Source organism: Pseudomonas sp. Irchel s3a12 (assembly GCF_900187485.1).
GTDB classification, from domain to species: domain Bacteria; phylum Pseudomonadota; class Gammaproteobacteria; order Pseudomonadales; family Pseudomonadaceae; genus Aquipseudomonas; species Aquipseudomonas neuropathica.
Window position 1 is genome coordinate 172583 of record NZ_FYDN01000013.1, and the last position, 57671, is coordinate 230253.

Here is a 57671-nt window from a genome sequence, read left to right on the forward strand (position 1 = left end):
CCCAGCGCGGCGGTGTTCCACTCGGCGCCATCCGGGTCATCGATGGAAACGAAGGTCGGCTCGCCGCCCATGGTCAGGCGCACGTCATCCGCCAGCAGATCGGCATCGATCTGCCGTCCCAGCGCCTGAATCGCCAGCCACTGCTCGTCGGTGTAGGGCTTGGTGACGCGCGGCGCCTCCCATATCCGCTCCACCGACATTTCATGGCTGAATTCACATTCGCACGGCTCGACCAAGCCACTGATCGGTGCCGCCGAGGACGGATCGGGACTACACGCCAAGGGGATATGCCCTTCGCCGGCGAACAGCCCGGACGTGGCGTCCAGGCCGATCCAGCCAGCGCCAGGCAGATACACCTCGCACCAGGCGTGCAGGTCAGTGAAATCGACTTCAGTGCCGGACGGGCCATCGAGGCTTTTCACGTCGGCGGTCAGTTGAATCAGATAACCGGAGACAAACCGCGCGGCCAACCCGAGGTTGCGCAGCAGTTGCACCAGCAACCACGCCGAATCGCGGCAGGAACCGGAGGCGTGTTCAAGGGTGTGTTCCGGGGTCTGCACGCCCGGCTCCATGCGAATCAGGTAGCCGATGTCTTCGCTCAAGCGCTGGTTGAGCGCCACAAGGAAGTCCACCGCCGGCAGCGGCGTGCGGTCGATGGCGTCCAGATAGGCTTTGAATTTCGGCGTCAGCGGCAGGGTTTCGAGGTACGGCGCCAGTTCCTTGCGCTCATCGGCGGCGTAGGAGAAAGGGATTTTCTCGGCGTAGGGTTCGAGGAAGAAGTCGAACGGGTTGAACACCGCCATTTCGGCGAGCAGATCGACTTCGATGCGCAACTCATTGGTTTTCTCGGGAAACACCAATCGCGCGAGGTAGTTGCCCTGCGGGTCTTGCTGCCAGTTGATGAAATGCTGCTCGGGCGAGACTTTCAGGGCATACGACAGAATCCGCGTGCGGCTGTGGGCGGCCGGGCGCAGACGTACGATCTGCGGGCCGAGTTCGACAGCGCGGTCATAGCGGTAATGCGTGACGTGATGCAATGCGACATGAATCGACACGGCGTGCCTCCTGCGAGCCTAAGCGTATTCGAAAGCGCGCAAAACTTATGCCATGCAGAGGCTTGGGCGCTTTCCCGGAATGCTTAGGGCAGTACAGCACCAAAATCGGGCGATGCGGGGAAATGGTTTGGGCTGATTGCACGTAAATGTTGCGAAGAGCCCCTCACCCTAACCCTCTCCCAGAGGGAGAGGGGACTGACCGAGTTGACTAAGCGAGCTACACCGACCTGAAACTTCGAGTCGAACTTCGATTTTGAAAAGCACAGCGATCTGCTCCCCTCCCTACCCCTCTCCCGGGGGGGGGGGGTAGGGAGGGGTGGCTGTTGGAGATACGCCGACCTGAAAGTCCTGAGTCGAACTCAAGTTTTGAAAAGCATGGAGATCTGCTCCCTTCCCCCTCGCCCCCTTGGGGGAGAGGGTTGGGGTGAGGGGGATGGATCTTGCGACCTGCATAAATCCAACGGCAGAAACGCTAAACGCCAACCCGAAGGTTGGCGTTTTCTTTAGCGCGGTACGACCGGCTTACGGGTCGGCTTCGGCCCTTTGCCTTTCGCGGCGTCTTTACGCTCTTTCGCAGCCTGCTGGTTACGGGCAAACGCCGCCGCCTTGGCCTGCTCCCGCTTGTCCCAAGGGTTACCACCATCACTGGCACGTGGCGGCAAGCCAGTGTGCTGGGTGAGAATCTTGGTGGTCTTCTCTTTAGCGTCCTTCGCCACTTTATGGCTGCCGGCTGGCGTCGAGTTCTTACGACGGGCGCTCTGGTAGCTGTCGGTCGCCGGTTGATGGGTCGGGATCAACTGATCCTTGCCCGAACCGATCAGATCAGCGCGGCCCATGCGGATCAGCGCTTCACGCAGCATCGGCCAGCCTTTCGGGTCGTGATAACGCAAGAACGCCTTGTGCAGACGACGCTGCTCTTCGCTCTTGACGATGGTCACGCCGTCGCTCTTGTAGGTGACCTTGCGCAGCGGGTTCTTGCCCGAGTGGTACATCGCGGTGGCGGTGGCCATCGGCGACGGGTAGAACGCCTGCACCTGGTCGGCGCGGAAGCCGTTGCCCTTGAGCCACAGTGCCAGGTTCATCATGTCTTCGTCGGTGGTGCCTGGGTGGGCGGCGATGAAGTACGGAATCAGGTACTGCTCTTTGCCCGCTTCCTTGGTGTACTTCTCGAACATGCGCTTGAACTTGTCATAGCTGCCGATGCCCGGTTTCATCATCTGATTGAGCGGACCTTCCTCGGTGTGTTCCGGGGCGATCTTCAGGTAGCCACCGACGTGGTGGGTCACCAGCTCTTTGACGTACTCCGGCGATTCGACCGCGAGGTCGTAACGCAGGCCGGAGGCGATCAGGATTTTCTTCACACCCGGCAAAGCACGAGCACTGCGGTACAGCTGAATCAACGACGAGTGGTCGGTGTTCAAGTTCGGGCAGATGCCCGGGAACACGCAGGACGGCTTGCGGCACGCGGATTCGATTTCCGGTGTCTTGCAGGCGATGCGGTACATGTTCGCGGTCGGGCCGCCGAGGTCGGAAATGACGCCGGTGAAACCTGGCACCTTGTCGCGGATCTCTTCGATTTCGCGAATGATCGACTCTTCGGAACGGTTCTGGATGATCCGGCCTTCGTGTTCGGTGATCGAGCAGAAGGTGCAGCCACCGAAGCAGCCACGCATGATGTTCACCGAGAAACGGATCATGTCGTAGGCCGGGATCTTCTCCTTGCCGTACGCCGGGTGCGGGACACGGGCGTAAGGCATGCCGAACACGTAGTCCATTTCTTCAGTAGTCATCGGAATCGGCGGCGGGTTGAACCAGACGTCGACTTCACCGTGCTTCTGCACCAGCGCACGGGCGTTGCCCGGGTTGGTTTCGAGGTGCAGCACGCGGTTGGCGTGGGCATACAGAACGGCGTCGCCGCGCACCTTTTCTACCGATGGCAGGCGAATCACGGTCTTGTCACGGGTCATGCGCGGGCTGGCCAGGATCTGTACGACCTTGGCTTCCTGCGGATCGTCGACCGGACCTTTTTCCTGCTCGATGGCGCAGGCCTGGGTGTCCTGAGTGTTCACGTACGGGTTGATGATCTTGTCGACCTTGCCCGGACGGTCGATACGCGTCGAGTCGACTTCGTACCAGTCTTTCGGCGTATCGCGACGGATGAACGCGGTGCCGCGCACATCGGTGATGTCTTCGATCTTGTGCCCGTAGGACAGGCGCTGGGCGACTTCGACGATCGCGCGCTCGGCGTTGCCGTACAGCAGAATGTCGGCGCTGGCGTCGATCAGGATCGAGTTACGCACGCGATCCTGCCAGTAGTCGTAGTGGGCAATGCGGCGCAGGGACGCTTCGATGCCGCCGAGCACGATCGGCACGTGCTTGTAGGCTTCTTTGCAGCGCTGGCTGTAGACCAGGCTCGCGCGGTCCGGACGCTTGCCGGCCATGCCGCCGGGCGTATAGGCGTCGTCGGAACGGATTTTCTTGTCCGCGGTGTAGCGATTGATCATCGAGTCCATGTTGCCCGCCGCAACCCCGAAGAACAGGTTCGGCTCGCCGAGCTTCATGAAATCGTCTTTGGACTGCCAGTTCGGCTGGGCAATGATCCCGACACGGAAGCCCTGGGACTCCAGCAGCCGGCCAATGATCGCCATGCCAAACGACGGGTGATCGACGTAGGCATCACCGGTAACAATGATGATGTCGCACGAATCCCAGCCAAGCTGATCCATCTCCTCCCTGCTCATCGGCAGGAATGGCGCTGGCCCGAAACATTCGGCCCAATATTTTGGATAGTCAAATAACGGCTTGGCTGCTTGCATGTCGACGACCGGTGTTGAAGTGAAAATTCGCGGGCGCGGAATATAGCACAAAAAATAACCAATTCCGACGGCAATGGTCGGTTTCTCTTACAACCCGCGTCGAGCCTGCCCGATACCCCGTAACAGGCAAAAAAATCATCGTTCAAACTTAACATTCATCAGTCCGGTGCCTGCGCCGACTGATGTGGCAACCCTTCAAGGATGAAGCAATGTCACCCAAACAGCCCGCCAAGGGCAGCATCAAAGTCAAGACCCCAACCAGCCCGGATGCGCCGCAGCAAGGCAATACCGGGCGAGCGCCACGGACGGGGCCTGAACCGTCCCTGCCTGTCCCTCCTGTGACGCGTCCGGGCGGCACTCACGGCACTGCCAGCCCTGAGGTAACAAGACCGTCTCCCGTCGTCATCACGCACACAGCAACCGCCTCGGTGAAAACGGGCGCAACGGGAGCAAAATCGCTGGAGAGTTACCGTATCCCCGCACCTGACCGTTTGCCCCAGGCCAATACCGAGGGCTTGAGGATGTACAAGGGCCGCGAATACGTCGATGTCGCGCACGGCAGCATCGTGATGGTCGGCATCGATCCGCAGACCGGCCTCTACCGCGCCCAACTCGCAGCCGAGCGGGTTGCCACGGGTCCGCTACTGCTGCGCGACACCGACAGCGGTCTGTGGCATTCGCTCAAGGACGGTGACGCCGTGACCTTGATTGACCCTCACCTGCAGACGTTGCGCACGGATCTCGAAATCACACGCGCCAAGGCCGACAGCGACGGGTTATTGCGCCACGAGGGCCGACTGTACCTGTCCCTGCACACCCACGTTTATCAGGTCATGCACGATGTGAGTGCCTCCACGGCGACACAAAAAGCGTGGCGTATCGTCAACCCGAAAGACCCCGTGGCAACCGATATCGCAAATATCTACCGCGCCAGCCGCAGCGGCGAAACGCGGACTGTGCGGCGCGATGAGGGCAATCGCTGGGTTTATCATTTGCCAGAGCTGAAGGGAGGTATTCAGGACGCGGAGATTGCCCGCCTGAGTAAAGACACGTTGTTGCAGATGCATGAGCCTTTTCAAAAGGCCCACACGGAATTGACGAATTCGTCGGAGCGCCACAACACGCTCTGGGCAGAAACCCAGAAACTGCCGCAGGGCAGTGCAGAGCAAAACGCAAAACTGCTGAGCCTGGAAGTGCATTTGCTCAAGCATGTGCAAAAACAGGCGGATTTCGTAGAGTCGCTGGTGCTCAACAGAAAATGGCTGACCCTTGCGAAAGCCAGCGGGCTATTCAAGCAGGAACTGCAGACTTTCCGCATAGAACGCGCCGAATTTCTGAACCGCCTCATGGCGGCCATGGACCTGCGGGTCAAGCCTACCGTCTCCAGTCTGGATGCCGACAGTTGCAAGCGGATCATCCCTCACCTGAACAAGAAGATGAGGTTTATCGAAGAACGTGAAGTGGTGTTGGCAGAAATCAGAAAAGCCGACCCGGGAGCGGCACCGATACTCGAAGAAATCAGGCAGCAAGTGCCGTCGCCCGAGCGCATCAACTTCAACAAGCTGACCCTCTACGTGCACCTGTATGCGGGCACGCCCGACCATTCGCCCAATACCACCATGCCGTCGCTTTCCTGCGTCGATCTGGTCACCGGAGACCTGAAAAACATTCCGCAACACGAGCACCCCATGGCACTGCTTTTGAGCCTGGATCAGATCAGGGCGGACAAATCACGATTTGAAATGCAACTGGCCACCCACGCTGACAGCGATGCCTCTCGGGCCGGGTACCTCAAGGAAATCCTAAGTTTGATCGACCCACTCGAGAGGCGAATCGATAACAGGCTCAGCGACATTCTGGAGTCGATCGGGCGCGACCGCGAACTGCCCAACATCGACCACGATATCGATTTTGACTTCCTTCCAACGCTCCCCGACCCTTCCGAAAGCTCCCGCCCGTTAACGCCCAGGAAAGTTTTCCGGGTCCGCCAACACGGTACTTACCGGGTTCTGGTCGGTGAAACGGAAACGGCTCAGGACGGCAATGTCATCGTCAGGGTTCCGGACCCGTTGCGCCCCGGCTCTCCATCCGCTCGCTACGAAAAAAGACAAGGTGAATGGCTGCCAGTGCGCCCGCCCATCACCAGTACACCCAGACCACAGCTGGTCGTCGAGGCCAACCGGTTACTGGCCGACGTCGAACAACACGTTGCCAAGGCCAGGGTGGACGAGGCGAGAAAAACCAATCCGACCGATATTGTCGAAGACCTGAGTAAAGAGACTGAGCGACTGAACGAGCAGGCAAGGCGCCTGGAAAGCCATGAAGACGCGGACACCGAAATCCTCGACCTGGCTACGCGCTTGCGAAGCGCTGCCGAGTCACTGGACGCGCATGGCCAAAGTGTTCTGGTGCGCATGTACAAGAACAGGGACGTGCTCGACATCATGCGTTTGAACTATCTGATGGATGCCGACGAAGTCAGCGTGAGCAAAACCGTTGATCGCAAGCCATCGGGCAAAGGCAAGGGCAAGTCGTTTCTCGACGTTTATTCGATCACTGATCGCGCCGACGACGCCCCCTTGTGGGAGGCACATTTCCACTACGACCAACACGACGCCGCGCCGCTGAATTTCACCACAAGAGGCGGTCACCTCAAAACCCTCGAACAGAGCCGACGCGGCATCGAGTCTCAGCGCCGCGATGAACAGGCTGGCTTGCCGCACGTGGCCATCTGGCGCCAGACCTTCGATGGCAAGACCGCGAGCAAAATATTTGCACTGGCCAGCCCGGCTGGCGTGCCTTCCAGGCCTGAGTAAAGGACTCAGGGCCACACGATCAATCAGGCAATGACGCCGCCCCTGCCATCAGCTCCCGTTCAGGCGAACTGATGCGCAAACCTGCAAGGATAGAAAGACATGCCCGTTAAATCGCCCCCCAGAGGCAACAATTCCGGCAATCCCCCGGTTCGCCAAAACGCTGTGCCAGACGTGGACACCCCGCGCCTCGACCTGCCACCGCGCACAGATTTAGAGGTCTCGATACCCGGTGGGCAAACACCACGACCGGGCCGCTTACCAACGCCAGCCGATATCGACGCGATCGAGCCGGCTCCGAGCATCACCATTCATCGACCCGCGTTGCCGATTGAAAATCCGCGTGCGGCTAGCCAGTCCCTGGAACACTACTGGGTGCCTACGGCGAGCGGTTTGTCGGATCGCAACGCTGACGGCTTGAGAACGCACAAGGGCCGCCAATATGCCGATGTACCCGGCGGCATCGTGCTGCTCGGAAAAGATGCGCAAACAGGACTGTATCGGGCCAGGCTGCCCAGCGAATCCAGTCCCTCGGGGCCCGTGTTGCTGCGTGACTCCAGCGCGGGACTCTGGCATGAGCTGGAACACTTCGAGCCGATCGGTGTGCCATTGTCGAGCAGCCGCCTGGAAGCTTTCCGCACGCCACTGGATTTCAGCGGCATTCAAAGGGGCAGCGATGGCCTTCACCGGCTCAACGGTAAACTCTATGCGGTGATCGACAACCACAGTTATCAGGTTCTGCACGACACCGATGCCTCGACCCCGTCGACAGCGGTGATGCGTATCGTCCGTGCGCAAGATCCGGTGGCCAGCGACAGCACCAATACCTACATCGCTACACGCCCCGGGCGCTCGGAGCCGATCATTTACGATGCTCGCGAAGGCTGGCTGGGAACGGCGGTCGGGGGTGCCGGCGGCATGTTCCGCAGCGAGCCAGGCAGCCCCGCGCATCCTGGCCTGCTGCAACGGTTTGCCAGCGCGATCAATCATTTGCGCACGCCAGAGTCCCGCGCTCGAAAGCTCTTCCCGGCCCTCGACAGCGATGAGATCACCCGGCTTCTGCATTCGCACGGAGATGACGTCCGCGGCTATCTGTCCCAACGCGAGGCCAGTTACAGGGCGCTCAAGGCGGATCTCGCGTCCTGGATCAGGAAGACATCCTCGCAGGCCCCCAACGAAGCTGCACATCCCGCGGTGGAGCGTGCTGTCGAAGAAATAAAACGTTGCTGGAAGCGGCAGACGGGAACGACGCTGAAACTTGATTTGGGAGAGGCAATCCTTGCGCCGCTGACGGCTGATTTCAGCCATGTAAGAACTCTGGAGCTGAAAGCGGTCGCCTGGTCGGACACCGCCGATACCTTCCTTGGCAGTTTTCCCAACCTTGAGAAACTGTCGGTGACTCACTCCACCCTGGATAAGTTGCCGTCCGATATCGCGCCGATGACCGTTCTCAAGGCTCTGGAGCTGAGCTCGAACCGAATCCAGCTCAATGAGCAGGCAGCAGTAAAACTGGGCGCACTCAAGCAGCTTGAACACCTCGACCTGTCGAGCAACCCGCTTGGCAGAGTCCCGGACTTTCGCGGCATGTCGCAACTTCGGTCATTGAACCTGAGCAACACCGGACTGGATCACTGGCCCAGCGGTTTACGCGATCAGGTGGCACTGGACGTGGTCGACTTGCGCCATAACCAACTGCGCGAAATTCCACAGCCGATCCTTGACCCGTCAAACAATGAACTACTGGCGATCGCCCGTATCAACTCGGTCACCCTGATTGAAGGCAACCCCTTCCCGGCCGGTTACTGGCGAACGCTTGAGGTTTATTGGCGCCGCGTAGTGGCCGACTATCCGGCGATGCGCACGGGCTCCCGCGCAGACGCGTTCAGACTGGATGGCGACATTCCCGAAGTGGCGATGGTGCGGCGTATGTATCCAGACAAGAATCCGCAAGCCGCCAGGGAATATTTGCTCGCCCTGGGTGATGGCGCCGAAGAGCAGATCGCGCGACGCATTGCCGGTTTCGAGCTACTGGAAACGCAACTGCAGGCCTACATCGCCGACAGCCAACCCGGCCCGGCCCAAGCCATGGGCCCGGAAAGAGTCAACGCTACCCGCCTGGCAAGAATCATCAGAGGCTGCTGGCTGGGCGATTCGGACGGCGAACTGAAACTGCCAGCGCTGTACGGTCCATTACCCCTGCTGACCGTGGACTTCAGTCACATCAAATCCCTCAGTCTCGACTCGGTAATCTGGTCGGACACCGCCAATACGCTTCTGTCCAATTGCCCCAATCTGGAAAGCCTGACCATCGTTAACTCCGGCATCGATAAACTGCCGCAAAAAATCGCCGAGATGGACAAACTCAACTATCTGGATCTGAGTTCAAACCAGATAAAACTGGATGAGCAAAGCGCTTTGGCACTCGGTGCATTGCACCAGTTGAAACAGATCGATCTGTCCAACAATCAACTGCGGGCAGTGCCCGACTTTAGCGCCATGTCCGGGTTGCAGGCATTGAACCTGAAAAACACGGGCCTCAGTCAGTGGCCTGCCGGGCTGCTCGACAAAACCGCTTTGAACCACCTGGACCTGCGCGACAATCGCTTGAGCGAGGTTCCCCAGGCCAATTTCAACCCGACACCCGAGACGCTGGCTGTCGTCGCGCGGATCAACAATGTCACGCGCCTTGAAGGCAACGACTTCCCCTCCGTGTACTGGCGAAAATTCGACGGCTACTGGCGACGCCTTAAAGAGTCTCACCCCGAGCTGATGGAGCCGGCCCATCCCGCCGTATTCGATAGCGAAGACTCCAGGGCGCAGCGTTATCGAAACCTGTTCCCGAGCAAAACCATCAAGGAGTGCAGGGAGTTCATCTGGAATCATGACAAAGGCACCGTGGCACCACGCTTGCTCGCGCTGGAACAAGAATTCGATCTTCTGAAAACCCAGCTCGACGACTGGGTCTTTTCCGGGGGCGGCAACCGCCTGCGTTACGTGCGTGCCAATCAGCTGCAAATCAACGCCACCACCCGTAATGACCGCACTGCAGCGCGGGATCGGATCATCAGTTGCTGGCGCCGCGAGACGGCGCAAAAACATGCTTTCGACGGCACACCGATCGGTCTGGAACTGGACTTGAGCGGCCTGACCTTGCCGACCCTGCCGGATCTGAGCATCGACTTCAGCCATGTGGGTTCACTCAGATTGAGCGGCATGAACCTGACGGAGTCACCGGAAGGCTTCCTCACCCGTTTTCGTCATGTGCGCTGGCTGGACATGTCGAACAATCGCCTCAGGGACTTGCCCCCGGCAGTAGGAGAAATGCACGGGATGACGCGCCTGTTCCTGCAGCACAACCAACTTGAACTCAATGCAGAAACGGCGCGGATACTGGCCGGACGCACAACGCTCAGAGCACTCTGGATCGACAACAATCCCCAGCTCGGTGTGATCCCGGATTTCAGCCTGATCACCGATATGCGCGAGGTCACCCTGGCGAACACCGGCATCACGCAGTGGCCAACCGGGCTGTTTGATCAACCCCTGCTGGCCCGGATCGATCTGAGCAACAATCAGATCACCACGATTCCTGACTTTGTCACTGCTCCGCCCCCGGAGCGCTTGGCGCATTCGGTCCAGGTGAACAGTGGCACGTTATTGACGAATAATCCGATTACCGATGAGACGCGGATACAAATGGGCGTTTATCGCAGACAACTGGACGAAGCCCAAACCGGGCTTCACAACAGATTCAACCTGTTCACAACGTCATTCCCCTTGGCACAACGCCCCATTGCAAGGGCAGCCGCAGACCCCTCTCCGATCTGGACCAGTGGACTACCCGCTGATCAAGCGATCGCCAGAAACACTCAATGGCGCACGTTGCGCGAGCAGCAAGGCTCAGACGGCTTCTTCAACATCCTCGCGAGCCGTGCGCACCATGCCGACTTCCGGCGCCAGGTCTGGGACGTGATCGATGTCATCAGCCAGGACAATCCACAGTCGCGAACCTTGCGTCGAGAACTGTTCGATCGCGCGTGCGAAGCCGGCTGCACTGACCTTGCCGCAGCCACCTTCACCGATCTGCAGGTCCTGGCCATGACTCACAGGGCGCGCATACAGGCCAGGCTCGATATGAATGGCGCCCCCTTGGTGGCGCTGTCCAAAGGATTGTTCCGGCTCAAACAGGTCGACGACATCGCAGCGGCAGAGATCGCTTCAAGCAGGGCGATCATTGACGATCCGGCAACCTCCCGGGAGCTGCGAAACAGCCACAACCTGCGCATACGCGATCCCCATGAAATGACCATGGCCTACCGTTTTGGTCTCAGGGATCGGCTGCAATTGCCGTTTCAGCCACAGGCACTCACGTTTATCGGCATGGCCGGCGTTACCCCGGCAATGCTGGATGCGGCATATCGCAAAGTCTTGACGCTGAATGGTTCGCCTGAAGAGTTTCAGGCATTGGTGTCGATGAATTTCTGGCAGGACTTCATCATTCACAAATACCAGGCGCAATTCGATGCGAGTCGCCAGCCGTTTCAGGATCGGCAGGAAATTCTCGACAGCCAGTCATCACAAAGACTGCTGAGCGAAGCTCAATACAAATCGCAAACCGATGATGTGACGGCGCAGTTGGCGATCGTCGAAGCGACATTGATCCAGACGCTGACGCGGCAGGAATTGCAGCCTCGAACAACAATCGAGGCGGCTTCTGCCAACGTCACACCTGCGCAGGAAAACCCAGGGGCGAGTGGCGCAACGCTGTAATCGATACAGCGTCGCAGCAGGCCGATGAACTTCGGCCTGCTGTCACTCGTCGTCGTCGAAGTTGTAACTGCCCGGCGCGAGGTTTTCGAAGCGCGTGTATTTGCCGATAAAGGCCAGGCGGATAAAACCGATCGGGCCGTTACGCTGCTTGCCGATGATGATTTCGGCGATGCCTTTGTGTTCGGTTTCCGGGTGATAGACCTCGTCGCGGTACACGAACATGATCACGTCGGCGTCCTGCTCGATCGCTCCGGATTCGCGCAAGTCGGAGTTCACCGGGCGCTTGTTGGGACGCTGTTCGAGGGAACGGTTGAGCTGCGACAGCGCCACCACCGGGCAGTTGAATTCCTTGGCCAGCGCTTTCAGGGATCGCGAGATTTCGGAAATTTCGTTGGTGCGGTTGTCACCGCTGGAACCGGGGATCTGCATCAGTTGCAGGTAGTCGATCATGATAAGGCCGACATCACCGTGTTCACGCACCAGACGTCGGGTCCGCGCACGCATTTCCGACGGACTGATGCCGGCAGTGTCATCGATGAACAGCTTGCGGTCGTTGAGCAGGTTGACCGCCGAAGTCAGGCGCGGCCAGTCATCGTCTTCCAATTGGCCGGAACGCACTTTGGTCTGGTCGATGCGCCCAAGCGAGGAGAGCATACGCATGATCAGCGATTCGCCTGGCATCTCGAGGGAGTACACCAGAACCGCCTTCTCGCTGCGCAACACGGCGTTTTCCACCAGGTTCATCGCGAAGGTGGTTTTACCCATCGACGGACGGCCGGCGACGATGATCAAGTCGGACGGTTGCAGGCCACTGGTCTTCTCGTCGAGGTCGGTGTAGCCGGTGGACAGGCCTGTGATGGCGTTGTCGGTGTTGAACAGGGTGTCGATGCGATCAATGGCCTTGGTAAGCAAGTCATTCACACCTACCGGGCCGCCGGTTTTTGGCCGGGCCTCGGCAATCTGGAAGATCTGGCGTTCGGCTTCGTCGAGAATCTCGGCGGCGGTGCGGCCTTCGGGGTTGAAGGCGCTGTCGGCGATTTCGGTGCTGATGCCGATCAACTGGCGCAACGTCGCTCGCTCACGAACGATCTGCGCATAGGCCTTGATGTTGGCGACGGACGGCGTGTTTTTCGCCAGTTCACCGAGGTAACCGAGGCCACCGACCTGCGAGGTCTGGCCTTCCTTGTCCAGTTGCTCAGACAGGGTCACAACGTCGATCGGCATGTTCTGATCGGCCAGTTTGGCGATCGCACGGAAAATCAGACGGTGGTCATGTCGATAGAAATCGCCGTCGGAGACTTGATCGAGCACGCGTTCCCAGGCGTTGTTGTCCAGCATCAGACCACCGAGTACAGCCTGTTCGGCCTCGATGGAATGCGGCGGCACCTTCAGGGCAGCGGTTTGCAGATCGTATTGCTCGGGAGCGGAGATATCGTTCATGGCCACTTGTGTAATTTGGAAAAACAGGGAGTTCAGAAAGACAAAGGGCACGACCTGTAAACAGGATCGTGCCCGATGTTAACCGTCTGACGGACAAGCCGCCAGCCGATCAGGTGTTACTTAAGCTGCTACCACGACAACGCGTACGGTGGCTTCAACTTCGGCGTGCAGGTGCACAGCCACGTCGAATTCACCCACGTTGCGGATGGTGCCGTTCGGCAGACGAACTTCGCTTTTCGCAACTTCAACGCCGGAGGCGGTCAGTGCGTCAGCGATGTCGTGAGTACCGATCGAACCGAACAGCTTGCCTTCGTCGCCAGCGGTGGCAGTGATGGTCACTTCCAGCTCGGCCAGTTGGGCAGCACGGCTTTCAGCCGATGCTTTACGGTCTGCGGCAGCTTTTTCCAGCTCAGCACGACGCTCTTCAAACGCAGCCAGGTTGGCAGCAGTTGCAGCGGTAGCTTTGCCGAAAGGCAGCAGGTAGTTACGGCCGTAACCGGCCTTAACGTTTACTTTGTCGCCCAGGTTGCCCAGGTTGGCGATTTTTTCCAGAAGGATCAGTTGCATGTGGAAATCCTCTTAACTTTTAACCTTCACCGTTCGCGTTATCGGTGTCTTTCGACACGTGACGACCGCGAAAATCAATCAGGCTGTCGACAATGGCCAGGACCACGAGCAACGGATAGATCAGCTGCATGAACAACAGCAGCGTGACGTACAACCCCACCAGCCAGAAACCGGCCAGTCGCTTCTGCCCGACCAGCCCGTGAATCAGGGCGAGTCCGGCGAACACCAGCGGTACACTGCACAACGGCGTCAACATGGCCATCTGTGCACCGAGATTCGGGCCCAGAAGCATCAACGCCAGCAGCAACATCGCCGGCCCCAGCGGGATCCGGATGGCGCGAAACTCGCGACCAAAACCACCCGGGTTGTACAACAACGCCTGCCAATGCCGCCCGACAATCAGGCTCAGCACGCTGACGATCTGCAACAGCGCCGCAATCAGTCCGGTCAGGACCGGTGCAATCAGGGACGCGAAACGCGCTTGCTCATCGACCGACAATTGCTTGTAGGTTTCACCAAGAAGCGCCGGCATGACCTTTATCAAGGCCTGCGCGAGCATCTCGATCTGGGCCGCAAACGCTGCCCCGAGCACCACCGAAAACACCACTCCAATCACTACGCTGACCAGCAGCGTGCGGACCCAGGATTCACTTGCGCGCAAAACCAACGCAAGCCCCGAAGACCCCAGCAGCACCAGAAGTGCCCGTGGGTCATCGGCATACAGCCACCAGATCAACGCCGGCAGCAGCCCCAGAGACAGAACACCCAGGGCGTCCGTCAGTCCGCGCCGCAGCAGCACAAGGCTCCCCGCGGCAGCACCCAACCAATACAACAACGGCAGTGTTGCACATCCGGCCACCACGAGAGTGGCCTGCATACGGCCTCGCATGATGAACTCAGCTAAGGCACGCATGCATTCAATCCTTTGCTACTTGTCGACTGCCCGGTCTCAGCGGCCGTGGCTGTCGGTGTAGGCCAGCAGGGCCAGGAAGCGGGCGCGCTTGATAGCGGTGGCCAGCTGACGCTGATAACGAGCTTTGGTACCGGTGATGCGGCTTGGAACGATTTTGCCGGTCTCGGATACGTAGGCTTTCAGAGTGTTGAGATCTTTGTAATCGATCTCTTTCACGTCTTCAGCGGTGAAGCGGCAGAATTTACGACGACGGAAGAAACGTGCCATTTGATAGGCTCCTTAATAAGGTCCGTGGATTACTCGTCAGCGTTATCGCTGTTGTCGCTGTCATCACTATCGGTGCCTTCGGCGCCTTCGTGCTCAGGACGGTCGCGACGCTCACGGCGCTCACTGCGGTTTTCTTCAGCCTTGAGCATCTCGGACTGGCCGGTAACGGCTTCGTCGCGACGGATGACCAGGTTACGGATCACTGCATCGTTGTAGCGGAAGTTGTCTTCCAGCTCGGCCAGGGCCTTGCCAGTGCACTCAACGTTCAGCATCACGTAGTGAGCCTTGTGAACATTGTTGATTGCGTAGGCCAGTTGACGACGGCCCCAATCTTCCAGACGGTGGATTTTGCCGCCGTCTTCTTCGATCAGCTTGGTGTAACGCTCAACCATGCCGCCGACTTGCTCGCTTTGATCCGGGTGGACCAAAAAGATGATTTCGTAATGACGCATGAATGCTCCTTACGGGTTGTAGCCTGCCGCTCAAAAACGGTCAGACAAGGAGTGAATGACACTTATGGACTTGCTGGCGCGGGGCACATGCGTGCCTGCCGTCACAGCAAGGGGCGCAATTGTAGAGAAGGGACAGAAGAGGTGCAAGGCAATTGGTGATTATTTGAACAATCACCGATCTTCGCCTTCCCACAAAACAATGTAGGAGTGAGCCTGCTCGCGATGATGGGGCAACATTCAACTTTGATGCTGAATGTTGCACCGCTATCGCGAGCAGGCTCACTCCTACGAGGGATTTGCAGCAGATCAGGATTTCTTGGCAGTAGTCTTGGCTTTTGCACCGCGCTGACGCTGCGCTTCGAACAGGCACACGCCCGTCGCAACCGAAACGTTGAGGCTGCTGACGCTACCGGCCATCGGCAGCTTCACCAGATAGTCGCAGTGCTCGCGGGTCAGGCGACGCATGCCTTTGCCTTCAGCGCCCATGATCAGAATGGTCGGGCCAGTCAGGTCCTGGTCATAAATGCTGACCTCAGCCTCCCCCGCAGTACCGACAATCCACAGACCGCGCTGCTGAAGTTTTTCCAGGGTGCGAGCGAGGTTGGTCACGGCAACCAATGGAATCACTTCCGCCGCGCCGCAAGCGACTTTACGCACGACCGGCGTCAGGGTCGCCGACTTGTCTTTCGGCACGATCACCGCGAGCGCACCGGCCGCATCCGCCGAACGCAGGCAAGCACCAAGGTTGTGCGGATCGGTCACGCCGTCGAGCACCAGTAACAGCGGCGCGCCTTCAGTGCGATCGAGCAGCTCGTCGAGCATGGCTTCGCCCCAGACCTGGCTCGGGCTTACTTCCGCGACCACACCCTGGTGCACGCCTTCAACCCAGGCGTCCATTTCGCGACGCTCGGCTTGGCCGACCTGAACACGGTTTTCGTTGGCCAGCTCAACCAGGGTCTGCACGCGCGGATCGTTGCGGCTTTCCGCCAGCCAGATCTGCTTGACGCGTTTCGGGTGGTGACGCAGCAACGCTTCTACCGCGTGAACGCCGTAGATTTTTTCCAACTGACTCATGACTTCGCCTTCGGTTTACGTGCCCCGCCACTTTTGGCTGGAGCGGAGCCCGCTTTTGGCGGCCCCTTACGGTGTTTGCTCGGTTTCGCTGGCTTGCCGCCGGAGGCCTTTTCAGGCGCCGACCGTCCGGTCTTTCCCCCGGACGCCGCTTTACCACCGTTTTTAGCGTCGGAAAGCAGAGCCTTCTTCATTTCACGGCTTTTGCGCAGCTCGGCGTTTTTCGCCACGGCGTCGCTTGGGCGATAGGCTTCTGCCGCTTTTTCCTTGGCCGGACGACGGCTGGCGGATTTAGCCGGAGCCTTTTCTTCCGAAGCCTTGGCAGCAGGCGCAGCGGTTTCAGCACCACGCTTTTTGCGACCGATCGGCGCGCTGATGGTTTTTTCGGCCATCTCGAAGTCGATCTTGCGTTCGTCGAGGTCAACGCGCATCACGCGTACTTCAACGGTATCGCCGAGGCGGAAGCTGCGACCGGTGCGCTCGCCCGCCAGGCGGTGATGCACAGGATCGAAGTGGTAGTAATCGCCCGGCAGCGCGGTGACGTGCACCAGGCCTTCAACGTAGATATCGGTCAGCTCAACGAACAGGCCAAAACCGGTGACCGCTGTGATCACACCCGGGAACGACTCGCCCACGCGGTCTTTCATGAACTCGCACTTGAGCCAGTTCACCACATCCCGGGTGGCTTCATCGGCACGGCGCTCGCTCATCGAGCACTGCTCGCCGAGCTGCTCCAGCGCCGCCTCGTCGTACGGATAGATGCGCGCCTTCGGAATGGTCATCGCCCCGGCACGGCGAACGTGCGGAGTGTCCTGTTTCGAATGGATCACGCTGCGGATCGCGCGGTGCGTCAGCAGGTCCGGGTAACGACGGATCGGCGAAGTGAAGTGGGTATAGGCTTCATAATTCAGGCCGAAGTGGCCCTGATTATCAGCACTGTACACCGCCTGACTCAGCGAACGCAGCATCACGGTCTGGATCAGGTGGAAATCCGGACGATCCTTGATGCTTGCCAGCAACGCCTGATAATCCTTCGGCGACGGACCGTCCTTGCCTTTGTGCAGGGACAGACCGAGTTCGCCAAGGAAGGCACGGAGTTTTTCCAGACGCTCCGGTGGCGGACCATCGTGGACGCGGTACAGCGCAGGAATTTCGTGCTTCTTGAGGAATTCGGCGGTGGCCACGTTGGCCGCCAGCATGCATTCCTCGATCAGCTTGTGCGCGTCGTTACGGGTGGTCGGACGGATTTCGGCAATCTTGCGCTCGGTACCGAAGATGATTCGGGTTTCCTGCGTTTCGAAATCGATCGCGCCACGTACGTGACGAGCAGCCAGCAGCACCTTGTACAGCGCATAAAGCTGTTTGAGGTGCGGCAGAACGTCGTTGTACTCACCGCGAAGCTGACGCGCTTCGGTGATTTTCGGTGTTTCCAGCATCGCACTGACTTTGTTGTAGGTCAGACGCGCGTGGGAATGGATCACCGCTTCATAGAAGCAGTAGTCGGTCATTTCGCCGGACTTGGAGATGGTCATCTCGCAAACCATGGCCAGACGATCAACATGCGGATTCAGCGAGCACAGGCCGTTGGACAGCTGCTCAGGCAGCATTGGCACCACGCGCTCAGGGAAGTACACCGAGTTGCCGCGTACCTGGGCTTCGTTGTCCAGCGCCGAGCCGATCTTCACGTAGCTGGAAACGTCAGCAATCGCCACGTACAACTTCCAGCCGCCGGAGAACAGGCGCAGCTTGCCCGGCTTGGCTTCGCAATAAACAGCATCGTCGAAGTCGCGGGCGTCTTCGCCGTCAATGGTGACGAACGGCAAATGGCGCAGGTCGACGCGTTTCTCTTTGTCTTTTTCTTCGACTTCCGGCTTGAGCTTGGCCGCTTCTTTCAGAACGGCTTCGGGCCAGACGTGCGGAATGTCGTAGGTGCGCAGGGCGACATCGATTTCCATGCCCGGCGCCATATAGTTGCCGACCACTTCAACCACGTCGCCTTGCGGCTGGAAGCGCGGCGTCGGCCAGTGGGTGATTTTCACCTCGACGAACTGACCGATCTGCGCGTTGGCGTTGCGGCCCGGGGTGACCAGCACTTCCTGCTGGATCTTCGGGTTGTCCGCGACGACGAAGCCGATGCCGCCCTCTTCGAAGTAGCGGCCGACGATGGTTTCGTGAGCACGGGACACCACTTCAACGATCACGCCTTCACGGCGACCGCGACGGTCGAGACCGGACACACGCGCCAGCGCACGGTCGCCATCGAACACCAGACGCATTTGCGCGGGGCTCATGAACAGGTCGTCGCTGCCGTCATCCGGCACCAGGAAGCCAAAACCGTCACGGTGACCGCTGATGCGGCCGAGGATCAGGTCGAGCTTGTCGACCGGCGCGTAAGTGCCACGGCGGGTGTAGATCAGTTGGGCGTCGCGCTCCATGGCGCGAAGGCGGCGGCGCAGGGCTTCGATCTGGTCTTCTGTGGTCAGACCAAACTCTTCGACCAGTTGCTCGCGGGCAGCAGGCGAACCCCGATCGGCGAGGTGCGCCAGGATCAGTTCGCGGCTAGGAATAGGGTTTTCATATTTTTCCGCTTCACGAGCGGCCTCGGGATCGAGGGACTGCCAATCGGCCATTAGAGAGTTTTCACCTTGTCTATATGCGGGTTAGTTTGGCATAGGCGCCATGAAACGGGAAATTTCCGACTATATAAGGCCCTTATGAGGGTCTGTATCGTCGCTTGAAAGCCGTTTTGAACACCGCCGGTAAAAAAAATCATATTTTTTGCTGACAGGGGTTTACAGTTAAAAAGACGCTCCGTATAGTGCGCGCCATCGACGACGCACAAGCGTTAACGATACTGCCCAGATGGTGAAATTGGTAGACACGCCAGCTTCAGGTGCTGGTGACCTTACGGTCGTGGAAGTTCGAGTCTTCTTCTGGGCACCAATTTCGAGTTTGAGACTAGATCAGTTTCAAGGCTCACACAAAACCCGCGAAAGCGGGTTTTTTGCATTCTAAGCCCGGCTTTTCTTAAAACTGATTTATTAAAATTAAATCAGGGGTTTACAGATCAAAACGCGCTCCGTATAGTGCGCCACATCAACAGCGGCAACGCTAGCGATGATTGCCCAGATGGTGAAATTGGTAGACACGCCAGCTTCAGGTGCTGGTGACCTTACGGTCGTGGAAGTTCGAGTCTTCTTCTGGGCACCAATTCAAATTCAAGGTTACGACCTTGGATTTCACAAAAACCCGCGAAAGCGGGTTTTTGCGTTTCTGGCTTCCCGAAACCCCATCACCATCGCACCTATCAAAACGCCAGTCCCACCGCAAGGCGCACTTGAGAAACAATATCGTTTATCATTGTTGCAAGTTTTTGCAATGCGACAGTGAGGAACCCCGCGAATGACGTTTCGAAATACCCTGCGCCGAGGCCTGACCTTCACCCTCCTCGGCCTGGCGCTCGCCACTCCCCTCACCCAGGCTGCCGATGCGGTTTCCCTGACTCTCTATAACGGCCAGCACAAGGAAGTCGGCGACGCGATCGCCAAAGCCTTCGAAGCCAAGACCGGCATTCACGTCAACGTGCGCAAAGGCAGCAGCAATCAGCTCGCCAGCCAGATCATCGAAGAAGGCGACCGCTCCCCTGCCGACGTGATCTACACCGAAGAGTCACCACCACTGAACAATCTCGGCGAACTGGGCTTGCTGGCCAAAACCGATGACGCCACTCTGGCCGTACTACCAGAAAAATATGTCGCCGGTAACGGCACCTGGATCGGCGTGACAGCGCGGGTTCGCGTTGTCGCCTACAACCCGAAACTGGTCGACGAAAAAGACCTGCCAAAATCAGTCCTGGATTTCGCCGATCCACAGTGGCAAGGCAAAGTCGGCTTCGTACCGACCAGCGGCGCGTTTCAGGAACAAGCCGTGGCCATCATCAAGATGCACGGTCGTGACGCCGCCGAAGAGTGGCTGACCGGCCTGCGCGCGTTCGGCAAGACCTACAGCAACAACATGGTCGCCCTCAAAGCCGTGGAAAACGGCGAAGTCGCCACCGTGCTGGTGAACAACTACTACTGGTTCGCCCTGCAACGCGAGAAAGGCAAACTGGATTCGAAACTGCATTACTTCACCGGTGGCGACGTCGGCGGCTTGATCACCGTGTCCAGCGCTGCCGTGCTGAAATCCAGCAAACATCCAAAAGAAGCCCAGCAATTCCTCGCCTATATGGCCAGCGAAGAAGGTCAGCGCGTGATCACTCAGACCACCGCCGAGTATCCGCTGCATAAAGGCATGGAATCGGATCGCGGGCTCAAGCCGTTCAGCGAACTGGAAGCGCCAAACGTCACTCCTGCCGATCTGGGCAATGCCGAAGAAGCGTTGGAACTGGAACGTGAAGTTGGCTTGAACTGATGACCGCATCGTTATCCGCCCCCGCCGCGCGCGGGGGTTACGTACCAAAGCGCAAGCGGCCATCAATCTGGCTGGTGCTGCCGGTGTTGTTACTGGTAGTGATGAGCCTGTTGCCGCTGGCCTATGTCGGGCTCAAGGCCTGGCAGGCCGGCTGGGCCGAGGCGTTGCACTTGTTGTGGCGCCCGTATGTGTTCGGCCTGTTGCGCAACACGTTGGCGTTGATGGTTGGCGTAACCCTCACCTGCGGCGTGATTGGTCTGTCGCTGGCCTGGCTGCTGGAACGCAGCAATTTGCCAGGGCGTCGCCTATGGGGCGTGATCCTGTGCCTGCCGTTCGCGGTGCCGGCGTTTGTCAGCAGCTTCACCTGGGTTTCGCTGAGCCCGCAGTTCGAAGGCCTTGGCGGGGCGATTCTGGTGATGAGCCTGTCGAAGTATCCGTTGATCTTCCTGCCGGTGGCGGCAACTCTGCGCAATCTCGATCCCTCCCTTGAAGAGTCGGCACGCACCCTTGGGCAGAATCGCTGGGGCGTATTTTTCCGCGTGACCCTGCCGCTGCTCTGGCCTTCGCTATTGGCCGGCTCGCTATTGATTGCCTTGCACATGCTGGTGGAGTTCGGCGCACTGTCGATCATCGGCCTGCAAACCTTCACCACGGCGATCTATCAGCAATTCGAACTGGAGTTCAGTAACGCCAACGCGGCGATGCTTTCCGCCGTGCTGCTGGCGCTGTGTCTGGTGTTGTTGTGGCTGGAGCTGCGCGTACGCGGCAAAGGCCGGCATGTGCGCACCGGACAAGGTGCCGCGCGCCAAGCTGAACAGGTTCGGCTAGGATCATGGGCCACGGTCGGTCAGCTGTATTGCCTGATGCTGGCAATTGTCGGCAGCGGGATTCCGTTGGGGATGTTGGCGTATTGGCTGGCGGTCGGTTCATCCGCAGCATTCCCGGTGGCAGCGATCACTGAAGCCCTGCTTTCTTCTCTGGCACTTTCTCTTGGCGGAGCTGCGCTGTGTCTAGTGCTGGCCGTGCCGGTCGGCTTGTTGGTGGTGCGTTACAAAGGCCAACTGGCAATCTGGGCCGAGCGCTTGCCGTATCTGCTGCATGCGCTGCCGGGCCTGGTGATTGCGCTGACGCTGGTGTATTTCGCCCTGCACTACGTGCCGGCGCTGTACCAGACTTCGGGGTTGCTGCTGATCGCTTATGCGCTGCTGTTTCTGCCATTGGCGCAGGCGCCGATTCGCACGGCACTGAACAAGGCGGCACCGCAACTGGAAGAGGCTGCGCGCACACTGGGCGCTTCGTCGTTCACGGCGTTTTGTCGGGTGACGCTGCCGATTATCTTCCCGGCATTGGGCGCAGCGTTTGCGCTGGTGTTTCTGGATGCGATGAAGGAATTGACGGCGACGTTGCTGCTGAGTCCGACCGGACTGAACACTTTGGCGACCGAGGTCTGGGCGCATACTGCGAATGTCGAGTTTGCGGCGGCGGCGCCTTATGCGGCGTTGTTGATTTTGGTGTCGGGGCTGCCGGTTTATTTACTGACGACCCGGATGTATCTGAGCCGCTGATAGCGCTTTCGCGAGCAGGCTCGCTCCCACATGTTGACCGAGCTCCATCAGAGGAACGCGATCTAATGTGGGAGCGAGCCTGCTCGCGAAGAGGCCCGCCCAGACAACCTCAAGCTCTGAACTGCCCCAGACTAGCCTTGAGCTGCGCTGCCAAACCATCCAGCACCTTGCCACTCGCGGTGGTCTCCACCACCGCCTGCGCCGCTTTCTCGGCTTGCGCATGAATTGTCTCGACGCGGCCACGTACAGCCTGCGCTCCCTGCGCCTGATGCGCAGCCGCCTGCGTTGCCAAGCCAATCGCCGCATGCACCTGCTCGACCGAGACCTGTACCGACTGCTGCAAGCGCGCACTGTCACGCAGCACCAGTAAACCTTCGCTGGCCTGACGCCCGGCCTGGCCGATCGCCTCGACCGCCTCACGCGCGCCCTGCTGCAACGCGACGATGTGCGCCTGAATATCGCCGGTAGAGCTTTGTGTCTTGCTCGCCAACGCACGCACTTCGTCGGCAACAACGGCAAACCCACGCCCGGTCTCGCCAGCACGTGCCGCTTCAATCGCCGCGTTGAGCGCCAGCAGATTGGTCTGCTCGGCAATCCCGTGAATCACCGTCAGCACCACCTCAATCTGCTCACTCTGCTGAGCCAGCCGCTCGATGACTTTCGCTCCGGTATCGACCTGCCCCGCCAGCGCCTCGATCAGGCTGCCGACCTTGGCGGACGTCCGGGTGTTTTCGTCGGTGGCCTGGCGAATATCCACAACCTGCTTCAAAGCCGCTTGCATCGCATGGCTTTCCGACTGCGCCTCATCAGCCATTTGCGACAGTGCGCGCAGGCTTTCCGCTACCTCATCACGCTGCATGCCGGCAGCCGCATCGGCACCGGCATTGCGCAGGGTCATCGCGCCAATCTCGACGCCAGTACGCTGCGCGACATCGCCCGCTTCGCGCACGATTGGCTGCAACTTATCCACAAAGCGGTTGACCGCCGAGGCCATGTCGCCGATTTCGTCTTTGCTGTTGATCTGTACACGCTTGGTCAGGTCGCCCTCGCCCGCAGCCAGGTCATCCATCGCAGCGTTGAGCATCTTCAGGCGATTGACCACGCGATGGCCGAGCACGACGGCCAATAACAGAAGCACGCCAAAACCGACCAACGCCAGGCCCATGCCGATCCGCCAGCGCAGGGTAGCTGCCGCCTCTTGAACAGTATTGGCGGTGTTGGCTTTCATCTCGACGGCGGTTGACTGCGCCGATTGCAGGCGCGCCTGCATGGCTTTGGCACTGTCCGCTGCAGCGCCCTTGAGGCTGTCGCCGACCAGTTGATCACTGCTCGCGATCAACGCCGAGAAGCGCTTGTCCAGTGCCGCCAGATCGGTTTCCACCGACGCCGTGGAAACACCCATCAACACCTTGCCGATTTCCACACCATTGGGATTGATCGAGGCTTCAAGGTAGTAAACCGATGAATCGTTTTTCGCCGCATCCAGCACTTTATCCAATGCACGCTCGCCCTGGCCCTTTTCCAGCAAGGCCTTGTTGATCGGGTTTTCGCGATTGAGATAGCGGGTCAGGTGCTGGCCGGTGGCGTCGTCGTAGACCACGAATAGAACGTTGGGATTGCGCTGGGCACGGCGGGCGAACTCGGACAGGGTCGGTACGTCGCTGTCCCACATGGCACGCGGGGCTACGGAGGCCAGTAACTGCGCCATGTCATTGGCCGAATCTTTCAGATCCTTTTCCAGCGTCGCACGCAGTTGCGCCTGCTCTTCTTTCAGGCGCGAGGACAGGCCGGCGGTAAGCCGCTGACGAGTACTGGCGGACAAGGCATCGAGGCTCGAGGTGACTTCACGCCCGGCCTGCTCCAGTTCACCGGAGAGCTTCTGGCTGTCGGCGCCGAGGCGCACCGCCAAGTCAGCTTCCAGCGCCGTGACGGTGCTCCGCGTCAGGGCAACGGCCACCAACACCTGCACCAAAAGGGCGATACCAAGGGTAACGAACACGGGGCGCAACAAACGGCTTTGTAACAGTGAGAGAACGGCCGACACTGTGAATACCTCTACTTCTGACGCCATTAATTTGATGGCACTCTTGTAGACAGATTCACAGCAAAGGTCATGCCGTCCAACAGGCATAAACGACAAAGGCCCCGAAGAAGGGGCCTTTGTGTTTTTACATCAACGACTTATCAAGCAAACGGATGACGCAGAACGATGGTTTCGTTGCGGTCCGGGCCCGTCGAAATAATGTCGATCGGCGCGCCGATCAGCTCTTCAACGCGTTTGATGTAGGCGCGAGCGTTAGCCGGCAGCTCTTCCAGGGTTTTTGCACCCACGGTCGATTCGGTCCAGCCCGGCACTTCTTCGTACACAGGCTGCAGGCCTACGTAGCTGTCAGCGTCGGTCGGAGCAACGGCGTTGCCTTCGGCGTCTTTGTAGCCAACGCAGATGTTGATGGTTTCCAGACCGTCGAGTACGTCCAGCTTGGTCAGGCAGATGCCCGAAATGCTGTTCACATCGATAGCGCGACGCAGGATAACGGCGTCGAACCAGCCACAACGACGGGCACGGCCGGTGGTCGCACCGAACTCGTGACCTTGTTTAGCCAGATGCGCGCCGACGTCGTCGAACAGCTCAGTCGGGAATGGACCCGAACCGACGCGAGTGGTGTAAGCCTTGGTGATGCCCAGGATGTAGTCGAGGAACATCGGGCCAACGCCGGAACCGGTCGCTACGCCACCGGCAGTGGTGTTGGAACTGGTCACGTACGGGTAGGTACCGTGGTCGATGTCGAGCAACGAACCCTGAGCGCCTTCGAACATGATGTCTTTGCCGGCGCGACGCAGGTCGTGTAGCTCAGCGGTGACGTCGAGCATCAGCGGCTTGAGCAGCTCAGCGTATTCCTTGCACTCGGCCAGGGTTTTCTCGAACTCGATGGCCGGCTCTTTGTAGTAACCGACCAGCATGAAGTTGTGGTAATCCACCAGTTCACGCAGCTTGTCTTCGAAGCGCGGCATGTTCAGCAGGTCGCCAACACGCAGGCCACGACGAGCAACCTTGTCTTCGTAAGCCGGGCCGATGCCGCGACCGGTAGTACCGATCTTCAGCTCGCCACGGGCCTTTTCACGGGCCTGGTCCAGCGCCACGTGGAAGGACAGGATCAGCGGGCAGGACGGGCTGATACGCAGACGCTCACGCACCGGTACGCCTTTCTCTTCCAGCTTGGTGATCTCGCGCAGCAGGGCGTCAGGTGCAACCACCACGCCGTTGCCGATCAGGCACTGCACGCCTTCGCGCAGCACGCCCGACGGGATCAGGTGCAGGACGGTTTTCTCGCCGTCGATCACCAGTGTGTGGCCAGCGTTGTGGCCACCTTGGTAGCGCACTACGGCTGCAGCATGTTCGGTCAGCAGATCAACGATCTTGCCTTTGCCCTCATCACCCCATTGGGTGCCCAGGACTACGACATTCTTACCCATAACACTTGTCCTCATTCGCGCAAACTTGGTGCCGGCGATGGCCGGCAGGAAAACTCAAGAAGCCAGTGGCGATACTTGCCAAAGCCCGTTCTGCTGAATCAATTGCCGGTCGCAGTCCGCATCACGGGCGGCGGCCAAAGGTTGCCCAGGCAAAGCCTGAACGACACGCTGACCCTCACTGCGCAACTGGCAAACCTGCTGCCAGAGTGCCGCATCCGTACTGTCAGGCATCCAGATACCGCCAGACGGTAGCTCGATCTCAGCACGCCCCAGGGTCACCAGGGTTTTCAAATCGGTGGAAAAACCAGTCGCCGGACGCGCGCGACCAAAATCCGCGCCGATGTCGTCGTAGCGACCGCCCTGAGCGATGGACTGGCCAACGCCCGGAACGAACACCGCGAACACCACACCGGTGTGGTAGTGGTAGCCACGCAGCTCGCCCAGATCGAAGTACAACGGCAGGTCCGGGAAACGCGCCGATAGGCGCTCGGCGATTGCCAGCAAATCTTCGAGTGCTGCCAAAACCGGCGCCGGTGCATTGGCCAGTCGTTCGCGGGCAGCGCTCAACACTTCACGCCCGCCACACAGGTCGACCAGCGCCCGCAGCATGCCGGACAAGTCGGCCGGCAAGCCTTCGGTCAAGGTAATGACCTCGTCGATGGCCTTGCGTTGCAGCGCATCGAACAACTGCTGTTCGACTTCACCGGACAGACCGGCGGCACGCGCCAGACCACGGTAGATGCCAACATGACCAAGGTCCATGTGCACATCCGGCACATCGGCCAGTTGCAGCATGGCCAGCATCAGGCTGATCACTTCAACGTCGCTGCTCGGGCTGGCGTCGCCGTACAGCTCGGCGCCCAACTGGATCGGGCTGCGCGAGGACGACAATGCACGCGGCTGAGCATGCAGCACGCTGCCGGCGTAGCACAGACGGCTCGGACCTTCGCGACGCAGGGTGTGCGCATCGATACGCGCCACTTGCGGCGTGATGTCGGCACGGAAACCCATCTGCCGGCCCGATTGCGGGTCAATGACCTTGAAGGTACGCAGATCCAGGTCCTGGCCCGCGCCGGTCAGCAGGGATTCCAGGTACTCGATATGGGGAGTCACGACAAACTCGTAACCCCAGCTCTGGAACAGATCCAACACCTGACGACGCGCGACTTCAATGCGCGCCGCTTCCGGTGGCAGTACTTCTTCGATGCCATCTGGCAGCAGCCAGCGGTCTACCGTTGCCATTACGCCATTCCCCTTTGATCCGGGCGGCCAGCCTGCGGGCGAGCCTTGAGTGAAGCAGAAAATGACCGAACCGTTCAAAACGCACGCGCATGAACGACGCGGCGAAAGGCCTGTTAGCGGCTTCGCCCATCACTTTCCTCGAAATACTCTCGGGCCATTCAACCCGATGCCTGCAACAAAAAACAGCAATCAAACGTGCAGACGCAAAAAAGCCGGGAATTTCCCGGCTGCCGCATCATACACACGTTTTCCCAAAGGATCACCCCGCCCGAGGTTTTAGCCGCCGGGCGGAATGATTCAGGTCAACGGCGTATCAAGGCTTGGCCTTTTCCAGGTAGTGGAAAAAGTCGCTGCTTGGGTCAAGGACCAATACGTCGGATTTGTTCGCGAAGCTTTCACGGTAGGCGCGCAGGCTACGATAGAAACTGTAGAACTCCTGATCCTGACCGTAGGCCTTGGAGTAGATCGCAGCGGCCTGGGCATCACCATCACCGCGAACCTCTTCGGATTCACGATAGGCTTCAGCCAGCAGCACGCGGCGTTGACGATCGGCGTCGGCACGGATGCCTTCCGCTAGCTCGTTACCCTTGGCGCGGTGCTCGCGAGCTTCACGCTCGCGCTCGGTGCTCATACGCTCGAACACACTGCGGTTCACTTCTTTCGGCAGGTCGATGGTCTTGACCCGGACATCGACAACTTCGATACCCAGCTCCTTTTCCGCCATTTTGTTCAGCGATGCGGTGATGTCAGCCATCAACGCGTCACGCTCACCCGACACTACTTCGTGCAGAGTGCGCTTACCGAACTGGTCACGCAGACCGGATTCAAGACGACGGGAAAGACGCTCGTCGGCGATTTGCTTGAGGCCGGAAGTTGCGGTGTAGAAGCGCTCGGCATCTTTCACGCGCCACTTGGCGTAGGCATCGACCATCACGGCTTTCTTTTCCAGGGTCAGGAAACGCTGTGTCGGTGCATCCAGCGTCATCAGACGTGCGTCGAATTTACGCACCTGGTTAACGTAAGGCACTTTCACATGCAGGCCTGGCTGAACATCGGCCTGAACCACGCGGCCGAATTGCAGCAGCACCGCACGCTCGGTCTGAGCGACGATGTAGAAGCAGTTCCAGCCCACCAGTACCACAACAACGCCAACGATCAGGGCGATCAGCGATTTATTGCTCATCAGCGGGTCTCCCTTGTGCGCGACTGCGGCAGGTCAGTGACATGCGGCGTGACGTCCGTGTTGTTGCTGGCGGCAGCCGAACCGGTGACCGGTGCATTGCTGCCCGAACTGTTCTGAATCATTTTGTCCAACGGCAGGTAAAGCAGGTTGCTCTGGCCGTTCTTGTTGCCGGTCACGAGTACCTTGCTGGTATTGCTGAAGACTTCCTGCATGGTGTCCAGGTACAGACGCTGGCGGGTAACCTCAGGTGCCTTGCGGTACTCGGCGACCAGCTTGGTAAAGCGATCGGCTTCACCCTTGGCGCGCGAGACCGTTTCGTCACGGTAACCGTTGGCATCCTCGAGGATGCGCTGGGCCTGACCACGGGCTTCCGGCACGACGCCGTTGGCGTAGGTTTCAGCCTGGTTGCGCGAACGCTGCTCGTCTTCACGGGCGCGGATCACGTCATCGAAGGCTTCCTGCACTTCACGCGGTGCCGCTGCGCTCTGTACGTTGACCTGAGTGACGGTGATACCGGTGCGATAGGTATCGAGGAAGCGTTGCAGACGCTCCTTGATTTCGCTGGCCATCAATTCACGACCTTCGGTCAGCACCTGGTCCATGGCGGTGGAACCCACCACGTGGCGCAGGGCACTGTCAGTCGCATGCTGCAGACTGATTTCCGGCTGATCGACGTTCAGCACGAAGTCCTGCAGGTTGCTGATCTTGTACTGCACGGTCAGCGGCACTTCGACGATGTTCTCGTCTTCGGTCAGCATCTGGCCTTGCTTGGTGTACGCACGCTCACGCGTGACGTTTTCCATGTACTTTTTATCGATCGGCGGGAAGTAGATATTCAGGCCTGGGCCAACAGTCTCGTAGTACTTGCCGAAGCGCAGCACCACGGCTTGCTCCTGCTCGTCCACCACGTAGACCGCGCTGTACAGCCAGACAGCCGCCAGCACGACGAGGCCGATGCCGAGCAGACCGCCGAAGCCGCCACCGCTCCTGCCCGAACCACCGCCGTCATCACCACCGCGTTTCTTACCACCACCGAACAACCCGTTCAGGCTTTCCTGCAGCTTTCGGAAGGCCTCGTCGAGATCCGGTGGCCCCTTGCGGTCGCCGTTATTGCGGCGTTTGCCACCCCAAGGATCCTGATTATTCGAGTTGCCACCCGGCTCATTCCAAGCCATAGCGCTCTCCATCTGATAAAGCAAAGACGCACCCACGGCGCGCCGACCAATGCTACAGAATGCCTGCCGTTACGGCACAACCGCTTCTTCAGGCTTTTATTGCAAAGTGTGTTGCTCGATGAATTCCATCGGCTGCAATCCTTCGCGGCTTACCAGTCGATTCAGCTCGACCCGGGGCAAACGAACGGCCAGCAGGCTGATGCCTTCTTCGTCATGCTCTTCTTTCTGCACCGCACCGAGTTCGAAAAACTGCGCACGCAGTCGGGCGAATCGTTGCGGCAAGCGCAATGTGCCGATGAACAAATCACTGCCGAGTAATTCGGCAATGGCTTGTTCAAGCAATTCCAGACCACTGCCATCACGTGCCGAAAGCCAGACCCGCTGGGGCTTGCCGTTTTCGTCGCGCTGGATTTGTGGCTCAACGCCTTCAAGCAAATCGAGTTTGTTATAGACCTCGAGTATCGGCAAGTCCTGGGCACCAATCTCGCCCAGCACCACCATCACCTGCTCGATCTGCAACATGCGATCCGGCTCGGCCGCATCGATCACGTGCAACAACAGGTCGGAGTTGGCCGACTCTTCGAGGGTAGACCGAAATGCTTCGACCAGCTTGTGCGGCAGGTGACGAATGAAGCCTACCGTGTCCGCCAGAACAATCGGCCCCAAGTCGTCCAGATCCAGACGGCGCAGGGTCGGGTCCAGCGTGGCGAACAACTGGTCGGCCGCGTACACGTCGGATTTCGTCACATTGTTGAAGAGTGTCGATTTGCCGGCGTTGGTATACCCCACCAGAGACACGGTCGGAATATCGGCACGGGAACGGCCACGTCGCGACTGCTCGCGCTGGCTGCGCACCTTCTCCAACCGGCCCTTGATCTGGCGCAGGCGGACCCGCAGCAAACGCCGGTCGGTTTCCAGTTGGGTCTCACCTGGACCGCGCATGCCGATGCCGCCACCCTGACGCTCAAGGTGAGTCCAGCCGCGAACCAGGCGCGTGCTCATGTGGTCAAGCTGGGCCAGTTCGACCTGGAGCTTGCCTTCATGGGTACGGGCGCGTTGGGCGAAAATATCGAGAATCAGACCGGTACGGTCGATCACGCGACACTCGAAAACACGTTCGAGGTTACGTTCCTGACTGGGCGTGAGGATGTGATTGAAAATCACCAGATCGGCTTCTTCAGCCTTGACCAGGTCGCGCAGTTCCTCGACCTTGCCGCTGCCGATCAGAAATTTGGCGGTTGGCCGATGACGCGGTACGTTAAAAAACGCAACGGTCTCGGCGCCCGCCGAATTAGCCAATTCCTGAAACTCCTGCGGATCTTCGCGCGCCTCAGGGTCCTGTCCATCCAAGTGAACGAGGATCACTCGCTCACCACCACCGTGGCGCTCAAAGAACAAAGGAGACTCCTATCAGGCGTTACCTGGCTCAGCGTCACCTGCTTCGGATTCGGTTGCGCTAGGCAGACGAATTGGACGAACCGGCACTACTGTCGAGATAGCGTGTTTGTAAACCATCTGGCTTACGGTGTTTTTCAGCAGGATCACGAACTGGTCGAACGACTCGATCGTGCCTTGCAGTTTGATACCGTTGACCAGGTAGATGGAAACCCCAACTTTCTCTTTACGTAAAGTATTCAAGTAAGGGTCTTGTAGCGAATGCCCTTTTGACATGTGCCGCACTCCTTTAAGGATTCAATAATAAAAAATAGGTAATTCAGATGGCTTTGGCCGTCACACCCCCAAGGATAGACGGCAATTGCAAGGACTCAGCTCAATATGGAGATGGTCCCAAGGTATTTCAAGGCGCGTGGCAGATTGTCGCAATCAAGACTGTCCAGCCAGTGTATATCTTCCCAGCTGCGCAGCCAGGTGAACTGGCGTTTGGCCAATTGGCGCGTGGCGATGATGCCGCGCTCCTGCATTTCGGCCAACGTCAGCTTGCCATCCAGGTAGTCCCAGACTTGGCGGTAGCCTACCGCACGTATAGACGGCAACCCCGAATGCAGGTCACTTCTTTTACGCAGGGCTACGACCTCGTCGAGGAACCCCTGTTCCAACATATTTGTGAATCTTTGTTTAATGCGCTCGTGCAGTACCTGACGATTCGCCGGGGCAATGGCCAAGTTCGCGACAGTATAGGGCAATTGTTGCAGTCCCGAAGCGGCTGCTTCAGTACTTTGCGCAGATTGTTGCTGACGCAGCTCGGTCATGCTCTGACCACTGACTCGATAAACTTCCAGCGCGCGACTCAAGCGCTGCGGATCGTTCGGGTGAATCCGCGCCGCTGACACCGGGTCAATGAGCGCCAATTGATCGTGCAAGGCTTGCCAACCGAGGCGTGCAGCCTCTTCTTCGATCTGCGCGCGGACATCGGCATCGGCCGCTGGCATATCCGCCAGACCTTCGACCAAAGCCTTGTAATAGAGCATCGTACCGCCGACCAGCAGCGGAATTTTTCCGCGCGCGGTGATCTCGGCCATGGCTTGCAAGGCATCGCGACGGAAATCCGCAGCCGAATAAGCCTCAGCCGGGTCGAGAATATCGATCAAGCGGTGCGGATATTCGGCCAGCAGTTCTTTCGAAGGCTTGGCAGTGCCAATGTCCATGCCGCGATAGACCAGCGCTGAATCGACACTGATCAACTCGCACGGCAGCACCTTGGTCAGCTCGATGGCTAGATCGGTCTTGCCCGCAGCGGTCGGGCCCATCAGGAAAATCGCTGGAGGAAGCTGGCTCATCAACGACCGCGCAGGAACAGTTTGTCCAGATCGTCCAGGCCCAATTGGGTCCAGGTCGGTCGGCCATGGTTGCATTGACCGCTGCGCTCGGTGTTTTCCATGTCACGCAGCAGGCCGTTCATTTCCGGCAGGGCCAGGCGCCGATTGGCGCGGATCGCGCCGTGGCAGGCCATGGTGCCGAGGAGTTCGTTGAGGTGCGCCTGAATCCGGTCGCTGGTGCCGTACTCCATCAAGTCCGACAGGACATCGCCGACCAGGCGATTGGCTTCAGCCTGCTTCAGCAAGGCCGGGATCTGCCGAATCGCCAGGGTTTCCGGGCCCAGACGCTGCAGCTCGAACCCCAGACGCTGGAACCATGCCGCGTGCTCTTCAGCGCAATCGGCCTCGCGCTGGCTAACGGCCAAGGATTCCGGCACCAACAATGGCTGCCCACTGAGACCCTCGCTGGCCATGGCGATTTTCAGGCGTTCGTACATGATCCGCTCGTGAGCAGCGTGCATGTCCACCAGCACCAGCCCTTGGGCGTTTTCGGAAAGAATGTAGATACCTTTCAACTGCGCCAAGGCATAACCAAGCGGAGGAATATCTTCCTGCCCGGCCGGCAGTGCGTTGGCATTAGCCTCAGGCAGCGGCGCGAAAAACTCGCGATACGCAGCCTGAGCCTCGGCCGCCGGCGGTACCGCTGATTGTGGGCGTGGCGTGTATTGATACTGGTAAGCCCCGCCAGCGCTGGCACCGGACGAGGTATTGAACGCCGGCTGCGCCTGCGGTTGCTCCAGCAGCGCATTGGCCGCCAGACGCATTTCGCCCTGCGGGCCGAACTCACCGGCATCGAGGCCCGTTGGCCGCACGACAGCTGTGGTCACGGAACCGGCAAGCTGATCTTCCGGACGCACGTCGCCCAAAGCGCGGTGCAACGTGCCATAAAGGAAGTCATGCACCATGCGCCCGTCACGGAAGCGCACTTCGTGTTTGGTCGGGTGCACGTTGACGTCGACCGCCGCCGGATCGACTTCAAAAAACAGCGCAAACGTCGGGTGACGACCGTTGAACAGCACGTCGCGATAGGCCTGACGCACTGCGTGGGCCACAAGCTTGTCGCGCACCGCCCGGCCATTCACAAAGAAATATTGCAGATCCGCCTGACTGCGGTTAAAGGTCGGCAAACCAACCCAGCCCCAAAGGTGCAAGCCGTTGCGCTCGATCTCGATCGGCAGCGCCTGCTCGAGGAAACCCGAACCACAGATCGCCGCCACACGCCGGGCGCGGGCCGCGTCATCGTGGGCTTCGTGCAGGCTGAGAATGGTCTTGCCGTTATGCCGCAGATGGAAAGCCACGTCGAAACGCGCCAGCGCCAGACGCTTGATCACTTCTTGCAGGTGATCGAACTCGGTTTTTTCGGTCTTGAGGAATTTTCGTCGCGCCGGGGTGTTGAAAAACAGGTCGCGAACTTCCACGGAAGTGCCGACCGGATGCGCCGCCGGTTGCACCCGAGGCGCCATGTCGCGGCCTTCGGTTTCGACTTGCCAGGCTTGATCGGCATCGCGAGTACGCGAGGTCAGCGTCAGGCGCGCCACGGAACTGATCGACGCCAGCGCCTCACCCCGGAAACCGAGGCTCATCACCTGTTCAAGGTCTTCCAGGTTGCGAATCTTGCTGGTGGCGTGACGGGCCAGCGCCAGCGGCAGATCATCGGCAGAGATGCCGCTGCCATCGTCACGCACCCGCAGCAACTTGACCCCGCCCTGCTCGACATCAACATCGATTCGCTTGGCGCCGGAGTCGAGGCTGTTTTCCAGCAGTTCCTTGATCACCGAGGCCGGACGTTCAACCACCTCACCGGCGGCGATCTGGTTCGCCAGCCGTGGGCTGAGCAGTTCGATACGGGCAGCAGCGTTCAGCACTTCGTTCATTCTTTGGACGCCAGTTCGGTGCCAGGAATGGTCAAGTGCTGACCGACTTTCAGTTCATCGCTTTTCAGATTGTTGGCAGCGCGCAGCGTGGCCGGCGACACCTGATAGCGCACGCCGATCATCGCCAGCGTTTCACCCGGACCGACGCGATGATCGCGCGGGCCTTGAGCGATCTTGCCGGAATCACGCAGCCAGGCGATGTAAGTGCCCGGTGGCGGGTTCTGCTGGAAGAACTGGCGCACGCCGCTGCTGATCGAGCGGGCCAACGCTTGCTGATGGCTCGATGCCGAGAGCTTGTTGGCTTCGTTGGCATTGGAGATAAACCCGGTTTCGACCAGAATCGACGGGATGTCCGGCGACTTCAACACCATGAACCCGGCCTGTTCCACACGCTGTTTGTGCAACGGCGTGACGCGGCCGATGTTGGTCAGGACTTTCTGACCGACGTTGAGGCTGGAAGTCAGCGAGGCAGTCATCGACAGGTCGAGCAACACGCCGGCGAGCATGCGGTCCTTGTCATCCAGGCTGACGTTGCCAGCACCACCGATCAAGTCGGAACGGTTTTCACTGTCGGCCAGCCAACGGGCGGTTTCCGAGGTTGCGCCGCGGTCGGACAGGGCAAACACCGATGCACCGAAAGCGGCGGCAGATGGCGCCGCATCGGCGTGGATCGACACAAACAGGTCGGCGCCCTTCTTGCGGGCAATCTCGGTACGACCGCGCAACGGGATGAAATAGTCGCCGGTTCGGGTCAGTTCGGCGCGGAAGCCTTTCATGCCGTTGACCTGACGCTGCAGTTCGCGAGCGATCTGCAGCACTACGTCTTTCTCACGCTGACCGCGCGAACCGGATGCGCCCGGGTCTTCGCCACCGTGGCCGGCGTCGATCACCACAATAATGTCGCGCTTGCCGGCCGGGGCTGGCGGCAACTTGATTGCCGGTTCGGTCGGGGTTACCGGCACCGCTGGCACAGTCGCGACCTGCGGCGTCGGCGCAGGTGGCGGTGCGGCGTCGGCCGGGTTATCGAACAGGTCGACCACCAGGCGGTTGCCGTACTGCGCGTTCGGCGCCAGCGAGAAGCTTTTCGGGGTGACGGCTTTTTTCAGGTCGATGACCACGCGCAGGTCGGTCGGCGTGCGCTGGGCCGAACGCATTGCGGTGATCGGCGTGTTCGCGGTCTGCACATTCAGCGGTGCACCGAGGGTGGCACCGTTGATGTCGATCACCAGCCGGTCCGGTGCGGTCAGGGTAAACACGCTGTGCTGCACCGGGCCGCTCAGGTCGAAGACCAGTCGCGTGTTGTCCGGCGCCCGCCACAGGCGCACGCTGTTGACCTTTGAATCGGCCACAGCGTTGACGGTTACTGCCATCAACAACAGTCCAGCGGCAGCCACCAACGCGCGAAAGCGCATACCTAACCCCATCATTTAATTGGATTCCAATGCCAAAGCGGCACACCAGGCCTCGCCACGCGAGCCCTGGGATAAAATTTTCAGCGAACGCCCGCTGTCTTGCGGGCTAATGGTAATGGTCAGGTCAGGCTTTGGCAAAAAGCCTGCACCTTTATCGGGCCATTCGATCAGGCACAGGGCATCGTCTTCGAAGTAGTCGCGGATGCCGAGAAACTCCAGCTCTTCCGGATCGACCAGGCGATACAGGTCAAAGTGGAAGGCGCGGATGTCACCGATCTCGTAGGGTTCGACCAAGGTGAAGGTCGGACTTTTTACCGCGCCGACATGGCCCAAGCCGCGAATGATGCCCCGCGACAGGGTGGTTTTGCCCATGCCCAGGTTGCCTTCGAGAAAAATCAGGCCATGGCCCTGGGTCACGCGGGCGATCCGTGCGCCAAAGTCGCTCATGGCCTGTTCATCGGCCAGGTACAGGGTTACTTCAGACACGGTGCTTGCTCCTCCAACAACTGACGAATGGCTGGAATCAGATCACTGGCCGCCAGCCCACGGCCGAATTTTCCTTGTTGCTGACCGGCATTGGCGTGCAGCCAGACCGCCAGACACGCCGCATCAAAACCGGCCATGCCCTGCGCCAGCAGCGCACCGGTCAAACCGGCCAGTACGTCGCCGAGTCCTGCAGTGGCCATGGCCGGATGACCTTGGTGACAAAGCGCCAAACGGCCATCGGGATGCGCAATCAGGCTGCCTGCGCCTTTCAACACCACCACTGCTGTATATTTTTTGCTCAGCGCCAACGCTGCCGCGGGACGATCCGCCTGCACGTCGGCGGTGCTGATGCCCAGCAAACGCGCTGCTTCGCCCGGATGCGGGGTGATCACGCAATCCTTGGGCAATTGAACGAAATCACTCGCCAGCAAGTTCAGTGCGTCGGCATCCCACACTTGCGGCAATGCCGCGTTGGCCGCCGCCGACAGTAATGCGCGGCCCCAACTGGCCTGGCCGAGGCCAGGACCGACGACCAGCGTCGAGACTTTTTCCAGCAAACCCATCAACTGATTGGCCGATGAGGTGCCAAGAACCATAGCTTCCGGCACACGGGTCAGGGCTGCTGGCACATGCTCGGGACGGGTCGCCAGCGAAACTATGCCCGCGCCGCTGCGCAACGCCGTTTCGGTACTGAGCAGGATCGCCCCGCCAAATCCGTGATCGCCACCGATCAGCAACACATGGCCAAAACGCCCCTTGTGCGACGCCGGCGCGCGCGGCGCCAATCGAGGAAGATTAGCGGCATTGAGTCGCTGGGCGCGGACAGGAATGTCACGGTAAGTTTCCGCTGGCGCCTGCAAATCGTTGAACAGCAGCGCGCCGACATGATCCGCCGCGTCACCGGTGAAAAGCCCAAGCTTCAGACCAATAAAGGTCACCGTGAGATCGGCACAGACCGCGACACCCAGCGCTCGCCCAGTGTCGGCACACAATCCGGAAGGGATATCGACCGCAGCAACCGGCAAACCACTGACGTTGATCGCATTGATCGCGGTGGCATACGGCTCACGCACGTCGCCGCTCAGGCCGGTGCCGAGCAGGGCATCGAGGATGACCCCGCGCAACTCACTGTCAGCGCTCCAGCCCTGAATCGCCACACCGTGCGTCGAGGCCTCGGCATGGGCTGACGCCGCGTCGCCCTGCAATTGCCGGGGATCACCGACCGCCAACACCCGCACAAGCAACCCGGCTCGCTGGGCCATGGCCGCGACCAGATAACCGTCTCCCGCATTGTTGCCATGCCCGGCCAGCACCGTCAGTTCAGTCGCCGAAGGCCACTGTCGCACCAATGCGCGCCACGTCGCATGGGCCGCGCGCTGCATCAATTCGAAGCCCGGCGTACCGGCAGCAATCAGCCGTGCATCGAGTTCGCGCACCTGTGCGGCGCCATACAGCGCGTCGGGTAATTCATCTTTCGTATGCGGCATGCGTCTTCGGGCTCCGATGTCTGGCAGAATTATACGCACCTCAGCTCCGGTTTCTCTCGCCTCATGTCCGCCATCACCACAGACCTGCCCGCCCTCGCCCAATCGATCAAGGATTGGGGCCGCGAGCTGGGCTTCCAGCAAGTCGGCATCAGCGGCCTGGATCTGGCCGAGCATGAGCAGCACCTCGCGCGCTGGCTCGAGGCCGGCTACCACGGCGAAATGGACTACATGGGCGCCCATGGCAGCAAACGCTCGCACCCCGAAGAACTGGTGCCGGGCACGTTGCGCGTGGTCTCGCTGCGCATGGACTACCTGCCCGGCGACACGCAAATGGCGCAAATGCTCGCGCAACCGGAAAAAGCCTACGTGTCGCGTTATGCCTTGGGCCGCGATTACCACAAATTGATCCGTAAACGTGTGCAGCAATTGGCCGACAAGATTCAGGCGCAGATCGGCCCGTTCGGTTTCCGCGCGTTTGTCGACAGCGCCCCGGTGTTGGAAAAAGCCATCGCCGAACAGGCCGGGCTGGGCTGGATCGGCAAAAACACTCTGGTGCTGAATCGCAAGGCCGGCAGTTATTTCTTCCTGAGCGAGTTGTTTGTCGATCTGCCCCTTCCGGTGGATGAACCACACAGCACTGAACATTGCGGCCGCTGCACCGCGTGCCTCGACATTTGCCCGACCAATGCTTTCGTCGGTCCCTACGTGCTGGACGCGCGGCGCTGCATTTCCTATCTGACCATCGAGCTGAAAACCGCAATCCCCGAGGATCTGCGGCCGCTGATTGGCAATCGCGTGTTCGGCTGCGATGACTGCCAGATCGTCTGCCCGTGGAACCGCTTCGCCAAGCCCTCAGGGGAAAGCGATTTCAAGCCACGGCACAACCTCGATAATGCCGAGTTGGCTGAGCTGTTTTTGTGGGACGAAGAGAAGTTTTTGAGCAGCACTGAAGGTTCGCCGTTGCGGCGGGCGGGGTATGAGCGCTGGTTGCGGAATCTGGCGGTAGGATTGGGCAATGCGCCTTCAACGATTCCGGTGCTGGAAGCGTTGAAGGCTCGACGGGATTATCCGTCAGAGTTGGTCAGGGAGCATGTGGAGTGGGCGCTGGAACGGCACTCCAGACTTTCGAATGCATAAAGGGCAAGCAAAATACTCAAGCCGCTCACATGCGCGTTGTATCAATGCTTTTAGCCGTTTTCATCATTGTGTTGGTCTGCCCGTCGGACAAATGGCCGCCCGCCTGCAAGACTTTGCAAACTCGCTGTTTACTGTCCTCTAGAAGGTAAATACGCTCCCCACGTCCTTTCGTCTTCGCAAAAAAAACATGCGTTACTTTTCTTCCAGCGCCGACGGGGCCGAACTCCTCGTACAGCATCTCGGACTCCGCCGCTGCTTGGCTGGCGGACTTATTGCCTTCCACGAGCTTGTAGAAACCTTTAGCCCTCTCCTCATTAATTTCAGACACGAAATTGTCTTTTTTGGCCCTATGCAATTGCCAAGGTTCGTCCGGCACTGTCTCCACGGGCGCATTGGCTTTTTTGGCCGCAGCCTTGGCGCCTTTTCCACCCTTCTTTAAATATTGCCCCGCTTTGCCTGCCCCCTTGCCACTGAGCCCTTGGCTAAAGGCTGAAGCCATCTTCCTGCCAGCATTCACAGCAGCTTTTGCACCTGCCGCCATACCTGCACCCAGCGAAGCCAGCCCAAGACCAAAACTGATCCAGCCCAATATCTCGCCTGCTTGAGAACCCGGTGCCAGCTCATTGGCCAGCTCGCTGGCGATACCCGCCAAACCTGAAGCAACCGCCAGCCCCAATGCCGCCACTGCCCATGGCGTCGCCGCGCCCATCGTTAGTACGCTGGCCACAACCCCGAGAATACTGAGTCCGATGCCCAGGATCGTTTGCCAGGATATATGTCCGGTAGGGTCAACACGATTGACAGGGTCGCCCAGGCAATAACTGTAGGCATTCAATCCGCCCGCGCCGAACGGGCTCATGCTGTCGGGGGCGAGAAAACGCATCAGTGTCGGACTATAGGCTCTGTAACCGTTACCCAGCAGATACAACCCGGTCACCGGATCCAGCTGCTCGCCGTTGAACCCTGCCAGGCTGAACAGTCCACCTTCGGCAGGGCGATGCCCGTAAGGGCTGTAGGCGCAATCGGTGAGCTGTTCCTTGCCCAGCGTTGCCAGCACGCTTTGCTGATGGTCGGTACAAAACAGCTGCGCGCCGGCGTTCGAACCGAGTTGCTGTTGCCCCACAAGCGCTCCACCGTGACGCACAAAACTGGACGAATTTTCACCACTCACCTCATTGGCGACCCGGCCCGCATGGTAGTAACGCTGCGTAATCACCTTGTCGGGTTGCGACAGTTCGACCAGATCGTCGAAGCCGTCGTAATGGTAGCCACGAATGACTGATCCCCCTGCGCTGGACAATTGCTCAAGACGTCCGAATGCGTCATAGGCCAGGGTTCGCGCCTGGTCGTCCTTGATCATCCTGCCGTTGGCGTCGTATTCCAGTGTCACTGCCGGTGGATAGTCGGCATGGGAATGTTTGACTGCACTGAGCTGTACAGGATCAGGATTGTCATAACTGAAGGTGGTCAGATTCATGCCCAGCGGGAACTTCGTCTGCACGGTCAGAATGTTATCCAGCGCATCGAAGGTGAACGTCTGCCGGACAATTTCCTTGCCATACGGATCGCGGGGCTTTTGGGTGCCAGCACAGTCGTACTGGATCAGTCGCCCGCGCACATCGTAGGTGAATTGTTCGTCGCGCAATAGTTGCGTGCCGCGCCTGGAGACTTTCTGCGCCAGTTTGCCGGCAAGCGTGTAAGTCGATTCCAGCGTCTGGTCGGGCTGGCCCTGAATCTCGAACGTACGACGGGTTTCACGACCGATATCGTCATAGGCAAACCGGGTGATCATCTGCCGCTTGGTCGACGTTTCTTCGGTTTTCGTCCAGTCCAGCATCCCCGTCTGGATGGCGTAGTGGAATTCGGTTTTCAACGAGCCCTGTGAGGTGGATAGCAGGCGGCCGTGCTTGTCGTATTCGGATCGGCTTTCGGCTCCGAGTACATCGACATGGGTGATCGGTCGTCCCTGCAGGGACCAGGTACTGGACGTTGATTTTGTGATAGCGCCGAAGGTCGTCGTTTCGGATTTGAGGCGTCCGGAAGGGTAATAGGTAAAGCTGCGCTCCCTGCCGTTTTCGGTACAGGCCAAGGGATTGCCACTGGCGGGGTCGTAAGTCAGGTTCGTGAGCAATGCACCTGACTTGCGCTCCGTCAGCACACCGCCCAGATCGCGCAAATAAGTGAATTCGGTTTTTGTGCCATCAGCACTCTTGTACCACTGCGGCTGAGTGAAGCCCGCTTCATAACCCGCCTCGGACTTTCGTCCGCCTACGGTACTTTGTATCAAACGATCCAAACCATCATAAGTTTGCTGCCCCAACACCGTGTCACCGACCTTGATGCCGATCGGTAGCCCGGCATCGCTATGTTCGGCGTAGTCGGTCACCACCGTATTGGAATCAGGCAGGACAATGCGGATTATCCGGTCAAAAACGTCGTATTCATATCGAGTGATATTGCCGACAGGATCTGTCTCGCTGGTTGTGCGCCCCAACCCATCATAGGTGTAAACGATTTTGCCGAGACTCTTGCTCTTCAGATTGAAGCTCTCGACACTCAGCGGTTTACCGAAGTCATTGACGAGGGTGAGTGTCTTGCCCATCCCCTGGAGCCAATGGGTTTGCTGGCGAAGAACCGGATTCGCCTCGCTGTGTTCGATACGCCCGTCGGCATGCAGCGTCTTGCTGACCTGGCCCCAGGAATCGAATTCGTAGCGGGTACTGAGCGGATAAGGCTTGCCGTCACGCCAATCGGTCAGCGTCACTTTCACCGTGTGACCGACCGAATCATGCAGGGCAGAATAAATCGTGCGAGCCTGAATAAGCCCGTCCTTGTCAGGATGGTCGCAGTCCTTTTCCTGAACGGTGATCACCCGCTCCAGGCCGTCATAATTCACACGTTGCTCACCACCGACGGGATCCGTGGTCACCATGGTCGCCGGTTGCTGTTTACTGGCGGCCAGATAGGCAAACTGGGTAGCGGCCGCATAAGGGCTCCCGGAAGCAACCGTTTTGCGCACTGCCCGGCCGATGGCGTCGTATTCATGTTCGACGTGCTCGCCATCGACACCGACCTCTGACATCAGTAATCCGGTCAGCGTCGAAAGCACTTTCTCACTGGTCTGTAGCGCACCGTCGAATCCACATGTGCTGGACTTGACTCGCAACCTGTCACCCTCGAGTTCATAGGAAAACCCGGTAGAGGTTTTTTTCTCATTGAGGGTGATACTTTGCTGTTTCGTGGCACCGTGCTTGAGTGGGTCCTTGGGCGTATCCAGATAGCTGCGTTCGGTTTTCGAGCGTAAGACTTCAACATCTGCCACAACTTCGTAAAAACGTTCCGCAACCGGCAACACGAATGCCAGCTCCGCCCCCTCCAGTGCAGTATGCAGCGCATAGTCGTAGTACGTGACAGTCGAAGCCCCACCCGACGCGGCAGCGGTAACCGTTCTCTTTTTCGGGAACCTTGAGAAACCCAGCGGATCCTCTGGGCAATTGTCTCCACCACCTACCGGATAAAATTCCGTCGAAGTCGTCACCCCACTTGGCTCAATGTGTTTGAGCAAGTTGCCTTCGCCATCGAACTCGGTGACGGTGGTTTCCACACGCTGCTGTTGGGTGCGTCGATCGAGGTGAGTCACCGTATGGACTTTCGGCATACGAAACTGAGCAGCCTGCTCATTGAAAGGCTTGGTGACGGAGCAGTGATACTCGGTGGCGGTGGCGATCTGGGCGTCACCGCAGGTTGTAACCTCAGCCACCAACAGATGGAACTTGTTGTAGGTGCGTTTAATGCGCGTATGCACTTTGCCGCTCAGTAACAACTGCTCGTCCGAGGTATAGACATAGTGGCCGGGCGCCAGATAGAGCGGGTCCAGGTCATTATCCTTGGCGGGGAGGAGGCCCTGCCCAAGGAAGTTATGGTCGGAGTACGTGTATGTCTTGCAGAGTCTGGGTTGGCCGCGCCCTGGGTAGATATCGTGCGCGATAACAAACGGCAGTGTCTGTTCCGCGCCATTTACGAAGCTATGACCTTGCCGCTTGTAGCGAATGATTTCTACGCCGCGCAGCGGATTGACGACTCGGTGCAAATAGCTGCCCTCGTCGATGACTTCATATTCCAGCTCCCAACCTTTACCTACCGGAAGCTCGATTGCCGTTACCCGAGCGTTTTTCAAGATCAACTTGTAGTCGGAACTGGAAGAGGTATCGGGATACCGGGTCAACGTTACCTGACCTGCATTGCGGGTGATTTTCAGCAGGCATTGTTTGGCGTCACGAACTTCGGCCAACCTGGGGAACTGGTTGAACATCTCGTGCTTCAACGCGATGCTTACACCGTTCGCCGCGATTATTTTTTCCGCTACGGCGACCTGAGTGCCAGCCAGGACCTTGAGCAGTTCACGCCGACCATCCTTGTATCGAACTTCATAGCGCCCTGCTCCGGTCACCAGCACCTTTGCCGTTTGCAGTTTCATTTCCTTGAACTTCAAACCGGTGGACGTTTCCACAGCCTTGTAACGCTCACCGTTGGACAGCGTCATGACTTTGCTGCGCAAGTCGTAATGGGTCAGGGTCAAAGACCAGCCAATGCCAAAACCAGAGTCCGCCTGGTTGAGCGGATTGAAACCCATTGAAAGTGCAAGCTCAGGACCATTGAGATCCGCCGAGTGCAACTTTCCTAACGAAAACGAGCACGTATACATGCCGGTGCGGGGATCCACACCTCCGGAGACAAATTCACCGAAGTTGAAAGCATTTGAATGAACAGCGGCAGATAAATTACTTTCCATTGAAAAACGTCCTTTTATTTCAAGATCCAGATATTGACTCGTAAACTTGGCCAGCAAACATCGCTGACCACATTATGAAATCAGACAATCTGTTTCATTGGTCGCTTGGACTCACCCAGAATAAAAGTGCGCTGCTCTTTATTACCTTCGATACACAGCCTGTGTACCGAGCCAAACTCATCGATCACTGCAAACTCGAATGAACCCTCGCTTTCCCGCCCCACTTGCAGGTCAGCGGAAATATATTGAACAAGCGTCAGTTGCCCAGGCACATTGTTGATCGGCACGTTCATGATACCGAGGGGACTGCGGAAATTTGCTTTCAGGCCGTAGATGGGTGCCATGTAACCGTAAAAGTTTCTGCGCCCGTCGCGAGTACCAGGAATGTTTCCGGAGGCATAGACTTGCACCGCATCTTCGGAATCATAAGGATCAAGTTTTACCTCACTGCTGTACCAGTCAAACAGGTGAATCTGCCTGCCGTCCGCGTGCAGCCCAATGTGATGACTTTGAACCCAGTCATATTGTGCTTTCTGCTGTCTGCTACCATATTCATTGAATGTAAAGCTCTTCAGCGAATATTCTTTCGGCGGAATTGCCTCCAGCGTAACACTGCTGTCAAAGCCGATTCCGTTACTTCGCAATAACACGCCATCCACGAGAATTTCGGCGGCCACTTCCATGATTCCGGGCCTGGTGGCCGAAACCCAAAACTGGAAAATCTGCACGGGATCAGAGTCGTCACTTATCCGATTGTGCGTGGCACGTGGTACTTCGGTAATCCGCGGTGCACCGCCCGACATTTCGTGAGCATAACGATTTTCCTGCAGCGATACATTCCAGTCGCCTTCCAGAGGGCGCGCGCCGTTATAGGCGATCAACCGCAGTGATTGCAGGGCGGGATGCCCATACAGAGATGCGCCATCGCCATTGTTATCGATCCCGTGCAGAAGCACCAAAACACGCACCTGCATGCGCCCGTTGGCATAAAGCACTTTATGCTGGCCCGACCTTGTGGCATCGAGTTTAACTTCGATACGGGAAATACCAATTTGCTCATCAAACATTTATCAATACCTTGCTGATTAATACACTTCGCCCTCTAAGGACCCAGCAAACTATTGACGCTCGCTTTAAATAAGAACAGCCGCGACATTCGACAAATTATGAGAAAGTAATATTTCAACATCAACCCCAACAGCTCTCACAAATGCTAATACATTCAACAATCGCAGACCACATCAAGCGAACTTCAACCACACTCCGCCTGCCCCTTTGATTTCAGCACTCAACAATCTGCTCCCCTCCTGACCTCAACTGCACAGAATCAAAAGAGGAGCCAACGGGCAGTTTATTCTTGTCAGGTTATGTTAGAAAAACAAAGGAGCGGTTACTTCCACCAATATTCAGTCACTGTCTGAACCTGTCGAGAATCCGCTTTCCGAGGACTCGCTATCGGAGTCAGACTCGAAAACCACCTCCTCCGTCTGGATTTCCACCTTCCGATCCATACTGGAGTTTTCAAGATACTGACTAATCCGTTGCCTTGACGCGTCACTCAGCGGATTATTCAATAAACCAATGAACAGATCCTGTGTATCGGGAATCTCGAACAATTCATATCCCACGTCAGAAATATTATTATCATGCAATGCCACAACCCCCAGTTTCCTGAGCGAATCTATGCCTGAAGGAACGCTGGAAAGATGTGCGTTGCTCAGCATTAATCCGGTTAAACCGGCCATGTAGCCTACATGCGGAACAACTGTCAGAGGATTGTTTGCCAGATTCAATCGGATCAGCGTTTCGATTCTGGACAATCCTTCAACTGTGACCTCGGATAGTTTTAGCGAGCACCCGTCCAGCGTAAGTTCGCTTAACTGGCGCATTTGAAATATTCCCGACGGGAATCCTTCCATTTTTATACCAACGACTCCCAAATATTGAATATTCGGAAAGCTGTCGAGAAACGCACCTATCCGTGCACCCGGTTCATTTGCGGTCAATATCAACTCTGCTACATATTCAAATCGGGCGGACAACGTTGGTAACTCACCCGAAAAATCAACATAGTGAGAAAAATAATAATCCCCCTCGCCCCACCTCGAAACCGACTTGCGCTGCCAGATATCTTGCAGCTTTGCGCTGAACTTCTCGCGAGCCAGGCGTCGTTCGGCAAGCGTCGACGCGCCCTCTGGTTCCGACGTCCGCGTATGAGGTGATGCCCCTTCGGCAGTCCATATCGCCAATTCATTACGCAATGTCACAAATTCTTTTTCCAGGCGCAGCAATACGCCGGAAGGATCACTCTTCAAGCGCTCGGTGATAAATGCCGTCACCTCCTGATCTGGAAGATGCGGATAAAGATCACGCACACGGTCGGCAACGGACTTGGTCGATGTCAGGTTGTTGTCGCCGCCGCCTCGCAACTGCCCCGTTTGCCGGTGTTGTGCAGTGGCAGGATCAACGGTAACCGCAAGCGGCGCCATCCCCAACAACTCACTCACGGTTTGGCGTGATGGCAACGGCTGCGCACGGACCCACTGTTGCAACGCCGCACCACCAACTTCTGTCACACCCAGCAACTGACGATGCCCGGGCGACAACAGAAACCAGATGGTTGAATACAGGTCCTTCGATTTCCGAGGTGATTGGGCGTCGCGGCTCTGGAGGACATAGCCATCATCCTGACGGATCAGTATGTGACGAAACGGCGATCGGGCCTCGCCGATAGCGCTCAGGACATGCCCGTCCATCGTCCCTTGGCGAATCTCGACACGCGTTTGCCGCGGCCAATTCGCCAGATTTCCGAGCATATGCAGCACTAACCGATCAGTGTCCGGGTTGGCTACGGCCTCTAAGTGAATGCCTTCCACGGCCCTTGCCAAGCGAATCTCTCGCAGCGCCACCAGAGCCTCTTTCGCCACTCGCTGAGGCATGCCTAGCTGGTTGTGCATATGTAAACGCTCGGCAGCGCTCATATTGCGCCATATCGCCAGCGCAGCCGTTTTCGGTAGATGTGGAAACACCCGGCGCATCCGTAAAGTGTTTTCATCGCAATCGGATTCAAAGGCATCTTCCAGATCCTTGAACCGCCTAAATTGCTCAGGGGCGGCCCCGCGTCCCTGCGCCTGAATCGTCTGATCAAGTTCCAATCGCCTGATGGTGTCCTCCAGTAAAAAAGGCGCAGGGCGGTCATGAATGAGCACATCGCGCAGCACTGATTCATTGACCCCGCTCACGGCCAGCACACGTGCAACCATGACGGCGGAAAATTGCCCCACGGAAAGGCCCATCCGGCGAAAAAGTTGTGCGGTTTGTACTGAGATTGAGTCAGTGAAGGGGGGGACATCGCTGTTCAGCGGAGCCCAGAACCGGCCTTCGCTGTCCGGCTTCAATAGCGGGCCGGAGGGGTCGAGTTCACTGGCCAGCGTGGCGCGAAACAGCCCGCTCTTAGCGTCCAGCACCACTTGCACAACATGGTCATCGGCCACGGCCACGTACTGGCGCTGCTTCACAATCCTGATGCCTTGCGCATCGGTTTCATCGAAGGTTTTGGGTGCAGGTATGCAGTAATCTGCCAGTGAGTACTTCGCGGCATGCATCGCGAACTCATCGATCGCAGATGACCTCGGGTTCACGCTCACTCTGATCGCTGGCGTCACTGCGATCGAGTCAGACCCGAAGGAAACGGGCAACGCTTCGAGGTGATGGGGTATAGGCAGGTGCGGCATTGCTGAAGAGCCGGACGGTGGCCGGCGAGCACCGTCTACGCTGAATTCGTGGGTTTTGATTGGGGCAGGTACAGGTTTGACCTTTGGCAGTTTGCCAGTCATGGCTGCTCATCCTTGAGATATGGCTGCGTTGGCCCCGCATACAGAAGGGCCAACACTCGATATAAGCAAAAGCACTTTGAATGCAATTACCTGATAATTGAACACCACAGCTTATCGGTAGTTGCCATGCCAAAAAGCATATATATCTACTACATCCACTGGCATTGCATCAGTGAAGGTGAGTCTTAGCCTCGTTCCAGATATAAATTTCGTTCGTAAAAGTTCACGCGAATCGCCAGCCTATGCTCCGTACCGTGTTCATCAATGGCAAGAAAGTGAAGCTTGTCTCCGTACTTGGAACTTTTACCGGCTTCCGAGTATTCGGACAGGGCTTGCACGACGGTTAGCTCTCCATCGCTCTGGACCTTCACATCATAATGCTCTCGACCCCATGTATGGGCGTCAGGAAAAAAGGTGTATACAAAAGGATCTCCGTTAGCCGGCAAGATCACAGTCACCCTTTGTTTTTCAGGGCGAACAAGAATGACCTCCATATAATTGGTTTTTATTTCATTAAGTCTGTTACCCCCCGCAAATTTATGGTCAACGCCTTCTCCTACTCCGTCTACAACCCAATCGACCAGTTTGATCTGCTGCCCTCGCGGATAGAGCCCAAGACGGTGGTTCCAGATTCGATTGCCGGGCAATTCATCGCCGCGCCGGGTTTGATACCAGCGAAATTCTTCGATGGAATACGCCGATGGAGGTTGTGCTTCGATGGTTACACTACTGTCATGAACACTGGAGAGTGTCGTTCCATTACTGAGAATCCTCTCACCGTTCAGCGACAGACGCGCACCAATCTGGGTCGTCCCGGCGCTCGATGAGGATACCCAAAACGTTCGGACCTGAGGATGGACGCTGTCATTTTCCGGATCGTTGTCGGGAGCGTCTCCGGCGGTGGTTGAAGGTCGTGCCTCAATCGTAAACCGCCCTTGATCGGTGCTTGCGACCCAGCCGTCGCGCAACGTCTTGCCAGTGCTGTAATGAATCAGTTCGATGCTTTCCATTACATCTGCAGGCACGTGCATGGCATTGCCGTTGGCGTCTACCCCGGAAACCAGAACTTGTACTTTCACCTGCATCCGGCCATTACCAAACAGCGACTTAGTGCGAGTATTGTCGCTCGCATCAAACTTGACCTTCATAATGGCAAGGCCTGCGAGTATGCGCGCAGTGGTTTGCTGATCGTGTGTAGCATCCATGCTTTCGCTCATGATGTGTTCCTTCGAAGAGTAATATTTAAATGTCGACATCGAAAATATGCCAACAAAAAAATTACAGACCTTTCAAATAAACAGCAAAGCGAAAAATGTAAGAAACATACGCTTGCAAACCTCTAGTGGCTTACAGACTTTTATCTGGCAAACAACTATTTTCCGGCGACAAGCATCAAGGCTCGTCGTTATAAACAAACTTGGGCATTTCCCAATGAAAACGGATGGCCAGCAGACGTAACAAGAACCCGCCGAACAGCGTAATCAGAATGGCTTGTTCACCGGGCACATTCAGATAAAGACACAGCATGTAGCACCACGCTGCGGCGAAGGAGACGCTCGCATACAGTTCGCGGCGAAAGATCAGCGGAATGTCGTTGCAGAAAATATCGCGCAAGATGCCACCGAACACCCCCGTGATCACGCCGCTGACCGACGCCACCAGCATGCCGTGGCCCATTTCCAGTGCGGTCATGCAGCCAATCAGGGTGAACGCCACCAGACCGACGGCGTCGAGCACCAGGAACAGCGAACGCAAGTGGCGCATCCAGCGCGCGGTGAACACAGTGAACATTGCCGCGACCGAAGTCAGCACCAGGTATTCCGGGTGTTTTACCCAGGTCAGCGGATAATGCCCGAGCAGCACATCGCGCACCGAGCCACCGCCCAAGGCTGTTACGCAGGCGATCAGTACCACGCCAAACCAGTCCATGCCGCGCCGCCCGGCAGACAGGGCGCCAGTCATGGCTTCAGCGGTGATGGCGATCAGATAGAGCATCAGCAACATGGTGGCGATCCAGGCAGGAAGGCGCGCAGTCTAGCCATTTCAGTGCGGCACCAAAAGGGGGCAATCGCAATGCCCGCCCCCATCGCCAGGCATCAGAACTTGATGAAATGCTTGCGGTAGTGCTGCAACTCGGCGATCGACTCACGGATGTCGTCCAGCGCCAGGTGTGTGCTGCCCTTCTTGAAGCTATCACGCACGTCCGGTGCCCAGCGCGCGGCCAGTTCCTTGAGCGTGGAGACGTCGAGGTTGCGATAGTGGAAATAGCTTTCCAGTGATTTCATGTGGGTATAAAGGAAGCGGCGATCCTGACAGATGCTGTTGCCACAGATCGGCGACTTGCCCTTCGGTACCCATTTTTCCAGGAAGGCGATGGTTTCAGCTTCGGCTTCGGCCATGCTGATTCGGCTGTCACGCACGCGCTGGGTCAGGCCGGAGTTGCCGTGGGTGCGGGTGTTCCACTCGTCCATACGCGCGAGCACTTCGTCACTGTGGTGGATAGCGATCACCGGGCCTTCGGCCAAGGTGTTCAGATCACTGTCGGTGACGATGGTGGCCATCTCGATGATGACGTCGTTTTCCGGATCCAGACCGGTCATTTCCAGGTCGATCCAGATCAGGTTCTGCGGGTTTTGCATATGTCGGCTCCTAGGCAATGCTGCGCAGTTTAGCCTAGGCCGGTGGCCGGGCGTGCTAAACTCGCGGCCGTTTTACCTAATCGCTGCATTCTTCAGACGGAACACCCATGGCCAAACGCCAACTCAATCGTCGTCAAAACTGGCGCATCGAAAAGATTCAGGGCGAGCGCGCTGCACGCGCCGCCAAACGCGAGTCCTCGGCTGTCGAAGCCCTTGAGGGCGGCGACCTGGGCCCGGAACAGACCGGCCTGGTGATTGCCCACTTCGGTGTACAGGTCGAGGTCGAGGCCGTTGACGGTGATCAGGCCGGCCAAGTGTTCCGCTGCCACTTGCGCGCCAACCTGCCTGCGCTGGTAACCGGCGACACAGTCGTCTGGCGTGCCGGCAATCAGGGCATCGGGGTGATTGTCGCGCAACTGCCGCGCACCACCGAACTGTGCCGCCCGGACAGCCGTGGCCAGCTCAAACCGGTAGCCGCCAACGTCGACATGATCGTCATCGTCTTCGCGCCGCTGCCTGAGCCGCATGCCAACCTGATCGACCGCTATCTGGTTGCCGCCGAACACGCTGGCATCCGGCCGCTGCTGCTGTTGAACAAATTCGACTTGATCGACGAGCAGAACGCCCCAGCACTGAATGCGCTGCTGGCGGTGTACCGCACACTCGGTTATCCGGTGCTTGAAGTCTCGGCACACCACGGCAACGGCATGGAACAACTGCAACAGCAGCTCGACGGGCGCATCAGCGTGTTCGTCGGCCAGTCCGGTGTCGGCAAGTCGTCGCTGGTCAACAGCTTGCTGCCTGAAGTGGAAACCCGTGTCGGGCCGTTGTCCGAGTTGTCCGGTCAGGGTACGCACACGACGACCACTGCGCGCCTGTTCCACTTCCCTGGCGGCGGTGAGTTGATCGACTCCCCGGGTATCCGCGAATTCGGCTTGGGTCACGTCAGCCGCGCCGATGTTGAAGCCGGTTTCATCGAATTCAATGACCTGCTCGGCACCTGCCGCTTCCGCGACTGCAAGCACGACCGTGAACCGGGTTGTGCACTGCTCAAGGCGCTGGAAGATGGCCGCGTGCAGCAGCAGCGGATGAACAGCTACCGCTCGATCATCGCCAGCCTGCCGGAAAACGGCTACTAAACATCTGCACCGGCAGTACCTCGCCCGAGGGCTGCCGGATGTCGGACTACGCCTGACAACCCCCCGATTCCGTTAAACGCCAGACTTTTCTTACAGGCCCGCACACGCCTGCTTGCAGGACATTTCTCTTTCACCGCCCAACCCTTGTAGGCAAGCTCCAGATGCCTAGATTGGGGTCCTCCTTCGCACCTTCGCGACCTTCGAGGAACCCCATGCAGACCTATCACCTGTTCATCAGCCATTCGTGGAACTACGCCCACACTCACGACAATCTGGTACGCCTGCTCGGCGCCAAGCCGGATTTCAGTTTCAAGAATTTTTCCGTGCCGCCACATAACCCGATCCTGGGCGCGCAGACCGACAAGCAGCTCGAAGAAGCCATCGAAAACAAGATTCGCCCCTGCTCGGCGGTACTAATCATGGCCGGGATGTATTCGACCTACAGCAAGTGGATCAACAAGGAAATCGAGATCGCCAAACGCATGGGCAAGGTGATCATCGCGATCAAGCCATTCGGCGCCGAGCGCATTTCCGCCGTGGTACGTGACGCGGCACACGCCGAATGCGCGTGGAACACCAATAGCATCGTCAGCGCGATTCGCCTGCATACGGCGGTGTGATTATGCGCAAGGGACTGTTTATCGGCATCAACCACTACGACTACGTCTCGCCGTTGAGCGGTTGCAACAACGACGCAATGGCCATGGCTTCGGTACTGGAGCGTCACGCCAACGGGCGCCCGAACTTCAGCAGCAAAGTGCTGACGTCGGCCGAAGAACAACTAACGCTCAAACACATGAAACAGCAGATCCAGAGCCTGTTCTCAGGCGACTGTGACGTGGCACTGCTGTACTTCGCCGGTCATGGGCAGTTCGACACCAGCATCGACGAAGGACTACTCATTCCCCAGGACTATCAGCCTGGCGGAGACGGTATTCGCATCAGCGACATTCTGGAATGGGCGGACAAAGCCCCGCACATCAAGAATAAAATCATCATTCTCGATTGCTGCCAGGCCGGTGCAGCAGGCGCCCTGCGCAACCTGCGCGGCGGCAGCAGTGTGATCGGCGAAGGCGTGACCATTCTCACCGCCTGCAAAAAAGAACAGTACGCCCTGGAAAGCCGCGGTCACGGGGTATTTACGGATCTGTTGCTGCAAGCGCTGCATGGTGGCGCCGCCAACGTACTCGGCAAGATCACCCCCGGTAGCGTCTATTCGTTTGTCGACAATGCGCTGGGAGCCTGGGAACAGCGTCCGGTATTCAAGACCAATGTTTCGCAGTTTGTGCCGCTACGCGAGGTCGCGCCGCTGATCGCCGAAGAAACCCTGCGCAAACTCAAGGACTGGTTCCCGGAACCGAGCTTCGTTTTCAGACTCGACCCCAGCTACGAGCCCACCGAAGCGCAGTTCAACCCCGAGCACGGCGACATCTTCAAGCAACTGCAAATGTGCAATCGCCACAGCCTGATCGAGCCCGTGGACGCCGAACACATGTACTACGCCGCCATCAACTCCACCGGCTGCCGCCTCACCGCCCTCGGCGCCTACTACCGCGAACTCGCCATAAAAGGACACTTCTGATGCCCGTATTCATCAGCTACCGCCACATGGATCGCGCCCACGCCATCGCCATCAATAGCCGCCTGATCCAGGCCAACATCAAAACCTACCTCGACGTGCTCGACCCCGAGTCGCAGACCACCGACGACATCACTGGGGTCATCACCCGCAACATCACCGAATGCACGCACCTGCTGGCAGTGGTCTCGGAAAAGACTGCGTTATCGTGGTGGGTGCCGTTCGAAATTGGCGAAGCGACCATCAGCAACCGGCGGATCTGCTCGTTCAAGACCGGGCCGACGGAGCTGCCGTTGTATCTGGATAAGTGGCCGAAGCTGAGCACGGACAGTGATCTGAATTTCTTTATCGACGCGTATCGCGAGGAAGTGTCCAACAAACGCTCGATGACGCTGGATTCGAGCAATGAATCCTTTAGCGGCACCTATAAGCGCAACGCCGAGATTTTCCACGAACAACTGAAGAACCGGATTCGGCGTGGGTTCTGACAGACGTAAAAAAGCCGCGATCATCTCGCGGCTTTTTTTTGCCTCACACGCTGGCCGGCGGTTTTGGCACAACCACCTTTGGCTCAGGCTTGCGAAACGCATACAGATGCTGACGCACAATCCCGCCCGGCAGTTCCTTGCCAAACACGCCATAACGCACCGGCCATTCCTTTGGCGGCAGCTTGAACGTCCCGAAGAGCATGTCCACCAGCGGCGTGTGGATCGCGTAGTTTTTGTAGATGTAGTCTTTGTGCCGAGCGTGGTGCCAATGGTGATAGCGCGGCAGCACGATCAGGTAGTTCAGCCAGCCGCCGTTGATTCGCACGTTGGCGTGGGCCAGTACCGCTTGAACACCGACCAGGATCACATAGGCATTCAACGCTTGCGGCGCGAAGCCCAGCAGCATCAATGGCACCAGCACGCCAGTGCGGGTCAGCAGGATTTCAATGAAGTGCACGCGGGAGCCGGCGAGCCAGTCCATGTGCGTACTGGAGTGATGCACCGCGTGAATGCGCCACAGCCATGGCACTACATGGTAGAGCCGGTGCAGCCAGTACTGACCGAGATCGGCGACCAGTATCGCCAGCAGAAACTGCACAACGAGCGGCAGGCTTTGCACGCTCGCTTGCAAGCCCGGCGACATCGCCCAACCGGCGATGTAACTCGAAGAGGCGGTGATGAAAATCAGGATGAACTGCACCAGCATGTGGCTGACGAAAAAGTAGGTCAGGTCGGTGCGCCAGTGCGGGCGCAGGATGTTTTGCTCGGGGTCCTTGGAATAGAGCTTTTCCAGAGGAATGAACACGATGGCCGACACCAGCAGCGCCAGCACAAACCAGTCCAGACCGAGCGAGTACGGCGTCTGCCCGATCGCGCTGACCTGGACATTGGTACCGCCCAGAAACACTGCAAGCCCCGACGCCACCAATCCGGTAATCCCCAGACGTTTGCGCTTGTTGAGCAGGATATTCAGGGTGCCGAGGCTGAACGACAGCACCAGACCGAGCAACAGCGTGGTGCGCGCAAATTGCTCGTCATAGACCTTGCGCAGTTCAGCCGTGGTCAGCCATTCCGGGAAGAGAAAGCAGAGTACCGCCAACAGGCTCAACAGCCCGAGGGTGGCTGATATATAGCCACTGACCCGCCCCTCACCAAACTTGAAGGGTGCGTTGCCGTGCCGCTGAAAATAGGCTTTGAGTCTTTCCATAACTGATCTTCCGTGATTGCGAATACTGCGACTGCTCATTGCGACGCAGGCAGAAACAAAAAAGCCACGGTGACCGTGGCTTTTTGTGAATCACTGCTTGGGCGTGGGAGCCGGTGCAGTGGCTGGCGGAGTAGCGGGAGCAGGCGCCGCACTCCCCGGCTCGGCCGGTTTCGGTGCGGCGTCGTCGAACAGATTCAACCGCTCGCGAAGCTCGTGCGCCGGCACCGGTTGCTGATCCGCCGGCAGCGCGTTCGGATCAACCGGTGTCGCCGGCGCGTTGCCGTTCTGACTCTGATCCGCCGGTTTAGCCGCGTCGGCACCTTGCGCACCTTCGATGGCCGCCTGGGCCTTCTTGGTCAGCACGACAATATCGATGCGGCGGTTGACCGGATTGAATGGGTTTTCCTTGTCGAACAATGCCGACGAGGCGTAACCCACTACCCGCGCCACTTGCGCATCCGGATAACTACCGGCAACCAAGGCACGCCGGGCAGCGTTGGCACGGTTGGCCGACAGCTCCCAGTTACCGTAATCACCGGTACCGATATAAGGCTTGGCATCGGTGTGGCCGCTGATACTGATCTTGTTCGGCACCGCTTTGATGGTGTCGGCCATGGCCAGCAGGATGTCTTCGAAGTACGGTTTCAGGCGTGCAGAACCGGAGTCGAACATCGGCCGGTTCTCGGCGTCCATGATCTGGATGCGCAAACCGTTCGGAGTGATCTCGAAGAGGATCTGATCCTTGAACTTCTGCAACTGCGGGTTCTCGTCGACCTTGTTCTGCAGTTCTTGCAGCAGCAGTTCCAGACGTTCCTTCTCGACCTGCTCGGCCATGCCTTCAACCTGTTCAGTATCGACCGTAACCTTGTCAGGCTGCGGCTGCGATTTCACTTCCGGGTTAAGGGTGTTTTCCGGGGCCAGGGTCGGCGTGCCGCCCAGGTCGATGATGTACGGCGTGCCGCTTTCGGAGAAGCCGACCGGGTCTTTGAAGTAACCGGCGATAGCGATCTTCTGCTCGGGCGTCGCGGTGGACAGCAGCCACAACACCAGGAAGAACGCCATCATCGCCGTGGCGAAGTCGGCGAAGGCGATTTTCCAAGCCCCGCCGTGATGCCCGCCGGCTATGCGCTTGACGCGCTTGATGATAATCGGCTGATTATTTTCCATGACTTAGCGACCGCGAACCGCTTGTTCCAGCTCGGCGAAGCTTGGACGGTGCGCCGGATACAAAACCTTGCGACCGAACTCGACCGCCAGCGAAGGCGGCATGCCGGAAGCCGAAGCCACCAGCGAGGCCTTGATGGCTTCGTAGACGTTCAGCTCTTCCTTGGCATCGTGGGCCAGGGAATGCGCCAATGGGCCGAAGAAACCGTACGCCGCGAGAATACCGAAGAAGGTACCGACCAGTGCCGCACCGACGTGCAGGCCGATGGACTTCTGATCGCCTTCACCCAGCGAGGCCATGGTCACCACGATACCGAGTACCGCCGCGACGATACCGAAACCGGGCATGGCATCGGCGATGCCGTTCACCGCATGAGATGGATGCTCGAGGTCTTCTTTCAGGCTGTACAGCTCCATGTCGAACAAGCCTTCCAGCTCGTGCGGCGCCATGTTGCCGGACGACATGATGCGCAGGTAATCGCAGATGAACGCGGTCATGCGTTCGTCTTTGAGCACTGCCGGGTATTTGGCGAAGATCGGGCTCGCAGCGGCATCTTCGATGTCGCCTTCGATGGCCATCATGCCTTCGCGGCGGCTCTTGTTGAGGATCTCGTAGATCAGCCCGAGCACTTCCAGATAGAACGTATGGCTGAAGCGCGAGCTGAACATGCTCAGGGATTTCTTGAGCACGTGCATCGTCATGTAGCCGGGGTTGGCCTGCAGGAATGCACCGAGTGCCGCACCACCGATGATCAACACCTCGAAGGGCTGGATCAGGGCGGCAATCTTGCCGTGGGAAAGCACGTATCCGCCGAGCACGCTCGCGAATACGACGATGATGCCGATAATTTTAGCCATAGGTAGAAAGTACTTATTTAAGTCGGGTTCAAGGTCATATTCGGAAGTTAAAAAATCTCTTCTTCTACTTATCGGCAAAACTGCGCCAGACTATAGCCAGTTCAGGCGAAAAGCCAATTTAGCCCATGCCGGGCGCGTCTACAGTCAGTGAAGATCCCGTCCAGACATGGCTAATGAAACGAACGTCCCACACGCAAAACCGACCACACTCGACGGCTGGGTCAAGCTGCTCGACAGCGTCCGGCTGCCCGTGCCGCAAGAGGCTCACGACAAAGTCTGTCGGGCGATCCGCGACAACCGCAGCTCGTTGCGCGACATCGCCGACCTGATGCAGGACAGCCCGGCACTGGCCTTGAGCATCATCCGTGAGGCGAATCGTCACACCCATGGCACCATGGCCACGCCAGCGGAAAACCTTGAGGTGGCGATCAATCGTCTGGGCCTGTCGCGGACCGAAGAATTGCTCGCGCGCCTGCCCGCCGAACCGCAGATGCAGATTCCCAAAGCCCTGCGCCAGTTACAGATGATCAGCCAGCACGCGACGCAACAGGCCAACGGTTTTTTCGCCAGTCGCCTGGCGCGACTGTGGCAGGACATTCATTGGGGCAGCCTGTTGTTTTTGTCGCCGCTGTGGCCATTGGCGCTGACTTATCCGCAATTGCTCGAAGAATGGGAACTGCGGGTTATCCACAAGGGCGAATCGGCGCGCGTGGTCGAAAAGCAATTGTTCGGCGCACGCCTGCTGAAAATCGCCGAGGCGCTGGTGCAAGTCTGGCACCTGCCGATCTGGGTGCAGCAGGGTTATAAGCTGCTGCTGAGTGAACAGCGCGAACTGGTCAAAGTGCTGCGCATCGCCCGCGACAGCGAACATCCGTTGCGCCAGCAAAACCGGCTTGATGACGACCCGACCCTGCGCCGCTGGCTCAATCAGCCGGCCAATACAGTGCTGCTGGCCAACGGCCTGGCACTGTCGGCGCAACAGGCGTGGGACAGTCCGCACAGTGAGCGCTGGCAGTACCTGACCAGCCTTTATCTGCAGATTTCCATGGATGAAGTGCAACAACAGTTGCACCAGCAAGCCGCCAACAGTGCGCGCCATCATGCGATGCCCGACCTGTGGCATCCGGCGGTTTCGTTGCTGTGGCCGTGGGGCACTCATCGTTTGCCAGCCGGCATGCTGCCCGCCGCTGCGCCAACCTCGGAAGATCTGACGCAATGGCGCCAGCAATGCGCCGAGCTATTGGCCGAGCCAAGCCGCTTCACCAATGCCATGAGCCTGACCGTCGCCGCTCGCGATGCGCTGGTCGCCAGCGGCATGCGCCGGGTGATGATCCTGATGGCCGATCGCACACAGTCCAATCTGCGCGTGAATCAAACCGCCGGGCTGCCGAAAGAAGCGGCGGCGCTGAATTTCGTCGTCAGCCAGAGCAAGGTCTTGCAACGGCTGCTCGCGCAACAGGCGCAGGTGCGGATCAATCCCGAGAACAACGCTCAGTTCTCCGCTCTGCTGCCAGCGAGCCTGCGCACCCTGTTTCGTGGCGAGTATCTGTTCCTGCGTTCCCTGGTCAATAACGGCCGGG

General features: G+C 58.6%; 40 protein-coding genes and 2 tRNA genes (2 of these 42 running past the window's edge). 12 read left to right on the top strand and 30 right to left on the bottom strand.

Features of this window, described 5'->3' with window-relative positions; all coding sequences use genetic code 11:
- On the bottom strand, positions 1 to 1055 hold the beginning of the coding sequence (locus tag CKW14_RS21920; protein WP_095047307.1) for a DUF2126 domain-containing protein. The gene continues 2221 nt to the left of window position 1, outside the view; the window shows 1055 of its 3276 coding nt (coding positions 1-1055); it begins with the start codon at positions 1053 to 1055; the stop codon falls past the left edge of the window.
- A gap of 503 nt (positions 1056 to 1558) precedes the next feature.
- On the bottom strand, positions 1559 to 3871 hold the full coding sequence (locus CKW14_RS21925; RefSeq protein WP_095047306.1) for a YgiQ family radical SAM protein: 2313 nt from the start codon (positions 3869 to 3871) through the stop codon (positions 1559 to 1561).
- 209 nt (positions 3872 to 4080) lie between these two features.
- Here CKW14_RS21925 and CKW14_RS21930 point away from each other — a divergent pair, with 209 nt between their 5' ends.
- Together CKW14_RS21930 and CKW14_RS21935 are read left to right on the top strand one after the other, a co-directional pair.
- Entirely contained in the window at positions 4081 to 6687 is a 2607-nt protein-coding gene (locus CKW14_RS21930; RefSeq protein WP_256587271.1) for a hypothetical protein, read from the top strand.
- Between the two features lie 99 nt (positions 6688 to 6786).
- Positions 6787 to 11454 carry an NEL-type E3 ubiquitin ligase domain-containing protein gene (locus CKW14_RS21935; RefSeq protein WP_256587272.1) on the top strand — a complete coding sequence of 1556 codons (4668 nt, stop codon included), beginning with the start codon at positions 6787 to 6789 and terminating at the stop codon, positions 11452 to 11454.
- 42 nt (positions 11455 to 11496) lie between these two features.
- Here the strand turns inward: CKW14_RS21935 and dnaB are convergent, their stop codons facing one another.
- From dnaB to rnr, 7 genes are all read right to left on the bottom strand, one after another.
- Complete coding sequence (dnaB, locus tag CKW14_RS21940; RefSeq protein WP_007915846.1) at positions 11497 to 12894, bottom strand: replicative DNA helicase; 1398 nt, start codon at positions 12892 to 12894, stop codon at positions 11497 to 11499.
- Positions 12895 to 13014: 120 nt separating this feature from the next.
- Positions 13015 to 13461 carry a 50S ribosomal protein L9 gene (gene rplI / locus CKW14_RS21945; protein WP_003186385.1) on the bottom strand — a complete coding sequence of 149 codons (447 nt, stop codon included), beginning with the start codon at positions 13459 to 13461 and terminating at the stop codon, positions 13015 to 13017.
- Between the two features lie 19 nt (positions 13462 to 13480).
- Entirely contained in the window at positions 13481 to 14374 is an 894-nt protein-coding gene (locus CKW14_RS21950) for a hypothetical protein (protein WP_016983782.1), read from the bottom strand.
- Between the two features lie 36 nt (positions 14375 to 14410).
- Entirely contained in the window at positions 14411 to 14641 is a 231-nt protein-coding gene (rpsR, locus tag CKW14_RS21955) for a 30S ribosomal protein S18 (protein WP_002551829.1), read from the bottom strand.
- A 29-nt stretch (positions 14642 to 14670) separates the two neighbouring features.
- Entirely contained in the window at positions 14671 to 15093 is a 423-nt protein-coding gene (rpsF, locus tag CKW14_RS21960; RefSeq protein WP_016771938.1) for a 30S ribosomal protein S6, read from the bottom strand.
- A 306-nt stretch (positions 15094 to 15399) separates the two neighbouring features.
- Positions 15400 to 16167 (bottom strand): 23S rRNA (guanosine(2251)-2'-O)-methyltransferase RlmB, encoded by a 768-nt coding sequence (gene rlmB / locus CKW14_RS21965; protein WP_095126136.1) that lies wholly within the window; start codon positions 16165 to 16167, stop codon positions 15400 to 15402.
- Positions 16164 to 18794 carry a ribonuclease R gene (gene rnr, locus CKW14_RS21970; RefSeq protein WP_095047303.1) on the bottom strand — a complete coding sequence of 877 codons (2631 nt, stop codon included), beginning with the start codon at positions 18792 to 18794 and terminating at the stop codon, positions 16164 to 16166. Before rnr ends, rlmB begins: the two co-directional genes overlap by 4 nt.
- Before the next feature lie 226 nt (positions 18795 to 19020).
- On the opposite strand from rnr, the gene CKW14_RS21975 reads away from it, so the two are divergent.
- From CKW14_RS21975 to CKW14_RS21990, 4 genes are all read left to right on the top strand, one after another.
- A tRNA-Leu gene (locus CKW14_RS21975) sits at positions 19021 to 19107 on the top strand.
- A 180-nt stretch (positions 19108 to 19287) separates the two neighbouring features.
- Positions 19288 to 19374, top strand: a tRNA-Leu gene (locus CKW14_RS21980).
- Between the two features lie 192 nt (positions 19375 to 19566).
- Positions 19567 to 20577: an extracellular solute-binding protein gene (locus CKW14_RS21985; protein ID WP_095126137.1), complete on the top strand. Its 1011-nt coding sequence runs from the start codon at positions 19567 to 19569 to the stop codon at positions 20575 to 20577.
- Entirely contained in the window at positions 20577 to 22142 is a 1566-nt protein-coding gene (locus tag CKW14_RS21990; RefSeq protein WP_095126138.1) for an iron ABC transporter permease, read from the top strand. Before CKW14_RS21985 ends, CKW14_RS21990 begins: the two co-directional genes overlap by 1 nt.
- Positions 22143 to 22251: 109 nt before the next feature.
- On the opposite strand, the gene CKW14_RS21995 is transcribed toward CKW14_RS21990, so the two are convergent.
- The 12 genes from CKW14_RS21995 to CKW14_RS22050 all read right to left on the bottom strand — a co-directional run bounded on the left by CKW14_RS21995 (position 22252) and on the right by CKW14_RS22050 (position 37252).
- Positions 22252 to 24186: a methyl-accepting chemotaxis protein gene (locus CKW14_RS21995; protein ID WP_095047412.1), complete on the bottom strand. Its 1935-nt coding sequence runs from the start codon at positions 24184 to 24186 to the stop codon at positions 22252 to 22254.
- A 140-nt stretch (positions 24187 to 24326) separates the two neighbouring features.
- A complete protein-coding gene (locus tag CKW14_RS22000; RefSeq protein ID WP_007915835.1) occupies positions 24327 to 25616 on the bottom strand; it encodes an adenylosuccinate synthase in 1290 nt (429 codons plus the stop codon).
- Between the two features lie 54 nt (positions 25617 to 25670).
- Positions 25671 to 26858: an ATP phosphoribosyltransferase regulatory subunit gene (locus tag CKW14_RS22005; protein WP_038360371.1), complete on the bottom strand. Its 1188-nt coding sequence runs from the start codon at positions 26856 to 26858 to the stop codon at positions 25671 to 25673.
- A 313-nt stretch (positions 26859 to 27171) separates the two neighbouring features.
- The gene (gene hflC, locus CKW14_RS22010; RefSeq protein ID WP_007915830.1) at positions 27172 to 28041 is read right to left on the bottom strand and encodes a protease modulator HflC; all 870 of its coding nucleotides are present in this window, start codon (positions 28039 to 28041) and stop codon (positions 27172 to 27174) included.
- The gene (gene hflK, locus CKW14_RS22015) at positions 28041 to 29216 is read right to left on the bottom strand and encodes an FtsH protease activity modulator HflK (protein ID WP_016984785.1); all 1176 of its coding nucleotides are present in this window, start codon (positions 29214 to 29216) and stop codon (positions 28041 to 28043) included. The genes hflC and hflK overlap by 1 nt, the downstream gene beginning before the upstream one ends.
- Before the next feature lie 96 nt (positions 29217 to 29312).
- Positions 29313 to 30614, bottom strand: a complete 1302-nt coding sequence (gene hflX, locus CKW14_RS22020; RefSeq protein WP_093430181.1) for a ribosome rescue GTPase HflX — start codon at positions 30612 to 30614, stop codon at positions 29313 to 29315.
- A 12-nt stretch (positions 30615 to 30626) separates the two neighbouring features.
- Positions 30627 to 30887 carry an RNA chaperone Hfq gene (gene hfq, locus CKW14_RS22025; RefSeq protein WP_007902656.1) on the bottom strand — a complete coding sequence of 87 codons (261 nt, stop codon included), beginning with the start codon at positions 30885 to 30887 and terminating at the stop codon, positions 30627 to 30629.
- Positions 30888 to 30982: 95 nt separating this feature from the next.
- Positions 30983 to 31954 carry a tRNA (adenosine(37)-N6)-dimethylallyltransferase MiaA gene (miaA, locus tag CKW14_RS22030; RefSeq protein WP_095047299.1) on the bottom strand — a complete coding sequence of 324 codons (972 nt, stop codon included), beginning with the start codon at positions 31952 to 31954 and terminating at the stop codon, positions 30983 to 30985.
- Entirely contained in the window at positions 31954 to 33855 is a 1902-nt protein-coding gene (mutL, locus tag CKW14_RS22035) for a DNA mismatch repair endonuclease MutL (RefSeq protein WP_175559558.1), read from the bottom strand. The genes miaA and mutL overlap by 1 nt, the downstream gene beginning before the upstream one ends.
- Positions 33856 to 33863: 8 nt before the next feature.
- Complete coding sequence (locus CKW14_RS22040) at positions 33864 to 35237, bottom strand: N-acetylmuramoyl-L-alanine amidase (protein ID WP_371748301.1); 1374 nt, start codon at positions 35235 to 35237, stop codon at positions 33864 to 33866.
- A gap of 57 nt (positions 35238 to 35294) precedes the next feature.
- Positions 35295 to 35765: a tRNA (adenosine(37)-N6)-threonylcarbamoyltransferase complex ATPase subunit type 1 TsaE gene (gene tsaE, locus CKW14_RS22045; protein WP_016985707.1), complete on the bottom strand. Its 471-nt coding sequence runs from the start codon at positions 35763 to 35765 to the stop codon at positions 35295 to 35297.
- The gene (locus tag CKW14_RS22050) at positions 35753 to 37252 is read right to left on the bottom strand and encodes an NAD(P)H-hydrate dehydratase (protein WP_095126139.1); all 1500 of its coding nucleotides are present in this window, start codon (positions 37250 to 37252) and stop codon (positions 35753 to 35755) included. Before CKW14_RS22050 ends, tsaE begins: the two co-directional genes overlap by 13 nt.
- 63 nt (positions 37253 to 37315) lie before the next feature.
- On the opposite strand from CKW14_RS22050, the gene queG reads away from it, so the two are divergent.
- Positions 37316 to 38389 carry a tRNA epoxyqueuosine(34) reductase QueG gene (gene queG, locus CKW14_RS22055; protein WP_095047296.1) on the top strand — a complete coding sequence of 358 codons (1074 nt, stop codon included), beginning with the start codon at positions 37316 to 37318 and terminating at the stop codon, positions 38387 to 38389.
- A 25-nt stretch (positions 38390 to 38414) separates the two neighbouring features.
- Here queG and CKW14_RS22060 read toward each other — a convergent pair whose 3' ends face one another.
- The 6 genes from CKW14_RS22060 to orn all read right to left on the bottom strand — a co-directional run bounded on the left by CKW14_RS22060 (position 38415) and on the right by orn (position 49656).
- Positions 38415 to 43238 carry an RHS repeat domain-containing protein gene (locus tag CKW14_RS22060; RefSeq protein WP_141231817.1) on the bottom strand — a complete coding sequence of 1608 codons (4824 nt, stop codon included), beginning with the start codon at positions 43236 to 43238 and terminating at the stop codon, positions 38415 to 38417.
- A gap of 23 nt (positions 43239 to 43261) precedes the next feature.
- Positions 43262 to 44248: a hypothetical protein gene (locus CKW14_RS22065; RefSeq protein ID WP_095047294.1), complete on the bottom strand. Its 987-nt coding sequence runs from the start codon at positions 44246 to 44248 to the stop codon at positions 43262 to 43264.
- A 339-nt stretch (positions 44249 to 44587) separates the two neighbouring features.
- On the bottom strand, positions 44588 to 47017 hold the full coding sequence (locus CKW14_RS22070; protein WP_095126141.1) for a DUF6543 domain-containing protein: 2430 nt from the start codon (positions 47015 to 47017) through the stop codon (positions 44588 to 44590).
- A 185-nt stretch (positions 47018 to 47202) separates the two neighbouring features.
- Positions 47203 to 48234, bottom strand: a complete 1032-nt coding sequence (locus CKW14_RS22075; protein WP_095047292.1) for a hypothetical protein — start codon at positions 48232 to 48234, stop codon at positions 47203 to 47205.
- Between the two features lie 175 nt (positions 48235 to 48409).
- Entirely contained in the window at positions 48410 to 49021 is a 612-nt protein-coding gene (locus tag CKW14_RS22080; RefSeq protein WP_093430171.1) for a trimeric intracellular cation channel family protein, read from the bottom strand.
- A gap of 92 nt (positions 49022 to 49113) precedes the next feature.
- Positions 49114 to 49656: an oligoribonuclease gene (orn, locus tag CKW14_RS22085; protein ID WP_064593092.1), complete on the bottom strand. Its 543-nt coding sequence runs from the start codon at positions 49654 to 49656 to the stop codon at positions 49114 to 49116.
- Between the two features lie 107 nt (positions 49657 to 49763).
- Between orn and rsgA the strand changes: the two genes are divergently transcribed.
- The 4 genes from rsgA to CKW14_RS22105 all read left to right on the top strand — a co-directional run bounded on the left by rsgA (position 49764) and on the right by CKW14_RS22105 (position 52862).
- On the top strand, positions 49764 to 50795 hold the full coding sequence (rsgA, locus tag CKW14_RS22090; protein WP_016985702.1) for a small ribosomal subunit biogenesis GTPase RsgA: 1032 nt from the start codon (positions 49764 to 49766) through the stop codon (positions 50793 to 50795).
- A gap of 212 nt (positions 50796 to 51007) precedes the next feature.
- Complete coding sequence (locus CKW14_RS22095; RefSeq protein WP_095047290.1) at positions 51008 to 51415, top strand: TIR domain-containing protein; 408 nt, start codon at positions 51008 to 51010, stop codon at positions 51413 to 51415.
- Positions 51416 to 51417: 2 nt separating this feature from the next.
- Positions 51418 to 52377 carry a caspase family protein gene (locus CKW14_RS22100; protein WP_095126142.1) on the top strand — a complete coding sequence of 320 codons (960 nt, stop codon included), beginning with the start codon at positions 51418 to 51420 and terminating at the stop codon, positions 52375 to 52377.
- A complete protein-coding gene (locus CKW14_RS22105; protein WP_093430168.1) occupies positions 52377 to 52862 on the top strand; it encodes a toll/interleukin-1 receptor domain-containing protein in 486 nt (161 codons plus the stop codon). Before CKW14_RS22100 ends, CKW14_RS22105 begins: the two co-directional genes overlap by 1 nt.
- A gap of 43 nt (positions 52863 to 52905) precedes the next feature.
- On the opposite strand, the gene CKW14_RS22110 is transcribed toward CKW14_RS22105, so the two are convergent.
- The 3 genes from CKW14_RS22110 to motA form a co-directional block, all read right to left on the bottom strand.
- Complete coding sequence (locus CKW14_RS22110; protein WP_095047288.1) at positions 52906 to 54069, bottom strand: sterol desaturase family protein; 1164 nt, start codon at positions 54067 to 54069, stop codon at positions 52906 to 52908.
- A 90-nt stretch (positions 54070 to 54159) separates the two neighbouring features.
- Entirely contained in the window at positions 54160 to 55236 is a 1077-nt protein-coding gene (gene motB, locus CKW14_RS22115) for a flagellar motor protein MotB (RefSeq protein ID WP_095047287.1), read from the bottom strand.
- A gap of 3 nt (positions 55237 to 55239) precedes the next feature.
- The gene (gene motA, locus CKW14_RS22120; RefSeq protein ID WP_007915795.1) at positions 55240 to 56091 is read right to left on the bottom strand and encodes a flagellar motor stator protein MotA; all 852 of its coding nucleotides are present in this window, start codon (positions 56089 to 56091) and stop codon (positions 55240 to 55242) included.
- 166 nt (positions 56092 to 56257) lie between these two features.
- Here motA and CKW14_RS22125 point away from each other — a divergent pair, with 166 nt between their 5' ends.
- A protein-coding gene (locus tag CKW14_RS22125; RefSeq protein ID WP_095126143.1) for an HDOD domain-containing protein crosses the window boundary here: on the top strand, positions 56258 to 57671 show its 5' portion. The gene runs 125 nt beyond the window's last position; the window shows 1414 of its 1539 coding nt (coding positions 1-1414); the start codon lies at positions 56258 to 56260; the stop codon falls past the right edge of the window.

Excerpts from the sequence above, each read along its gene's own strand:
- rpsF (WP_016771938.1), bottom strand. The coding sequence starts at position 15,093 with ATGCGTCATTACGAAATCATCTTTTTGGTCCACCCGGATCAAAGCGAG.
- CKW14_RS22040 (WP_371748301.1), bottom strand. The coding sequence starts at position 35,237 with ATGGCAGTAACCGTCAACGCTGTGGCCGATTCAAAGGTCAACAGCGTG.
- CKW14_RS21985 (WP_095126137.1), top strand. The coding sequence starts at position 19,567 with ATGACGTTTCGAAATACCCTGCGCCGAGGCCTGACCTTCACCCTCCTC.
- CKW14_RS22080 (WP_093430171.1), bottom strand. The coding sequence starts at position 49,021 with ATGTTGCTGATGCTCTATCTGATCGCCATCACCGCTGAAGCCATGACT.
- dnaB (WP_007915846.1), bottom strand. The coding sequence starts at position 12,894 with ATGAACGATATCTCCGCTCCCGAGCAATACGATCTGCAAACCGCTGCC.
- CKW14_RS22110 (WP_095047288.1), bottom strand. The coding sequence starts at position 54,069 with ATGGAAAGACTCAAAGCCTATTTTCAGCGGCACGGCAACGCACCCTTC.
- CKW14_RS22095 (WP_095047290.1), top strand. The coding sequence starts at position 51,008 with ATGCAGACCTATCACCTGTTCATCAGCCATTCGTGGAACTACGCCCAC.
- CKW14_RS21990 (WP_095126138.1), top strand. The coding sequence starts at position 20,577 with ATGACCGCATCGTTATCCGCCCCCGCCGCGCGCGGGGGTTACGTACCA.
- rplI (WP_003186385.1), bottom strand. The coding sequence starts at position 13,461 with ATGCAACTGATCCTTCTGGAAAAAATCGCCAACCTGGGCAACCTGGGC.
- rpsR (WP_002551829.1), bottom strand. The coding sequence starts at position 14,641 with ATGGCACGTTTCTTCCGTCGTCGTAAATTCTGCCGCTTCACCGCTGAA.
- CKW14_RS21930 (WP_256587271.1), top strand. The coding sequence starts at position 4,081 with ATGTCACCCAAACAGCCCGCCAAGGGCAGCATCAAAGTCAAGACCCCA.
- CKW14_RS22070 (WP_095126141.1), bottom strand. The coding sequence starts at position 47,017 with ATGACTGGCAAACTGCCAAAGGTCAAACCTGTACCTGCCCCAATCAAA.
- CKW14_RS22105 (WP_093430168.1), top strand. The coding sequence starts at position 52,377 with ATGCCCGTATTCATCAGCTACCGCCACATGGATCGCGCCCACGCCATC.
- miaA (WP_095047299.1), bottom strand. The coding sequence starts at position 31,954 with ATGAGCCAGCTTCCTCCAGCGATTTTCCTGATGGGCCCGACCGCTGCG.
- CKW14_RS22065 (WP_095047294.1), bottom strand. The coding sequence starts at position 44,248 with ATGTTTGATGAGCAAATTGGTATTTCCCGTATCGAAGTTAAACTCGAT.
- rlmB (WP_095126136.1), bottom strand. The coding sequence starts at position 16,167 with ATGAGTCAGTTGGAAAAAATCTACGGCGTTCACGCGGTAGAAGCGTTG.
- hfq (WP_007902656.1), bottom strand. The coding sequence starts at position 30,887 with ATGTCAAAAGGGCATTCGCTACAAGACCCTTACTTGAATACTTTACGT.
- rsgA (WP_016985702.1), top strand. The coding sequence starts at position 49,764 with ATGGCCAAACGCCAACTCAATCGTCGTCAAAACTGGCGCATCGAAAAG.
- hflK (WP_016984785.1), bottom strand. The coding sequence starts at position 29,216 with ATGGCTTGGAATGAGCCGGGTGGCAACTCGAATAATCAGGATCCTTGG.
- rnr (WP_095047303.1), bottom strand. The coding sequence starts at position 18,794 with ATGGCCGATTGGCAGTCCCTCGATCCCGAGGCCGCTCGTGAAGCGGAA.
- CKW14_RS22075 (WP_095047292.1), bottom strand. The coding sequence starts at position 48,234 with ATGAGCGAAAGCATGGATGCTACACACGATCAGCAAACCACTGCGCGC.
- orn (WP_064593092.1), bottom strand. The coding sequence starts at position 49,656 with ATGCAAAACCCGCAGAACCTGATCTGGATCGACCTGGAAATGACCGGT.
- CKW14_RS22050 (WP_095126139.1), bottom strand. The coding sequence starts at position 37,252 with ATGCCGCATACGAAAGATGAATTACCCGACGCGCTGTATGGCGCCGCA.
- CKW14_RS21935 (WP_256587272.1), top strand. The coding sequence starts at position 6,787 with ATGCCCGTTAAATCGCCCCCCAGAGGCAACAATTCCGGCAATCCCCCG.
- CKW14_RS22000 (WP_007915835.1), bottom strand. The coding sequence starts at position 25,616 with ATGGGTAAGAATGTCGTAGTCCTGGGCACCCAATGGGGTGATGAGGGC.
- motB (WP_095047287.1), bottom strand. The coding sequence starts at position 55,236 with ATGGAAAATAATCAGCCGATTATCATCAAGCGCGTCAAGCGCATAGCC.
- CKW14_RS21950 (WP_016983782.1), bottom strand. The coding sequence starts at position 14,374 with ATGCGTGCCTTAGCTGAGTTCATCATGCGAGGCCGTATGCAGGCCACT.
- CKW14_RS21925 (WP_095047306.1), bottom strand. The coding sequence starts at position 3,871 with ATGCAAGCAGCCAAGCCGTTATTTGACTATCCAAAATATTGGGCCGAA.
- CKW14_RS22005 (WP_038360371.1), bottom strand. The coding sequence starts at position 26,858 with ATGGCAACGGTAGACCGCTGGCTGCTGCCAGATGGCATCGAAGAAGTA.
- queG (WP_095047296.1), top strand. The coding sequence starts at position 37,316 with ATGTCCGCCATCACCACAGACCTGCCCGCCCTCGCCCAATCGATCAAG.
- hflC (WP_007915830.1), bottom strand. The coding sequence starts at position 28,041 with ATGAGCAATAAATCGCTGATCGCCCTGATCGTTGGCGTTGTTGTGGTA.
- CKW14_RS22100 (WP_095126142.1), top strand. The coding sequence starts at position 51,418 with ATGCGCAAGGGACTGTTTATCGGCATCAACCACTACGACTACGTCTCG.
- motA (WP_007915795.1), bottom strand. The coding sequence starts at position 56,091 with ATGGCTAAAATTATCGGCATCATCGTCGTATTCGCGAGCGTGCTCGGC.